The following is a 55976-nucleotide window of genomic DNA, read 5'->3' as shown; positions in this document are numbered from 1 at the left end:
CGGCCAGTTTGGCGACCGGCATCATGGTCTGCATGTCCACCAGTGGATTGCCGGCTTCGCTGGCCGGGTGGGTCTGCATCTGGTTGCTGCTCATCGCAGGGCCATGATTCATGGCCGAATGGTCCATGCCGGCCATGCCGGCATGATTCATCGGTGCATGATTCATTTGCTCGTGATCCATCGGCGCATGGTTCATCTCGCCATGATTCATCCCTTCGTGCCCCGTGGCGCCAGGGGCCGTCGCGGGCTGCGCGCTGCCGGCACCATGCGCGCCGTGATCGCCATGGCCCATGTCGTCCATGCTCAGTTCGGGCCGAGGATCGGGTTGCGGCACCGGCGCGCTCAGCCCTTGGCGCACGGCCAGGGTGCCGCGGGCATAGCCGCTGCGGTCCATGGATTGGGCGAACAGGGTATAGGCGTCCTGGCCGCCATCCGGGGCGACGATGACGTCGACCGTTTCGGCCACGGCCAGGCGCAGTTCGTCGACCTCCACCGGTTCGACGTGCTGACCGTCCACTGCGACCACGGTGAGCGTGAGGCCGGGGATGCGGAAGTCGAAGTAGGTCATCGCCGAGCCATTGATCAGCCGCAGCCGAATGCGCTCGCCGGCTTCGAACAGGCCAGTCCAGTTGCCGTCCGGCGCCTGGCCGTTGAGCAGGTAGGTGTAGGTTTCACCGCTGACATCGGCAAGATCGGTCGGCGACATGTTCATCTTCGCCCAGGCCCAGCGGTTGCTCAGGGTTTCGCTCCAGCCCTGCTTGGCCACGTCATTGATGAAGTCGCCCAGCGTGCGCCGGCCGCGATTGTAGTAGTCGGCCTGTTTCTTCAATTTGGCCAGTACCCGCGCTGGGCTTTCGTCGGTCCAGTCGCTGAGCATCACCACATAGTCGCGGTCGTAGGTGAAGGGCTCCGGCTCCTTGGGGTCGATGATCAGCGGGCCATAGACGCCGAGTTGTTCCTGAAAGGCCGAATGGCTGTGGTACCAGTAGGTACCGCTTTGCTTCACCTCGAAGCGGTATTCGTACTGGCCGTCCGGTGCGATGCCGGCGAAGCTGAAGCCGGGCACGCCGTCCATGTTGGCCGGCAGCAGGATGCCGTGCCAGTGGATCGAGGTGTCCTGCGGCAGACGATTGCGTACGCGCAGCGTCACGGTGTCGCCTTCGCGCCAGCGCAACAATGGGCCGGGGATGCTGCCGTTGATGGCCATGGCGGTGCGACGTTTGCCGGTGAAGTCGACCGTCATGGCATCGACGGTGAGGTCGAAGTGACGGCCACTGAGTACCGTGGGTTGGCCTGGGCTGGTCAACGCCCAGACGGGCTGACGCCACAGCCCGAGGCCGGCGAAGGTGCCGCCAGCGGCCAGGCTTTTGACGAAGGTTCGCCGAGAGGGGGTCAATGGCATACGGGTCCTGTCGATCGAGCTATGCGCCGTGTTGCGCGCCGCGATAAGACAACCATAACGCGGCGGATCTGACGACAAGCTGATGTGAAGATTACGCTTTTGTCAGGTCGCCAACGCTGTAGCCACACGGCATCCGTGGCTTACAACCGATCATCGCCGAAACGCCGCATTAGCAAGGTCAGCAGGCCGAAGCAGATGCCAGCCGGCACCGCGGCTCCGATGAGCGTTGGCAGAGGCCCAAGCGCGGCAAGAGGACCGGAAAGGCGACGAACATGGGCCGCGTCGGCAACGCGTACCTGAAGGTGGCCAAACATGGCTGGCGATTTTTTCCGTCGGCTGCCGCTCGATCTATAACCATCAGGGTGAGCAGCGTTATCAGCGGCAATGCGCACGGGAGCCGCCCAGCTTGACGCTGCGCTTGGCGGCTTCCGACACCAGCAACATGATGGCGGCAGTGAGCACAGATTTCGTGACGATCCCGCTCCGAGGCGTCCGCGTAAAGGTCCGCCTCCTGCCCGCCGTCCGCCGATTACTTGTCAACCACCTCGGTGCCGACATAGTCGGCCATTACCTCGTCGCGGCCTTCGGTGGTCAGCCCGATCACCTGATAGGGCTGGTGCGGCTGGCCATAATCCATGCCCGGCGAGCCGGATGGCATGCCCGGTACGGCGACACCGGCGAGGTCGTCGCGCTTCTGCAGTTCGTGGATGGCGGCCACGGGCACGTGGCCTTCGATGAACTTGCCATCGATCACGCCGGTATGGCATGAGCCCAGGCGCGGTGCGACGCCGAGGCGCTGCTTGACCGCCGACATGTTGCTTTCGACGTGCTCGCGGACCTCGAATCCGTTGGCCTCAAGGTACTTCACCCAATCCTTGCAGCAACCGCAGTTGGGGTCGCGGTGAACGTCGATGACGTCAGCGGCATGCACCAGACCGCTCATTAGCAGGCCGGCCAACGCAGTGAGATAGAGCTTCATGGGGCTTCTCCAGGATCTGTGTTCAGTTGCAGCAGCAGCCACCGCGGCTGCCGCAGCCGCCCTTGCGTGCGGTCGAAGGGCTGGTATCGGTGAGCGTTTCGGCAGGATAACCGGCCTCGTCGAGCGCCGCGATCAGCGCCGGACCGTCGGCTGCGCCCTGGACCACGACTCGTCCGGCAGGCAAATCTACCTCAACCGAGTCGACCCCTGGCAGCGGCTTCAGCGCCTCGGTGACGTGCCGGACACAGTTGCCGCAAGTCATGCCGGAAACCTTAAGGATGTTCATGCGTACGTTCTCCACATTGAGCCAAGCCATTTCGGCCTGGCTCGCATCCTCAACCTTGCCATCGTGGCAAGGTCAAGACCCGGGGTCGGTGAACAGGACAACTGGCTGCCTGGCGGTTTCTCGCGGCCGAAGGCGCCGGTCGCTGATCATTCAGGATGGTTCTGCCCAAAGGCTAGCCGCCCGCGGCTGACATTTGGCTGATGGCAAGATTACTTTTCTGTCAGCTCGTGGCGCATCCGGGCCCGTCACTGACACACTCGCCGTATCGTCAGCCGAGGAAGATGTACATGAAACTGCTGGTCGCCGAAGACGAACCGAAAACCGGCACCTACCTGCAGCAGGGCCTGAGTGAGGCGGGGTTTTCCGTTGACCGCGTCACCAGCGGCACCGATGCGTTGCAGCATGTCTTGAGCACGCCCTATGACCTGCTGATCCTGGACGTGATGATGCCTGGGCTGGACGGTTGGGAAGTGCTGCGCATGGTACGCGCGGCCGGGCAGGACGTACCGGTGCTGTTCCTCACCGCGCGCGATCGTGTCGAGGACCGGGTCAAGGGCCTGGAACTGGGTGCTGACGACTACCTGGTCAAGCCGTTCGCCTTTTCCGAATTGCTGGCGCGGGTGCGCACACTGCTGCGCCGAGGCAGCGCGGCAGCCTTGCAGACACAGCTGAAAATCGCCGATCTGGAGGTCGACCTGCTCAAGCGTCGCGCCGTGCGCGCCGGCCAGCGCATCGACCTGACTGCCAAGGAGTTTGCCCTGCTGGAACTGCTGCTGCGGCGGCGTGGCGAAGTGCTGCCCAAGTCGCTAATCGCCTCACAGGTCTGGGACATGAATTTCGACAGCGACACCAATGTCATCGAGGTCGCGATACGAAGGCTTCGCGCCAAGATCGATGATGGCTTCGAGACCAAGCTGATCCACACCGCGCGCGGCATGGGCTACATGCTGGACGAGCCGGACGCGCCATGACGCGCTTGTCGCTCACGGCCAGGCTCAGTCTGATGTTCATGCTGGCGGTCACCGGTGTGCTCGGCGCGGCGGGCTTCTTCTTCAAGCAGCTGAGCCAGCATCACTTCGATCAGCTTGACCGTCATGCCCTGGAGGAAAAGCTGCAGGCCAGCCGACACCTGCTCAGCGGGCTCGACGGCCTGTCCGGCTTCGACGCCATGCGCCCGCAGCTGCAAGCCTTGCTGGGTGGCCACAGTGAGCTGACCGCGCTGATATTCGATGCAGAGGGGCGCCTGTTGTTCGCCGACACGGGCGGGACGCAGCTGGCAAGCAGCCTGCCGCTATCGATGGTGGATGGCGAGCTTCAGCGCGAAGGCCGCGTCTGGCAGCGCAAGACCGGTGAGGTGGACGTCGGCGGGCAACGGCTGAGGATCGTCCTTGCGCTCGACGTGACCGCCCACAAGGTGTTCTTTCGTACACTGACCGGCTGGCTCTGGGGCGCATTGGTGCTCTGTGCGCTGATCAGCGGCGTGCTCGGCTGGGTACTGGCCCGCAGTGGCCTGCGCCCGTTGCGCGAGGTGACGCAGGTAGCGGCCTCGGTGTCCGCCAAGTCGCTGACCGAACGAATCCCCACCGAGTCGACACCGGCTGAGCTGCGGCAATTGGTGTTGGCATTCAACGCCATGCTGGCGCGGCTGGAAGATGCCTTTGTGCGCCTGTCCAACTTCTCCGCGGACATCGCCCATGAGCTTCGCACGCCGCTGTCCAACCTGATGACGCACACCGAAGTGGTACTGACCCGTGCGCGTAGCAGCGAGGACTATCAGGAAAACCTCTATTCCAATCTGGAAGAGCTGCGGCACATGGCACGCATGATCGACGACATGCTGTTTCTGGCCAAGGCGGATAACGGCCTGCTCATTCCAGACGCGCAACCGATCGTGCTGAACGAGCTGTGCCACCAGCTGCTGGATTTCTATCAGTTGACGGCTGACGAGCGCGGCATCCGCTTCGAGCTGTCCGGCCAGGGGCAGATAAAGGGCGACCCGTTGATGCTGCGCCGTGCCTTGTCGAATCTGCTGTCCAATGCGCTGCGCTATACCCCGGACGGCGGGGTCATTCATCTGACGATCGCGTCCGGCCGTGACGGGGTGACGCTCAGCATCGGCAATCCCGGCACGACCATCGCCGAGGAACATCTGCCTCGGTTGTTCGACCGCTTCTACCGCGTCGACCCGGCACGGCGCGAGGGCCATCCGAGCAACGCCGGGCTGGGGCTGGCGATTACCCGGTCCATCGTCGAGGCACACCAGGGCGAGATCCGCTGCAGCAGTCGCGACGGCTGGACGGCGTTTGACATCGTGTTCCGCCGTGCCTGATCGCCGTCCGGCCGATTGATCGCCCTTGGCCGACACCCAGCACTGGTCAGCCGCGCCCGAGCATGCTTGCATCGGTTGGCCGCCATGCTCGCCAGCGTGTCCGCCAATGCCGCGGGACTCCCTTCAGCGCGGCCCAGGAGAAATGAATGAACATCGAACGATGCGAAGACCTTGTCGAACGGACCCGCCAGGCCCATACGCGGCTGTCGGAGTGCATGAGCGAAGCCGCTGAACAGCGCGGTGACTCGCTGGCCACGATGTTGCTGGTCTATCTGGCGCAGCACGAGCAGGCGCTGGCCAGCACCATCGAGCGCATCACGGAGCACGCCGATTCTCGTGCGCTGCACGCTCGACTGCACGATGCCGTGCCGGGCGACATGCTGGTGCTGGACCTCGACAGCGAAGCCTACGCGCAGATGAGTGTCGATGAGCTATCGCGCGAGATTTTCGCCATTCACAACCGGATCATCGACCTGTACCGCTCGCTGGAAAACCGCCCCGGCCTGGACCGGGCCGGCGAATTGCTCGCTGAAATGCTGCAGCTGGAAGAGCACGAAACCATGCGCCTGGCGCAGCAGGTCAATCGTATGCACGAGCTCTGAGCAGACTGGCTAGGACCGGACGCCCGGGCGTCAGACCACGTAGCGCAGAATCGCCACGAAATGCAGCAGGCTGCCGACAATGACGAACAGGTGCCAGATACCGTGCCAGTGGCGAAAGCGCTGATCGTAGGCGTAAAAGATGATTCCCGCGGTGTAGGCGACGCCACCTGCGACCAGCCAGCTGAAGCCGGCGGTGCCGAGCGCCGCGAGCAATGGCTTGACGGCCACCAGCACGATCCAGCCCATCACGGCGTAAATCACGATCGAGAGCACGCGCGCCTCCGAGCGCGGCTTGATCTCCTGCAGCATGCCGATCACTGCCAGCGTCCAGACGATGCCGAACAGCCACCACCCCCAGGCGCCACGTAGGGTCACCAGGCAGAAGGGCGTATAGCTGCCGGCGATCAGCAGGTAGATCGACAGATGATCGAGCTTTTGCATGACCGCCTTCGCTCGGCCTCGGACGCTGTGGTAGAGCGTCGAGGCGCTGTATAAGAGCACCAGCGTGAACCCGTAGATGGCCACGCTGACGATCTTGGCGACGTCGCCGCCCATGGCGGCCAGCACCAGCAGCCAGACTGTTCCGATCAGCGCCAGCACGCCGCCGGACAGGTGCGTCCAGGCGTTGAATTTCTCCCCGTGGTACATCGTCGTTCAGCCCCGAACCAGTACGCCGTTCAATCGCCCATCAGTGCGCCAAAGACTTTCTTCGCCATGCTGGTGGCGGCTTGTGCCGGGTTCTGACGGATGCTGGCTTCCTGTTCGGCGATGACCGTGAACAGCCCATCGAGCGCTTGCTCGGCCACGTAACCCTCGACCGTGCCGTATCGCGGATCGACTGCACCCAGGCCGGAGGCCTTGGCCGCCAGCGCATTGTATTGCTGCGCCACGCCGACCTTGTCGGTGGCCTGCTTGATGATCGGCAGGAACTTGGCGCGGATCTGTTCGCGGCTGGTCTTGTTCAGGTACTGCGTCGCCGAGTCGTTGCCCCCGGCCAGGATCGCCTTGGCGTCGGCCACGGTCATCTTCTTCACCGCGTCCAGCAGCAATGCCTGAGCCTGGGGTACAGCGGCTTCGGCAGCCTTGTTCATGCCGTTTTCCAGTTCCTCGACCTGGGCGCCCATCCCCATCATCTTCAACATGCGCGAGGCTTTGCCGATATTGCCCGGCAGTTCGATGCGCACATCCGGATCGTTGCTGAACCCTCCGGGCCGGCCCAGCTGCTGCACGGCGACTTTCGTCCCCTGGTTCAACGCGTCTTTCAGCGCCTTGCTGGCATCGCCCTGGCTAAGATCGGACAGCGAAAGCGCCCAGGCGCTGGCACAGAGCATCAGACCGGTGAGCAAAACGGAGGTGCGTAGCATGGTAATTCCTCTAAGGTGATACGGAGGGCAGGCGCAGATTGAAGAGCCAGACACGGCGCGCCAAACGATGGCAGCAGCTTGTCCCGAGCGTTTCGTTGATGCAAGCCTGCGATACCTGATAGCCGGCGATGCACGCGAACGTCGGCTCCATCCGAACCTATCCGGGCGCGCATTAGGCCGCCAACATGCACTGCCCCGCCAACCGAACGGCGTTACGATTGGGCTTGGCGGCGAACCCGCTCGCAATACCCACCCGTGCAGAGGAACGAAACCATGCTCAAGGCACTCAAGGCGCTGTTCGATCGCAACGAGGACGATCAGGCCACGCCACACAGCGTAGAGGTGGCCGCGGCGGCGCTGCTGATCGAAGTCGGACGTGCCGATTACGAAAGCGATGCAGATGAACAGAAAGCCATCATCGAAGCCATCCGCCAGGGCTCAGGGCTGCAAGACGGCGAACTTGCATCGCTGATCGATGCCGGGCAAGCATCCGCCGAACGATCCACCTCGCTGTACGAGTTCACCACGCTGATCAACGCGCAGTACTCGGTGGACGAAAAATTCGCTCTGATCGAGGCGCTATGGCGCGTCGCCGCGGCCGATGGCGATATCCACCGATATGAAGACCACCTGATCCGCCGGATTGCCGATCTGCTGTATGTGCCGCACTCGGACTTCATCCGCGCCAAGCTGAACGTGCTGGGTACCTGACTGCGCCAGAGCTGCCAGCGCCTGGGGCTCGACCCTTGGACGACCTGCCAGGCGGCTCAGAACTCGAACGCGCCGGGGTCGCACTGCCGATCGTCACGCGGGTGGCCTCGCTGATCGGTGTCCGGGCAGAGCACGCCGCCCATGTCGATGGGGTCGAAGTAGGGGCTGTCTTCGAGCGGCTCGCGCAGTGCGACGGTGCGCGTCGGGCCGCCGTTATCCTGCAGGGCGCCGAGATACAGGCGCACCCCGGCTTCGTCCGCCGTGGTGGGGCTGAAGCCGCAGCCACCCAGGAAATCGTACAGTCCCCCTCCGGAGCCGCCGATGGCGTTGAAGCTGCCACTGATCAAGGTGCCACTGCAGAACGGCATATCGTTGAAGGCGCGTATTTCGACCAGGCTGTTGGCCAGGCGGAACTCGCCGCTACCGCTATGGCTCAACAACTGCGAATGATTGCTGAAGGTGGCGTTGCGGACCGATACCTTGCCGTCGACGTTGCCGATTTCCGCGGCGCGCACGCCACCGGTGGTGCTGCGATTGTCGACGAAGGTGCTGTTCAGGATGTCGACGGTGCCCTGATAGTTCAGTAGCCCACCCCAGAAGCGCGCGTCGTTGCCGGTGATCAGGCTGTCGCGTAGATACAGCTGTGCCGTCGGGCCCATGTTGGAGAGGCCGCCCGCGTGTCCGGATTCGTAACCGGTCGAATTCTGTTCGATGGTCGTGCGGGCGACCAGCGCTTGGCCCTCGTTGAACAGGCCCGCGCCACGGTTGCACAGGCGTCGGCTGGGAAAGGCCGCGCAGGAGGTTTCCAGCTCATGATCGATGGTGTTGCCGCGCAGCAGCATCCGGTCCATGCGCAGATTGCCTCGATTCCAGATCGCGCCGCCGCCGCTGCCCATGGGCCGGCCGTTTTCCAGGCGCAGATAGCTGAGCATCACCGCCCGTGGCGCGGCGGCGTAGATATCGAAAATCCGGTCGATGGCGCCGCCGTCGACGATGACCTGCAAATCGTCGTTCTTCGCCGCGTGCCCCAAGCCCATCAGCGTCAGCCCATCGGTGATGTCCAGGTCGCCAATCGCATCGTTCGGCACGTCCGCGGCCTCCGGGCCGGTCAATGCCAGCACGTACCGCCCTGACGGCACCTCGATCAGGTCGTGCCCCTGGTACGCGTTGCTCTCCATCACGGCGGCCCTGAGCGTGCAGCGATTGGAGATGGAGCGGCAGTTGCCATCGCCCGGCTCGGCATCCACCTCGTCGGCGGTACTGTCCACACGTAAGGTCAAGCCGATGGACGCCGCACAATCGCCCGGCAGCGGGTCGCCAGTGACGCTCATGAGGTAGCCGGAGGCTTCCGGAAAGCGCTTTTCATGGACGGTGCTCGAATAGCCGGAGCCGAGCCAGTTGCGGCGCTGATAACCGACACTGAAGTGATAGGGGATGTTGGTTTCGCAGGTATCGGCAAAGTAGCCCACGGCGTGCTGATCACTCGGCAACGGCATCATCGCCCAGGGCGTGCCATGGATGACCGCATTGACGTGCGCGATGCGGTTGCCACGAGCATCGACCTGCGCCCGTAACGGGTAGAGCGGCACTGGCGAGCGGGTAACGGAGGAGGGCGTGAGGTTGGTCAGGCTGGGCGTTGCGCAACCGCCCAAGCCCACGACCAGAGACAAGGCGATCACACGGGTGCGTGCCATACAGGCCCCTTTCGGTAGAAGTCCGAAACGTTTTTCTCGGGTTGCCTGCTGATTATGGGCGCCGTGCTAGGCGGCGAACGAACGTTTCGGCATTAAGCTCGAGGGCCGTTAGCGTGGTTTCCGATGATGGCCTCGCTGCCGGACGCCCATGCTTGAGCGTCCGCGACTGAAATTAGTCGGTTGGTTGTTCCTCATCGTGCCGCTCCAGGGCCACCTGGCGAATCGATAGACGAATCTCGGCGGGCAGCACGCGTTTGGCGACGCCCTCGGCCAGTTCGCCCAGCTTGTCGTGGTAGCCGAGCTTGCCGGTGTCGTCCTGACGCAGCACGTCCTGGTCCTGCAGGCTTTTGATGAAATGCCGGAACAGGCTCTTGTCGAAGAACTCCGGCGCGTTCAGGCCATGCAGGATCGACAGGCGCTGGGCCATGATCGTGCAGAGCGTCTCCAGCTCTTCGGCGTCGAGCGTGTTCTGGCCGCTGTTGAGCAGCAGCGAAATCGCCATGTAGAAGCGTTGCAGCGTTTGCACGATGACCCGCGCCAGCAATGTCAGCAGCACGAACTGGCGCGAGCTCGGCGCCGGCCGTACGTAGGTCTCACCGTCGAGCTTGAGCAGCCCCTGTTCGACGAAGGCGGCCAGCCACTGATCGATCACTGCCTCCAGCTCCTCCGGTTCCCAGCGAATGAACAGCTCGGCGCGCAAGTACGGATACAGGGCCTCGGTAAAGCGCAGGATCTGCTCACGGCTGATCCGCGAGCTGCTCTGGAAGAAGCTCGCCAGCAGCGCCGGCAACGCGAAGATGTGCATCACGTTGTTGCGGTAGTAGGTCATCAGGACGGCGTTTTGCTCGTCCAGATAGAGAATGTTGCCCAGCGCATCCTTTTGTTCGGCAAGCAGGCCGAGCGCTTTGACGTAGCTGATCAGCGTCTCGCCGTCGCCGTCCGGCAGGGTGGTGTGCGGCGAGTAGGGCACGGTGCGCAGCAGGTTTTGGTAAAGGTCCAGGATGCGCGCCAGCGAACGACGATCCAGCGCCTGGCGGCTGGTGGAGAGCATCGCCAGGGCCACCAGGTTGACGGGGTTGACTGCCGCCGCCTCGTTGAGCCGTTGGGCGATGCGCTCGGACAGCTTGTTGGTGGTCTCGTTGAGCCAGTCGGGGCGGAAATTCGGTGCCAGGTCCTGCTGGCGCCAGCCCGGTTGGTGCTGCTCCAGAAACTCGTTGAGCTTCAGCGGCTCGCCGAAATTCACCCAGACCTGGCCGAAGCGCTGCTTGAGCGCACCGATGACCTTGAAGATGTCGAAGATCGATTCCTTCTTCTTCGCCGCGCCGCGGAGCTCGCCGAGATAGGTGCGGCCCTCCAGCACCCGCTCGTAGCCGATGTAGACCGGCACGAAGAGAATCGGCAGGCGTGAAGAGCGCAAGTAGCTGCGCAGCGTGATGGCGAGCATGCCGGTTTTCGGCTGCAGCATGCGCCCGGTGCGCGAGCGCCCGCCCTCGACGAAATACTCCACCGGAAAGCCGCGGCTGAACAGCGTATGCAGGTATTCGTTGAACACCGAGGTGTAGAGCGGGTTGCCCTTGAACGACCGGCGCATGAAGAAGGCACCGCCGCGACGCAGCAGGCTGCCGACCACCGGCATGTTGAGGTTGATGCCGGCGGCAATGTGCGGCGGTGTCAGGCCGTTACGGAACAACAGGTAGGACAGCAGCAGGTAGTCGATATGGCTGCGGTGGCACGGCACGTAGATGACTTCGTAGCCATGCACCGCGTCCTGCAAAGGCTCCAGATGGTTGACCCGGATGCCGTCGTAGATCTTGTTCCAGAACCAGGAGAGCACCACCTCGAGAAAGCGCACGGCGGTGTAGGCGTAGTCGGAGGCAATCTCGTTGCCATAGCGCAGGGCGCGGGCCTCGGCCTTTTCAAGCGGAATGTTTTCGCGCTCGGCTTCGTCCCTGATCGCCTGGCGCACCTGTGGGGCATGTACCAGCCCCTTGACCAGGTTGCGGCGGTGCGACAGATCGGGACCGATCACCGCGGTCTTCTGGTTGCGGAAGTGCACGCGCAGCATGCGATGGGCCATGCGCAGGGTGCGCTCGTGGCCCTTGTTCTGCGCCACCAGCTCATTGAGCTGGATTGGTGTGGAGAACTGCACGCGGGTCTTGCGGCCGAGCATGATGATGCTCATCAGCTTGCGCAGACGCCCGGTGACGGCCCAGCTGTCGGCGAACAGCAGCTTCCAGGGACTGGTCTCACGCGCGGGGTTCTGTCCCCAGAACACGCTCACCGGAATGATCTGCGCGTTATCCACGGCATTGTGTTCCAGCGCGCCAACCAGGCGCACCAGCGGTTCAGGCGTGACCATTCGGGTCCGCCGGCCGAACCAGCTGGCAGCCGGGTTGAGGAAAATGAACGCCGCGGGCTCCAGGTGATCGCCCACGGCCACTTCCGCGACCGGCCGCGGCAGGCCGGCCTTGCTGCACTCGTGGTCGAGCACCGCCAGGTCGCTCAGCGAGGCGCGCTGCAGGACATAGAACACCGGCTTGCTGCGATCCAGCTTGAGGGTGAAAGCGGACTGGTTGATGGTTTCGGAGCGTACCCAGATGTAGAGCACGCGGCGCAGCAGGGAAAAGATCAGACGGCGAATGGGGGAGCGGGTCATACGTCAGATTCGACTGTGAAGGGGGTTAATACCCTCGAAGGGCGCAAGTGTGCCGCAAGCGGAGGGTGGGCAAAAGGGTGGGCAGCCGGCGTCTGCTTGCCGATGGGTCTCGCCTGTCAGCGCTTGGGGCAATTGTGTACGCGTTTGAGCAGCGGTTAAGAGGCGTCGTTCCTGACGTCGTCGCCTGTCGGCAGCAGTACCTGCGAGCTGATGACCTTCGCATACTCACCGTCCAGGTTGGCCAGCGACATGTCGTGTACCGCATCAGCACTGCGCATCCGGCCTCGGTAATCCCGCTTGACAAAGGTGAAACAGGCATCTTCGACTACGTAGGCATCGATGCCTCTGCAGCCAGCGGTTCTTGCCGTTGCCTCGACCGAATTGTTCGTGGCGACGCCGGTAATGACGATTGAGCCAACACCCAGTTGCGTCAGGATCGCTTCCAGATCGGTTCCGGTGAACGCGCACGGCGTGGGTTTTTCAATGACGGTTTCGTGCTCGCTGGGCAGGAAGGCCGGCTTGAAGTCGAAGCCTTCCTGAAAAGGCCAGAACACCGAGTCCGGCTCCGACGATCGGTGCCGAATGTGAATCACTGGTCGACCGCTTGCGCGCCAGTGGGCTAGCAGGGCGAGCATCACCGCTTCTGCATGAGGGTTGTTTCGTTGGCCCAGCTTGGGGTGATCGATACCTTTTTGCTGATCGATCACCAGGAGCGCGGCGTCTTCCATTCGTTTGTCGATCCAACGTTGAGGGTAAAGCGCGAACGGTAGCTGATCCCTTGAACGGAGCGATCTTGTTTCTGGTTCGCTACTTGTCGGCTCCGTCAGGCGTCATCGCATGAGCATCGTCTGGTCAGCCGCTGGTGGTGCCCGTCTCGCGAGGCAGGCCGGTTTTAGGATAGTAGAAGTCCTGCGCGTGCGGCTGCGAGAGAGCAGAAAGGCCTTGCCGTGCTGGTTGCAATGCCTGTCGCGCTCTTTTTATAGTCCGGCGCGCATTGGGCCCGTCTTTGCCGAGTTCGGTCGTGGGTCCGTCATGGGTGAGAGCGATGATCGAACTGAAGAATCTGACGAAAAGATTTGCCCAGCACACGGCGGTGGATGCCTTGTCATTCACTGTCCAACCCGGCGAAGTACTCGGTTTTCTCGGCCCCAACGGCGCCGGTAAATCGACCACCATGAAGATGCTTACCGGCTTCCTGGCGCCGACGTCCGGTACGGCGAGCATCCTGGGCTGTGACATCCAGACCCGTACGCTGCAGGCTCAGCGTCAGATCGGCTATCTGCCCGAGGGTGCGCCCTGTTACGGCGACATGACGGTGCGCGGCTTTCTCGAGTTCATCGCCGAGGTGCGTGGCTTTCGTGGTGCGGACAAGCGTGTCCGGGTCGATACCGCGGCGGGGCAGGTCGAGCTGGAGGGGGTGTTGGGTCAGAGCATCGAGACGCTGTCCAAAGGCTTCAAGCGCCGTGTCGGCCTGGCCCAGGCAATCCTCCATGATCCGCGTGTGTTGATCCTGGACGAGCCCACGGACGGTCTGGACCCGAACCAGAAGCATCAGGTGCGCGAGCTGATCAGCGGGCTGGCGCAGGACAAGATTGTCATCATCTCCACCCATATTCTCGAAGAGGTCACGGCCGTTTGCACCCGCGCGGTGGTGATTGCGGGCGGACGGCTGGTGGCTGACGGCACGCCGTTCGAGTTGGAGAGCCGTTCGAGGTATCACCAGGCCGTGACCCTGGTCAGCGACGAGCCCCTGGATGACGTCGCGCTGGCGGCGTTGCCGGGGGTGGCCGGTGTCGAATTCAACGAGCGTGAGCATAGCCTCACGGTGTTGGCCAAGCCCGGCGAGGTGATCTTCCCGCAGATCAACGCATTGATTGCTCAGCAGGGCTGGGCCGTCACGGAGCTGGATGTGGAGCGTGGCCGCTTGGATGAAGTGTTCCGAACCTTGACCCGTGGGGAGGCGCTATGAGCCAGTTGCCGGTGGTTTTCAAACGCGAACTGGGCAGTTATTTCGCGACGCCCCTCGCTTACGTGTTCATCCTGATATTCCTGGTGCTGTCCGGGGTGTTCACCTTCTACCTGGGCGGTTTCTACGAGCGCGGCCAGGCAGATCTCGTTCCATTCTTCAGTTTCCACACCTGGCTGTACCTGTTCCTGATACCGGCCATCGCCATGCGTCTGTGGGCCGAGGAGCGCAAATCGGGGTCCATCGAATTGCTGATGACGCTGCCGATCACCCGTTTCGAGGCCGTCACCGGCAAGTTCCTGGCCGCCTGGATATTTGCCGGCATTGCCTTGCTGCTGACCTTCCCGATGATCATTACCGTCAATTACCTTGGCGAACCCGACAACGGCGCGATCATCACGGGTTACGCCGGCAGCTGGTTGCTGGCGGGGGCTTTCCTGGCGATCGGCTCGTGCATGTCGGCGCTGGCCAAGAATCAGGTGATCGCCTTCATCCTGGCGGTCAGCGTGTGTTTCCTCTTCATCGTCAGTGGCCTGCCCATGGTGCTTGATGCCTTCGCCTGGGCGCCGCGTTGGCTGGTCGATGCGGTCGCTTCGCTGAGCTTTCTGATCCGCTTCGATGCGCTCAGCAAGGGCGTCATCGATCTACGTGACCTGCTGTACTTCGTCACGCTGATCATCGCCTGGCTGGCGGCCACCGCCGTGGTCGTCGATCTGAAGAAAGCGGCATAAGGACCTCCCATGAAACGAGTGATGTATTCGGGCGCCGGATTGCTGCTGATCGCCTTGGCGTTCCTGGTGTTCAATGCGTTTTCCGGCCTGGTATTCACCCATGCTCGGCTGGATTTGACCGAGCAGAAGCTCTACACCATCTCCGACGGCACCAAGACGATTCTCGACGGGCTGGACAAGCCCATCGAGCTGGACTTCTTCTACTCGGACGAGGCAACCAAAGGCCTGGTCGCGCTGCGCAATTACGCACGACGTGTGGAGGAGCTGTTGCGCGCCTATGAGCGCGAGGCAGGCGGCAATCTGAAACTGCATATCGTCGACCCCGAGCCGTTCTCCGAAGAAGAGGATCGCGCCGCCGAACTCGGGCTGCAGGCCGTGCCGCTGAACCAGGGCGGGGACAAGGTCTATTTCGGACTGGCCGCAACCAACGCCGATGGCCGCACGCAGAGCATTCCCTTCTTCGCCCTGGATCAGGAGGAGTTCCTCGAGTACGACCTCAGCCGTCTGGTACAGAGCGTGGCGTCACCGCAGAGGCCGGTCGTCGGCGTGCTATCGGATTTGCCGATCACCGGTGGGTTCGACATGCGCACCCAGCAAGCGACCTCGCCCTGGACGATGCTGGAAGAGATTCGCCAGCTGTTCCATATCGAAAGCCTCGAGCGCAACGTCGACCTGATTCCGGCGAGTGTCTCGGTGCTGATGGTGGTGCATCCCAAGGGCTTGCCGGAGCAGACGCTCTACGCAATCGACCAGTTCGTCATGCGGGGCGGAAAGCTGTTGGTATTCCTCGATCCGTACAGTGAGGCCGATCCGGGGATGGGGTTCATGCCGGGAGAGCCTGGCGATGGCAAGGCCTCCGATCTGGAGCCGCTGTTGAAGGCCTGGGGCGTGAAAATGGCGCCTGATCGTGTGGTGCTGGATGCGGCCAATGCGATGTCGGTCGGTGTAGGCGAGGAACGGCGACCGGTCCGGCATCCGGCCTGGCTGAGTCTGCCGCAGCAGAACATGGATAGCGACGATGTCACCACCGCCTCGCTGGAAAGCCTGACCCTGGCGACTTCAGGTTTCCTCGAGCCGCTGGAAAACGCCACGACCCGTTTCACGCCTTTGGTGCAGAGTTCCAGCTACGCCATGCCGATCGAGGCGCAGCGCTTCGACACGCTGGAAAATCCCGAGGTATTGCTGCGTGAACTCGAACCTACCGGGGAGCGTTATACGCTTGCGGCGCGTATCCGGGGCCCGGCGCACTCGGCCTATCCGGATGGCATCGAAGGCCGCAAGGATGGTCTGAAGGACAGTGCCAGCATCAACGTCATCGCCGTGGCGGATACGGATCTGCTGGCCGACCGCATGTGGGTACAGGTGCAGGACTTCTTCGGTCAGCGCATGCCGCAGCCCTGGGCCGACAACGGCACCTTCGTGATCAATGCGCTGGACAACCTCTCCGGCACCGACGCATTGATCAGCGTCCGTTCGCGAGGGCGCTTCGCTCGGCCTTTCGTGGTCGTCGAGGAGTTGCAGCGACAGGCCGAGAACCGCTTCCGCGAGAAGGAGGAGGCGCTGCAGCAACGCCTCGCCGCCACCGAGGCGCAGCTCGCCGAACTGCAGGGGCCAAATGCAGAAGGCGCGATAGAACTCACGGCCGAGCAACAGGCGGCGCTGCAACGCTACATGCAGGAAAAACTGCGTATTCGCAAAGAACTGCGCGAGGTGCGTTACCAGCTCAACGCCGATATCGAAGCCCTCGGGCGGCTGCTCAAGTTCTTCAATATCGCGCTGGTTCCGCTGGTGTTGACCTTGGGCGTGCTGCTGGCCTGGTTCTGGCGGCGGCGCAAACCGGCCTGATTACCTCCGCAGCCGGTGCGATCGCCCGGATCGGCTGCGGAGTGACGCTTCGTCTATCGTCAGGACGGCGCCGCCCGGCGGCAGCCACATGAATGTGTTGGATCGTAAAAAAATCCAAGACGGGAAAATCCCTGCTCTATACTCGTCCGATGGTCGGCCTGAAACGTGCTTGTCACACCGGTTTGGCTATAGTCATGGCCGCTAGGTGGCCTGCGACGGGTTCAGGCTGATCGTCCCTCCCCCGAACGGGGAATAATAAGAATCGAGTTGGAGAAGTAGAATGGCTGAGCGCGAAACCGGAACCGTCAAGTGGTTCAACGATGCCAAGGGCTATGGATTCATTCAGCGTGGCAGCGGGGCGGATGTATTTGTTCACTACCAGGCTATTCGTGGCGAAGGCCACCGCTCTCTGGCTGAAGGCCAGCAGGTGGAGTTTTCCGTGACTCAGGGCCAGAAAGGGCTGCAGGCCGAGGATGTTGCCGGGCTCTGATCACCGCAGCGGACCTTGAAGCCGGCCATTGACGGCTGAGCTACTGACGAAGCCCCGACCCTGGTCGGGGCTTTTGCTTTGTGTAGTCCTCGCGCGGGCTCAGGCAATGCCGGCCGGTCTGGATCGCTGCTTTTTTCACGCTGTCAAAACGCGAAACCCCGCCACAGGGCGGGGTTCCGTCGTCGCGTCGCAGCGCGCTGTCACTCGCGTTACATGTTGGGGTAGTTGGGCCCTCCGGTGCCTTCCGGTGCTACCCAGGTGATGTTCTGAGACGGATCCTTGATGTCGCACGTCTTGCAGTGCACGCAGTTTTGCGCGTTGATCTGGAAGCGCTTGCTTCCGTCGTCATTGTCCACGACCTCATACACGCCAGCCGGGCAGTAACGCTGAGCCGGCTCGTCGTACAGCGGCAGGTTGCGCTCGATCGGAATGCTCGGATCCGTCAGCTTGAGGTGGACCGGCTGTTCCTCTTCGTGGTTGGTGTTTGAGAGGAACACCGAGCTGAGCTTGTCGAAGCTGAGCTTGCCGTCAGGCTTGGGATATTCGATCTTCTTCGACTCGGCCGCCGTTTTCAGGCAGGCGTAGTCCGGCTTGGTGTCGTGCAGCGTGAACGGAATCTTGCCACCGAAGATGTTCTGGTCGATGAAGTTGAACGCACCGCCCTTGACCGCGCCCCACTTGTGGATCGCTGCGCCGAAGTTGCGGCTGGCATACAGCTCCTGATACAGCCAGCTGGCCTTGAAACCTTCTTCGTAGCCAGTCAGCTCATCACCGCCTTCACGGCCGGCAAACAGGGCGTCCGCCACGGCTTCGGCGGCCAGCATGCCGGACTTCATCGCGGTATGGCTGCCCTTGATCTTGGCGAAGTTCAGCGTGCCAGCGTCGCAGCCGATCAGGGCGCCGCCATTGAACACCATCTTCGGCAGCGAGTTGATGCCGCCCTTGGCGATGGCCCGCGCGCCATAGGACACCCGCTTGCCGCCTTCGAGGTACTGCTTGATGACCGGGTGATGCTTGTAGCGCTGGAACTCGTCGAATGGGGAGAGGAACGGGTTGCTGTAGGACAGGTCGACGATCAGGCCAACCACCACCTGGTTGTTTTCCAGATGGTAGAGGAACGAACCGCCGGTGTTCGCATCGTCCAGCGGCCAGCCAGCCGTATGCACGACCAGGCCTTGCTCGTGCTTGGCTGGATCGATGTCCCAGAGCTCCTTGATGCCGATGCCGTAGTGCTGCGGGTCGACATTGGCGTTGAGTTGGAAGCGGTTGATCAGTTGCTTGCCGATATGGCCGCGGCAGCCTTCGGCGAACAGGGTGTACTTGGCCCGCAGCTCCATGCCCGGGGTGTACATGCCTTCTTTAGGGTTGCCTTCGCGGTCGACGCCGAGGTCGCCGGTGACGATGCCGCGCACCACGCCCTGTTCGTCGATCAGCGCTTCCTGGGCGGCGAAGCCCGGGTAGATTTCGACGCCAAGGTTCTCAGCCTGCTGGGCCAGCCAGCGGCACAGGTTACCCAGGGAAATGATGTAGTTGCCTTCGTTGTGCATGGTCTTGGGAACCAGTGCATTCGGCAGCTTGCGCGCGGCCTCGGCATTCTTGAGCAGGTAGATGTCGTCTCGCTTGACCGGGGTGTTCAGCGGCGCTTCGAGCTCTTTCCAGTTGGGGAACAGTTCGTTCAGGGCGCGTGGCTCGAACACGGCGCCAGATAGGATATGGGCGCCTACTTCGGAACCCTTCTCAACGACGCAGACGCTGATCTCCTTACCAGCATCGGCGGCTCGTTGCTTCAGTCGGCAGGCAGCGGACAGGCCCGCGGGGCCGGCGCCGACGATCACTACGTCGAATTCCATGTATTCGCGTTCCATTGGCTATCTCCTACTCAAGGCTTGATTGTTTTATAAAAGTGGAGGGCTTGGATCGAATCCCTGATCAAGCCGAGCTGGCGCATTATATATAGACGCCCTGATCGGTCCAATACAAACGTTTGTTTGAATTTTTTGTCAGCCTGTTAGAATCCGGAAACTGCGGCTCATCAGGCCGGGTGAAAACGTAGCGAGCGACGGTTAGGCAAGGCACGAAAACGGGCGAGGAAGCGGAGTTTACGAGCTGTAAATGAGCATTCCGAGCCTGTTTTCAACGCGGCATAACCGAGCGCAGTAGCTTTCACACGGCCTGTTATGGCGGGTCATTCGCATTGTTGACCCCGGCTTACGGCTGCAGTCAAGATACGGGCAGTTTTGTGCTCGCCGAACAGGTCCAGTGGCTAAGTTGCACCCCTGGATCTCGAGCATGGCTCGGTTCGCCTCGGCGAAATTCTATTCACCGGAGAGTAACGAGGAATCCATGAAGATTCTTGTAGCTGTCAAACGAGTGGTCGATTACAACGTCAAGGTCCGCGTCAAGGCGGACAACTCCGGCGTCGATCTCGCCAACGTCAAGATGTCGATGAACCCCTTCTGCGAGATCGCCGTGGAAGAAGCCGTGCGCCTGAAAGAGAAGGGCGTGGCCAGTGAAATCGTCGTGGTTTCCATCGGGCCGACTGCTGCTCAGGAACAACTGCGTACTGCGCTGGCACTGGGTGCCGATCGCGCCGTACTGGTCGAGTCGAGCGAAGAACTCAACTCGCTGGCCGTGGCCAAGTTGTTGAAAGCCGTCGTCGACAAGGAGCAGCCGCAGCTGGTCATCCTTGGCAAGCAGGCCATCGACAGCGACAACAACCAGACCGGTCAGATGCTCGGCGCGTTGACCGGCTTTGCCCAAGGCACTTTTGCCTCGAAGGTCGAGGTGAGTGGCGACAAGGTGAGCGTCGAGCGTGAAATCGACGGCGGTGCCCAGACCGTTTCGCTGAATCTGCCGGCGATCGTCACCACCGATCTGCGCCTTAACGAGCCGCGCTACGCCTCGCTGCCGAACATCATGAAAGCCAAGAAGAAGCCGCTGGAAGTCCTGACTCCAGATGCGCTGGGTGTATCCACCACCTCCACCGTCAAGGTCCTCAAGGTCGAAGCGCCAGCTGCACGCAGCGCCGGTATCAAGGTCAAGTCCGTGGAAGAACTGGTCGAGAAACTGAAGAACGAGGCGAAGGTAATCTAAATGACTATCCTGGTTATCGCTGAACACAACAACGCCGTCCTGGCCGCCGCTACGCTCAACACCGTGGCCGCCGCGAAAGCCATTGGTGGCGACATCCATGTGCTGGTCGCCGGCAGCAACTGCGCCGCCATCGGTGAAGCCGCTGCAAAAATCGAAGGCGTATCCAAGGTCCTGGTTGCCGACAACGCCGCCTACGCCCATCAGTTGCCGGAGAACGTCGCGCCGCTGATCGCCGAGCTGGCCAAGAACTACAGCCACGTGCTGGCCGCGGCTACCACCAATGGCAAAAACTTCCTGCCACGCGTTGCGGCGCTGCTGGATGTCGACCAGATTTCCGAAATCATTGCCGTTGAAAGTGCCGACACCTTCAAGCGTCCGATCTACGCCGGCAACGCCATTGCCACCGTGCAATCGAGCGCGCCGATCAAGGTCATCACCGTTCGCGCGACCGGTTTCGATCCGGTCAACGCCGAAGGCGGCTCGGCTGCCGTCGAGCAGGTGTCGGGTGCAGGCGACGCCGGCGTTTCCAGCTTCGTCGGTGAAGAGCTGGCCAAGTCCGACCGCCCTGAGCTGACCGCCGCGAAGATCGTCGTCTCCGGTGGCCGTGGCATGCAGAACGGCGACAACTTCAAGCACCTGTACTCGCTGGCCGACAAGCTTGGCGCAGCGGTTGGTGCTTCGCGCGCCGCGGTCGACGCCGGCTTCGTGCCCAACGATATGCAGGTCGGCCAGACCGGCAAGATCGTCGCGCCACAGCTGTACATCGCCGTCGGTATCTCCGGTGCGATCCAGCATCTGGCCGGCATGAAGGACTCCAAGGTGATCGTCGCGATCAACAAGGACGAAGAGGCGCCGATCTTCCAGGTTGCCGACTACGGCCTGGTGGGCGATCTGTTCGAGATCCTGCCGGAGCTCGAGCGTCTCGTCTGACCGAGCCGCTGCAAGAAAAACCCGCTCTCGTAGCGGGTTTTTTGTGAGCGCTCGCTGGTGACTACCGATGGTAAGATCGCCGGGCACCATTCCAGGTCCCACTACAGAGGTTCTCCATGCGTTGTGCCGTTTCGCTGACATTCGCCTTGACCGCCTTGCTGTGGGCGACTCCCTTTGCGGCGAACGCGGCGGCAGCCAAGTGTGATCGACTGATCGCGACCGGTGGCGCAAACAACCCGCCTTTTTTATGGCGCGATCCGCAGAATCCCAAGCGCCTAATGGGTGCGAACGCCGATCTGCTGAAGCAAATCACGGACTCGCTAGGCCTGAAGTTGGAGCTGCTATACACCGGGAACGCCGACAAGGCGCTGGAAGAAGTTCGCAGCGGCCGAGTCGACCTATTGGCCGATGCGGTGATCGATACGCCGCAGCTGGCGTATCTGGATTTCATCCACCCCGCGATCACGGAATTGCAGACCTCGGCATGGGTGCGCAACGATCCGGGCTTTCTTTACGCCAGTCGCGACGAGCTGGCAGGCCACGCCGGCACCTATGTCGCCACAACGCGCTTCGGTCGCGAGTTCCAGGCATACGCCGACAAGCGCCTTCGTCTGCGCGCTGTTCCAAGCTTGACCGAGGCCGTGAAAGGGCTGTTGGCCGGTAAGGCCGATTACGTGCTGCACGAGCGTTTCAATGCCATCGCGCAAGCCGGCCGCCAGGGCTGGCTCAACGATATACAGCGACTGGAGCCGCCGGTCAGTAGCCGTGGCATGCACCTTGCGGTGGCGCACGACTCGGCGTGCAACGGGCCCTGGCTGCGCGGACAGCTGGCGATAAAAATGACAGAATTGCGCGCTGCCGGTGTGCCGCAACAACTGCTGGTAGACAATCTCGAGCGCTGGAAGCAGCAGCCGGCATCGACACGTAATTCGCAACGCTAGGACCTCTCCCTTGATAAAACACCTTACCTGCATGCTCGGGCTATTGGCGTTGGTCGGCTGCGCCAGTGATCCGGCACCGACCGAACAGTTGCGTCTCACCGAGCAGGCGCTGATCCTGGCGCGCTCAGCGGGCGCGTCGGAGCAGACACCGGAGCTGGTGCTGGCCGAAGACAAGTACGCGGCGGCAGTGGCGGCGATGCGAGACGAAGACTTTCGCAAGGCCCGCCGGCTCGCCGAACGGGCGGAGCTGGATGCTCGACTGGCGGAGGCCAGCGTATTGAACGAAAAGCGCGATCAGGAGCTGGCCGAGTTGCAACGGCGTATCGCGCGGCTACGTGAACAGTTGGGAGATCTGCGGTGAGAGCGGTGCTTCTTATTCCCAGCTTGCTGATGGCGCTGGTTGGGCTTCAAGGTTGTGCGTCACAGGCGTCGCGGCAGCAGCTGGAGCAGGCGACCGTCGCGTTCCAGAAGGTCGGTGACGACCCTCAGACGCTTCATGATGCGCCGAAAGACGTGATGCGAGCCGCCGAGTCGCTGGAGCGGGCCAATCGGTTCGCCGACTACTGGGGCAGCGATGCGGACGTCGAACACTATGCGTACTTGAGTCAGCGATACAGCGAGATTGCGCGCCTGCACAGTGAGCAGGTCCAGAAGCAGCGGCGCGCCACTCAGTTGGCCATGGAGCGCGAGCGCCTGCGTCAGGCATTGCAGGAAGCGCGGTTGCTCGATGCCCAACAGCAAGGTCGATTGCTGGAAGACCAGATGGTCAGCCTGGCTGCCGCCGAGACCGATCGTGGCCTGGTAATGACCCTGGGTGATGTGCTGTTCGAGGCGGCCAGCGCCGAACTCGGACCGTCGGCCAACCGCACCTTGTTCAAGGTCGTACGTTTCCTGCAGCTCAATCCCAAACGCAGGGTGCGGATCGAAGGCTACACCGACAATCGAGGCGACGCGGCCGAAAACCTTGCGTTGTCCAAGGACCGGGCGCAGGCGGTGAGCGATTTCATGGAAAGCCTGGGCGTCGACCGAGGGCGCATGGAGGTGGTGGGCTATGGCGAGCAGCACCGCGTCGCCGAAAACGCCTCGGCGCGCGGCCGGGCCCAGAACCGGCGTGTGGAGATACTGTTCTCCGACGAGCTAGGCCGTCTGAGTAGTCCGCGTTAGTGTCCGTGCCGCTGAGCTAGGCAAAAGTAACTGACTGTGTCGGCGAGTTAGCCGCCAACTGTATCGGTCGTGCATAACAGTGTTGTACTACTGTTATGGTTCAGTTGGCGGAGACGGACGATATGACCAATCTGTTGCTTTATCAGCGCATCGCTCATCAGCTCGCCGAAGACATCCGGCGAGGGGTCTATCGTCCTGGCGAGCGCGTGCCGTCAGTGCGCAAGATGAGCATGCAGCTCAACGTCAGCCATGCGACCGTCCTCCAGGCATACGCCAATCTCGAAGACCAGGGGATGATCCGGGCGCGTCCGCAGTCCGGCTTCTACGTCCACCATACGCCCGCGCTGACCGCACCGACACCCGATATCGCCCAGGTCGAGCGGCCGACGCTGGTCACGCGCAGTAGCATCATCAACCAGGTCTTGAGCGAGTCACGCCGCGACGGGCTCATTCCGCTGGGCGCCGCCGTGCCCCACGTGGACTACCTGCCGGCGCGAGCGCTGCACCAGCAGCTTGCCAAGGTCACCCGCTTCCAGAGCCAGCGTGCGTTCAGCTACATGTTCAGCCCCGGCTACGAGCCGCTGCGTCGGCAGGTCGCGATTCGGATGCGCGACGCCGGTGTAGTCGTCGGCCCGGATGAAGTGGTGATCACCCATGGTTGCGTCGATGCGCTGCAGATGTCCTTGCGGGTGCTGACCAAGCCGGGCGACCTCATCGCGGCGGAGTCGCCCAGCTATTACGGCCTGTTGCAATTGGCCGATCTGCTGGGGCTCAAGGTGATCGAAATCCCCTGTGACCCCGATACCGGGCTCAGCCTCGAGGCGCTGCAGCTGGCGGCCAGCCAGTGGCCGATCAAGGCGTTGGTACTGACGGCGCGTCTGAGCAATCCGCTCGGTGGCAGCGTCCCTGACGCACGGCAGAAACAGTTGTTGAAGATGGCGGCGAATTTCGACATCCAGATTGTCGAAGACGATATATACGGCGAGCTGTTGTTCGATGTGGGCTCGATCCGCGCGCTCAAATCCAACGATACGGACGGGCGAGTCATCTACTGTTCGAGCTTCTCCAAGACGATCTCGCCTGGGGTGCGCATAGGCTGGATCATTCCCGGGCGCTACCGTGAGGAGGTCCAGCGGTTGCAGACGTTCAGCACGCACTCGGCGTGCAGCGTTACGCAGATGGGCGTGGCGGCGTATCTGGAAAACGGTGGTTATGATCGCCACCTGCGTTACATCCGCCACGAATACCGCAAGAACCTCAGCGCTTTTCAGCTGGCCGTGCAGCGGTATTTTCCGGAAGGCACGCAGATGACGCGACCCACCGGCGGCTTCATTCTCTGGGTCAGTCTGCCGGCTCGGGTGAACACCAAGGAGCTGCACGTTCAGGCCTTGAAACGCGGTATCAGCATCGCGCCGGGCTTGATCTTCAGTAACACCGAGCAGTTCAATCACTGTGTGCGGCTCAACTGCGGATTGCCCTGGACGGCAGAGGCTGAGCGAGCACTGAAGACACTCGGCGAGCTGGCAGGAGATCTGTGCCGGCAGTCGAACTGACAGGATCGAAGGAGGCGTTGGCCATGAAATGCTTGGGTTGGTTGTTGGCGCTTCCCCTGTTGGTCGCTTGTGACGGCGATAAGCTGCCCTCACAGCCAGGGCCGCCAGCCAAACCCAAGGTCGAAGCCCCGGCCAGCAAAGGCGAACCCGTGACCGCCCTCGAACCGGCCGCCGATCACGCCAGCAGCGACGCGGAGAAGCCAGCTATCGAGATCGAGCTCGAACCGGTTGCCGACGAAGCGTCCGACAAACTGCCGTCCGAGCAGGTTGCCGCCACGAAGCCCGCACCGGCAGCTGCGGCGCCGACGAGCCCAAAGAAGAAGGTTGCGGTAGAACACGTCGAGTTGCCCGAACCTGAGCTTGACCTCAGCCTTCCGGAGGATTGGGCCGAAGAGCTCGAACCGGAGGACCGGGAAGATACCGCCTCGATGCAGTTATTACCCCCGCTGTTCGAAACGGGTGAATCCGACAAGTCGCTGCAGATGAGTGGGCGTCTGCTGCAAGGGTTGCGCGAGGAAGACGCCCTGATCGATGGGGCTGAGATCAATTTCGAACTGAAGCGCTGATCGGCTCCGCGCCTCTAGCGCACCGGGTCGTGGCGCGCGATCGCCTCGTTGTCGACTTCTCCCAGCAAGGCGCGCAAGGCATCCGCTGGCAGCGGGTGGCTCATGTGAAAGCCCTGGATCTCGCTGCAGCCGTCGGCCACCAGGCGCGTCAGCTGCTCGGACGTCTCCACGCCCTCGGCGGTGACCCGCATGTGCAGCCCGCGACCGAGGTCGATGAGCGCCTTGACGATGGAGTGGTCTTCGCTTGAGTGCGCCATGCCGACCACGAAGCTGCCGTCGATCTTGATCGTGTCGAACGGATAGTGGCGCAGGTTGTTCAGGGACGAGTAGCCAGTGCCGAAATCGTCCATGGCCAGGCGTACCCCGATGCGCTTCAGTTCGTTGAGCACATCCAGGGTGCGGCGGTTTTCCTGGAGCAGCGCCGTTTCGGTGATTTCCAGTTCAAGCCGGTGGGCCGCCAGCCCGGTTTCGTGCAGCACGGTGCGAACCAGGTCGGGCAGCACGTCGTTGCGTAGCTGCAAGGGAGACAGGTTGACCGAAATCATCAGTGAATCGGCCCACTCGCTGGCTTCGGTGCACGCCTGCCGGAGTACCCACGCACCGAGCGGAACGATCAAGCCGGTTTCTTCTGCCAGCGGAATGAAGTGCTCCGGCTTGAGCAGGCCGCGGCTCGGGTGACGCCAGCGCAGCAGCGCTTCGGCGCCATTGATGCGCATGCCTTCGCTGAAGTAGCGCGGCTGGTAATGCACCTCGAACTGGCCGTCGGCGATGGCCTCGCGCAGTGCGTCCTCCTGATGGCGTCGTTCGAGCAGGCGTTGGTCCATCTCGCTGCCGTAGAACCGCCAGGTACCACGGCCATCGGACTTGGCCTGATACAGCGCGATGTCGGCGCAGCGCAGCAGCTCGCTGGCCTGCGTAGTGTCGGTTGGCGCCATCGCGATGCCGACGCTGGCGCCAATGTGAATCGGATGGCCTTCGTAATAGAAGGGCTCGCTAATGGCCTCGACAATGCGGGCGCAGAGCCCTTGAACGTCTTCGTTGTGCTGCAGGCGGCTCATGACCAGGACAAATTCGTCGCCGCCCAGCCGCGCCACCAGGTCATCGCCCCGGGTGCATTGCTTGAGGCGATTGGATACGCCGACCAACACCTCATCGCCCGCGCCATGGCCCAGCGTATCGTTGACCGGCTTGAAACGATCCAGATCGATGTACAGCACGGCCAGCCTGGATCCGCTGGCTAATGTGGCCAGCTTGTTATCCAGATAGTCGCGCAGGCGGTTGCGATTCGGCAGGCCGGTCAGGGCGTCGTGCTGCGACAGGTACTGCACCCGGGCCTGGGCACGGGTCTCCTCGGTGATATCGCTTGCCGTGCCTCGGTACCCGAGAAGGGTGTCGTCCCGGTAGATCGCTCGTGCGGACAAACGGCAGTTGCGTTCGCAACCGTTGGCCGCCTGATAGCTGCAGCGCAGCGGTGCCTGGTGTGGGGCGGCCAGCCAATCCTGCAAGGCGGCATGATCACTGATCAGCAGGTCGATCAACGGACGGCCAATCCAGGCGGCTGGCTGATGGCCGGTAATTTCCTCGAAGCGGTTGGAAAGGTAGGTCAGCCGCGCATTCTGATCGGTCTCCCAGATCCAGTCCGACGCGGCTTCGGCCACGTCGCGGAAGCGCGCTTCGCTGGCGGCCAGTGCCTGGCGGCTGCGGGAGAGTCGCTCGTAGTTGGCATCCATGAGACGCACGGTCTTGAGTGCCTGGCGCAGCAGGAGCCAGGCCAGGAGGCCGAGCCCCAGGGTGACCGCAGCCAGCACCGGCAGCGTCACCCACAGCAGATAATGTCCCGGCTGCGACAGGTCCCAGGTGAAGCGTTGGGATGTCCCGTCGACTCGTTGCAAGGCCAGCCAAGCGTCATGGCTGCGCGATGTCCTCTCATCGACACGCAGGCCTTCAACCATGAAGTTATGCCCCAGCTGGCGGAGCTGGTCGGCATCCAGCACATCGACGAACAGCAAGGTCGGGGCGGGGCCCGCCATCGGCTCGATGTCGCTGCCGCCTGGTGTCATGACCGCAGCGGCAACCATCGCCGGCTGCCCCTCCGTCGTCAGCAGGCCGACGATAGCCTCGTCATCTTCGACGGCTTCGCGGGCTTGCGCGAGCAGCGTCTGCAGCCCGCCGCCGAGCCATTGGCGTGCATCGACTTGGACCAGCTTGCCGCGGATCACCGAATAGGTCGTTTCGCCATCGCCGTCGACCACCAACAGCCCCTCGTAGCCGAAGTCGTTGTAAAGCGACGGGCCGAGGTTTTGTTGGTCATAGGCCCAAGCGGTATTCACCCGCTTACTCAGGTTGGCGTAGGCGTCTCCCCAGAACGCGTTGTCGGCGACCTGGCGAGCCATGTTGCGCTTGCGTGCCTCAAACGCCTTGCCGGCCAGAGCGGTCTGCTGGGTCAGCGCATCGCGGTCGATGGTGCGCGCGATGTGCATGATCGCGACGGCAGCAACGATCAGGGCAGCGGCCAGCAGGCACGCGATGCCAGGCAGAATGCGTTTGGAGAATGCCGCTTGGGCTTTGGGGTTGATGAGGGTTGGCGGCGACGGGGGCGACGGCATGAGGCTTCCTTGAGGAAGACAGAATCATCTCGCGAATAGAGGCCAAAAGCCATCATTGACTGTTGGGTCAGCTATTGTTCAGGGCAATGGGGTTCCGGGGCCGGTCGCGCTATCGATCGCGCGCGTCTTGGGCGTCCGCTTCGGCGTTACGTTCGGCGATCCGTTTCTTCTGCTCGTCGGTCAGCGGGATTTTTCGGGCGTCGGCGCGCAAGGCCAATAACCCCCCGACGATCATGCCGAGAACCAGGATGATCAGTAACCAGATGTACCAGGGCATGTCTTTTCTCCTGTTGTAGGCGTGCGTCACCTTACGCCACGGTCTTCAGCCGCGCTACGGCGTGCCTGGACGGACCACGAACGGGCGGTCTCGATGAGGTTTTTCTGCGACAATGCGTGCCGAAATTGCCGAGGAACCCTCATGTCCTGCCAGACCCCCATCATCGTTGCGCTCGATTTTCCTTCCCGTGATGCCGCGTTGGCCTTGGCCGCTCAGCTCGATCCGGCGCTATGCCGCGTCAAGGTCGGCAAGGAACTGTTCACCCGCTGCGGTCCACAGATCGTTGAAGCGCTGCAGCTTAAAGGTTTTGAGGTGTTTCTCGACTTGAAATTCCATGACATCCCCAATACCACGGCAATGGCGGTCAGCGCTGCAGCCGAGTTGGGCGTCTGGATGGTCAATGTTCACTGCTCCGGTGGCCGGCGGATGATGACGGCCTGTCGCGACATCCTGGACAAGGCGAATGGCTCTAAGCCGTTGCTCATCGGCGTGACGGTGCTGACCAGCATGGAGCAGGCGGATCTGGCCGACATCGGTCTCGATGTGGCACCTCAGGACCAAGTGCTGCGTCTGGCCGGACTGGCCGCGGAGGCGGGGCTGGACGGCCTGGTGTGCTCGGCACAGGAAGCGCAGGCCCTGAAAGCACGTTTCGCGCAGCTGAGCCTGGTGACACCGGGGATTCGACCGGCGGGCAGCCAGGCGGACGATCAGCGGCGGATTCTCACGCCTGCCGAAGCGATGGCGGCGGGTTCGGATTATCTGGTGATCGGCCGTCCCATCGCACAGGCTGCCGACCCCGCCCAGGCGTTGGCTGCGGTGGTCGGCGAGCTGGCTTGAACGATCATGCCGCGGACGGTCGTCGCGGGTGCGACAACCGTCTGCGAGGGGGGGAGGTCAGCTGACCTTCAGCACCAGCTTGCCGAAATTGCCGCCGGTGAACAGCTTCATCAGCGTCTCGGGGAAGGTCTCCAGGCCTTCGACGATGTCTTCCTTGCTCTTCAGTTCTCCGCTCTGCATCCAGCCGGCCATGTCCTTCATTGCTTGCGGGTACTGCGAGACGTAGTCCATCACCACCATGCCCTGCATGCGCGCACGGTTGACCAGCAATGACAGATAGTTGGCCGGCCCCTTGACCGCTTCTTTGTTGTTGTACTGGCTGATGGCGCCGCAGATGACGATACGTGCGCCCACGCCGATGCGGGTCAGCACGGCATCCAGGATGTCGCCGCCGACGTTGTCGAAGAAGACGTCGACGCCCTTGGGACATTCACGTTTGAGGCCCGCTGCAACATCTTCGCTCTTGTAATCGATGGCCGCATCGAAGCCCAGTTCGTCGACGAGGAAACGGCACTTGTCGGCGCCGCCGGCAATGCCTACTACGCGACAGCCTTTGATCTTCGCGATCTGCCCAGCGACGCTACCCACCGCACCGGCCGCACCGGATATAACCACGGTATCGCCCGCCTTGGGTTCACCCACGGACAGCAGTCCGAAATAGGCGGTCATCCCGGTCATGCCCAGCGCGGAGAGGTAGCGTGGCAGCGGCGCCTGGTTCGGGTCGACCTTGTAGAAGCCTTTCGGCTCGCCAAGAAAATAGTCCTGTACGCCGAGCGCACCGTTGACGTAATCGCCTTCGGCGAAACCTGGATGCTGGGATGCGATTACCTTGCCCACGCCCAGGGCGCGCATCACTTCACCGATACCCACCGGCGGAATGTAGGACTTGGCGTCGTTCATCCAGCCGCGCATGGCGGGGTCGAGCGACAGGTATTCATTCTTGACGAGAATCTGGTTCGGGCCGGGTTCGCCCAGCGGTTTTTCGACGAACTCGAAGGTGTCGCGGGTCGGAGCGCCGACAGGGCGCTTGGCCAAGAGAAACTGGCGGTTGGTCGTGTTCATGAAGACCTCTGAGGTGGGCAAAAGCTTGGTGTAGCCCGTCGAGCCCGGCGCTGCAAGCAAGGCCGGCGAGCTGGAATGCATTGGCATCCGCCTGAGTGATATCACCCGCCAGCTGTTAAGCCGCGTGCGCGATAGCGGTATAAACATGACCGCTCCGTGGCCTGTGGTCACGTTCGGACTCGCAGCTTTTCAATCTATAAAGGGTTTTCAGCATGAGCATGGGTTTCTCCGGTCAGGTGGCGTTGGTAACAGGGGCGGCGGCCGGCATTGGCCGCGCGACGGCACTGGCGTTTGCAAGACAAGGCCTTAAGGTGGTGGTGGCCGACCTTGACGAAACGGGCGGCGCTGCCTGTGCGCAGGCGATTCATGACGCCGGCGGCGAGGCCCTGTTCGTACGGTGCGACGTCACTCGCGACGCCGATGTCCAGGCGATGGTCGAACAGGCGGTGGCGCGCTTCGGCCGCATCGATTACGCCTTTAACAACGCCGGGATCGAGATCGAGCAAGGGCGCCTGGCCGAAGGCAGCGAGGCCGAGTTCGACGCCATCATGGGCGTCAATGTGAAAGGCGTCTGGCTGTGCATGAAGCATCAGTTGCCGGTGATGCTGGCTCAGGGTGGCGGTGCGATCGTCAATACGGCCTCGGTTGCCGGCCTGGGTGCGGCGCCGAAGATGAGCATCTATTCGGCTTCCAAGCACGCCGTGATCGGGCTAACCAAGTCGGCAGCGATCGAATATGCCAAGAAGAAGATCCGGGTCAATGCGGTCTGTCCGGCGGTGATCGACACCGACATGTTCCGCCGTGCCTACGAGGCCGATCCACGCAAGGCCGACTTTGCTGCCGCCATGCACCCGGTCGGACGCATCGGTACGGTGGAGGAGATCGCCGCCGCGGTGCTCTATCTCTGTAGCGATGGCGCCGCGTTCACCACCGGCCATGCGCTTGCGGTCGACGGGGGCGCGACGGCTATCTAGCCGCGCCGAACCCGCAAGTGCGGCGCGGAGTCTGTGGGTGCGGTCCCGGCCGCGAATGGGGCAGCACCAGAGTGAATAGATGCGGTCAAGACCGCTCCCACACAGCGGTTACTCAGCGTCCTGTTGGCCGGCTTGTCGAGTCCAACCTCTGTGCTTCAGGCCCGCTTGTTGAGAATCAACAATGTAAGCCCGCCCGCGACCAGGCCCCATAGCGCGGAGCCGATGCCGAACAGGCTCAGACCTGATGCGGTGACCATGAAGGTCACCAGTGCCGCCTCGCGCTCGCGGGGCGCCAGCATGGCCTGGGTCAGGCCACTGCCGATGGAACCCAGCAGCGCCAGCGCGGCGATGGACAGCACCAGCGCCGACGGGAACGCGGCAAACAGCGCGGCCAGGGTCGCGCCGAAGATGCCGGCAATGCCGTAGAAGACGCCACACCAGACCGCCGCCGTATAACGCCGTGAGCGGTCCGGATGGGCTTCTGGCCCGCTGCAGATGGCCATGGTGATGGCCGCCAGATGGATGCCGTGAGAGCCAAAGGGGGCTAGCAGGACCGATGCGAGTCCGGTGCTGGTGATCAGCGGTGAGGCGGGCACGTCGTAGCCTTCTGCGCGCAGCACGGCCAGACCGGGCATGTTCTGCGAGGCCATTGCGATGACGAACAGCGGAATGCCGATGCTGAATAGCGCCGCGAACGACAGGCTCGGGGTGGTCCAGACCGGCACCGCGACTTCCAGGCTCAGCTGTCGGAAATCGAGCAAGCCCAGCCCTCCTGCCAACAGGCAACCGACGACCAGCGCCGACAGTACGGCATAACGCGGTTGCACGCGCTTGGCCAGCAGGTAGCTGAAAAACATCGCCAGCACCAGCACGGGCTGTACCTCCACCGCGCGGAATATTTCGCTGCCGATGTTGAACAGCACACCGGCTAACAGCGCTGCGGCAAGTGAGGCGGGTACCTTGCGCATCAGCCGCTCGAAGCTGCCGGTGATTCCGCATAGCGCGATCAGCGCCGAGGCGAACACGAAGGCGCCAATCGCTTCCCCGTAGGGTACGCCAGGAAGGCTGCTGATCAGCAGGGCGGCGCCAGGTGTCGACCAGGCGATGACGACGGGTGTTCGATAGCGCAACGACAGGCCGATGCTGCAGATCGCCATACCGATCGACAGCGACCAGATCCACGATGAAATCTGCCCGCCGCTGAGCCCCGCGGCCTGGCCAGCCTGGAACATGAGCACCAGCGAGCTGGTGTAGCCGGTGAGCATGGCGATGAATCCCGCCACGACGCTCGAGGCCGAGCTGTCCTGGAGAAGCCGTACAGGTGTGAGAGTGGTGGTGGGCATGGGCGGGGTCGGTTCCCTATGAGCGGCGATGTGTAAAAGGCTGGCGGATCGCGAATGCTGCGGTTGCCAGCCGATGTTGCGGTCAATCGATACAGGCTAGGGAAGCGACGCAAGCGCGTCCCGGTACAGCCAGCGAGCGGATCGGCATAACAGTGGCCAACCGCTCAGCTCTGCCATTCGTCCCTCGCCCGAGGCGGTGTTGGGACCACCCTGCAAACCCTGGCACCGATGTTGCTATTACTCCTGTACTCGCTGCGAGGCGTCAAAAAAACCGCAGCTGTTGGAGGAATGATGAGTCAGGGTATCGAATTCAATCGCTTGATGCTGGAAATGCGGGCCATGCAGACCGATGCAATGGCGCGCTCCAAGCCGGTGACCGCAGCCCCCGAGGTTGGCGCACCGAGCTTTTCCGACATGCTTGGCCAGGCGGTCAACAAGGTGAACGAAACCCAGCAGGCCTCCAACCAAATCGCTACCGCTTTCGAGATGGGCCAGGGTGGCGTCGATCTGACCGAAGTCATGATCGCTTCGCAGAAAGCCAGTGTTTCTTTCCAGGCCATGACCCAGGTGCGTAACAAGCTGGTCCAGGCGTATCAAGACATCATGCAGATGCCGGTTTAAGGCAGGGTTTGAATAATGGCTGAAGCGCTTAGCAAAGTACCCGTACCGGTCGATTCGGACGCCCCGAAGAAGCCGTTCCTGGGCCTGTCGTTTCTGGAAAACCTTTCCGAGATGTCGATGCTGCGGCAGATCGGCCTGCTGGTCGGTCTGGCGGCGAGCGTGGCCATTGGCTTTGCCGTGGTGCTCTGGTCGCAGCAACCGGACTATCGCCCGTTGCTTGGCAGCCTCGCCGGGATGGATGCCAACCAGGTGATGGAGACCCTCGCTGCCGCGGACATTTCCTACACCGTCGAGCCTAATTCTGGCGCCTTGCTGGTCAAGGCCGATGATCTCGCCCGTGCCCGTCTGAAACTGGCCAGCGCCGGCATCGCGCCGACCGACAGCAACATCGGTTTCGAGATCCTGGACAAGGATCAGGGCCTCGGCACCAGTCAATTCATGGAGGCGACCCGCTATCGTCGCGGCCTCGAAGGCGAACTGGCCCGTACCATTTCCAGCCTGAACAACGTCAAGGGCGCTCGCGTGCACCTGGCAATCCCGAAGAGCTCGGTGTTCGTGCGCGACGAGCGCAAGCCTACCGCCTCGGTACTGGTCGAACTCTACCCCGGCCGCAGCCTCGAGCCGAGCCAGGTGATGGCGATCATCAACCTGGTTGCCACCAGCGTGCCCGAGCTGACCAAGTCGCAGATCACTGTGGTCGATCAGAAGGGCAATCTGCTGTCCGATCAGCAGGAGCTGACCGAGCTGAGCATGGCCGGCAAGCAGTTCGACTACAGCCGCCGCATGGAGAGCCTCTACACCCAGCGCGTGCACAACATTCTGCAGCCGGTGCTGGGCAGCGGTCGCTACAAGGCGGAAGTCTCGGCCGACGTCGATTTCAGCGCCGTGGAGTCCACCTCGGAGACCTTCAACCCTGATCAGCCGGCGCTGCGCAGCGAGCAGAGCGTCAGCGAACAGCGCCAGAGCAGCCTCGGGCCGCAGGGCGTTCCGGGTGCACTGAGCAACCAACCGCCGGGCCCGGCAAGCGCGCCGGAAAACGCCAAGGCCGGGCAAGCCGCTGCCGCGGGTGCCGTGGCCCCGGGCCAGCCGCTGCTGGACGCCAATGGCCAGCAGATCATGGATCCGGCAACTGGCCAACCGATGCTGGCGCCTTTCCCGGCGGACAAGCGTGAGCAGGCTACGCGCAACTACGAGCTGGATCGTTCGATCAGCCACACCAAACAACAGCAGGGTCGCCTGCGCCGCCTGTCGGTGGCCGTGGTACTCGACGATCAAGTGACGGTATCGGCAGAAGGGCAGGCCACGCGAGTACCGCGTAGCGCCGAAGAATTGGCGCGTCTGACTCGCCTGGTGCAGGACGCCGTTGGCTTCGACGCCAGCCGTGGTGACAGCGTCAGCGTAATCAACGCGCCGTTCGCCACCGATTCGCTGGACGATGCGTTCGTCGATATCCCGTTCTACTCGCAACCCTGGTTCTGGGATATCGTCAAACAGGTACTCGGGGTGCTGTTCATCCTGGTGCTGGTGTTCGGTGTGCTGCGGCCTGTGCTGAACAACCTGACCAACGCGGGCAAGGGTAAGGAATTGCAGCCGGCCGGCGACGCCGAGCTGGGCGATATCGAGGGTATAGAGGGTGGCCTGTCCAACGACCGGGTCAGCCTGAGTGGGCCGCAGAGCATCATGCTGCCGAGCCCGACCGAGGGGTACGATGCGCAATTGAATGCCATCAAGAATCTGGTAGCAGAGGATCCGGGCCGGGTGGCTCAGGTCGTCAAAGATTGGATCAACGCAGATGAGTGATGCTCGAGTTCCTGCCAACAAGCTGAACAAGGTCGACAAAGCCGCGATTCTCTTGCTCTCGCTGGGTGAGGCCGACGCCGCGCAGGTACTGCGGCATCTGGGGCCGAAAGAGGTCCAGAAAGTCGGCACGGCGATGGCGCAACTGCGTAATGTGCAGAAAAACCAGATCGAACAGGTGATGGGCGAGTTCGTCGAGATCGTCGGCGACCAGACCAGCCTCGGCGTCGGCTCCGACGGCTACATTCGCAAGATGCTCACCCAGGCACTGGGCGAGGACAAGGCGGGCGGCCTGATCGACCGGATCCTGCTGGGCGGCAACACCAGCGGGCTGGACAGTCTGAAGTGGATGGAGCCACGCGCCGTGGCCGACGTGATCCGCTACGAGCACCCGCAGATCCAGGCGATCGTGGTCGCCTATCTCGATCCGGACCAGGCGGGCGAGGTGCTGTCGCACTTCGACCACAAGGTGCGCCTCGATATCGTATTGCGCGTGTCCTCGCTCAATACCGTGCAACCGGCGGCGCTGAAGGAGCTGAACCTGATTCTGGAGAAGCAGTTCTCCGGCAACGCCAATACCACTCGCGCAACGCTGGGCGGCGTCAAGCGCGCGGCCGATATCATGAACTTCCTCGACAGTTCGGTCGAAGGCCAGCTGATGGACGCCATCCGCGACGTGGACGAAGACCTCTCCGCGCAGATCGAGGACCTGATGTTCGTCTTCGACAACCTCGCCGATGTCGACGATCGGGGCATTCAGGTGCTGCTGCGTGAAGTATCCTCCGACGTCCTGGTGCTGGCGCTCAAAGGTGCCGATGAAGCCATCAAGGAAAAGATCTTCAAGAACATGTCCAAGCGCGCTGGCGAGTTGCTGCGTGACGACCTCGAAGCCAAGGGGCCGGTGCGCATCAGCGAAGTCGAAGGCGCCCAGAAGGAAATCCTTACCATCGCTCGCCGCATGGCCGAAGCCGGAGAGATCGTGCTCGGCGGCAAGGGCGGCGAAGAAATGGTCTAGCAAGGCACTGAGAGCGAATGTCCAAGGAAAACCCAAGCGATGTGATCCGCGCGAAGGACGTCAATGTGTTCGATCGCTGGGCGCTGCCGAGTTTCGATCCGCACGGCGCCGAGCTGCCGGAGCCAGAGGTGTCGGACGAGCCCACGGCCGAGCAGGAGCTGTCGCGCAGCGAAGATGTGCCGGTTGAAGAAGTCAAACCGCTGACGCTCGACGAGCTCGAGGCGATTCGCCAGGAGGCCTACAACGAAGGCTTCAGCACCGGGGAGAAAGACGGCTTTCATGCCGGCCAGCTCAAGGCCCGTCAGGAAGCCGACGCGACGCTGGCGCCCAAGCTCGCCAGCCTTGAAAAGCTGATGGGGCAGTTGCTCGAACCCATCGCCGATCAGGATCGCAACCTCGAACACGCGATGGTCACCCTGGTCAGCCAACTGGCGCGTGAAGTGATCCAGCGTGATCTGTTGATCGACTCCAGCCAGATTCGTCAGGTGCTGCGCGAGGCGCTCAAGTTGTTGCCCATGGGCGCCAGCAACGTGCGCATCCATATCAATCCGCAGGATTTCGAGATGGTCAAAGCGCTGCGCGAGCGGCACGAAGAGACCTGGAAGATCATCGAAGACAGTGACCTGATGCCCGGTGGCTGTCGCATCGAGACCGAACAGAGCCGCATCGACGCGAGCATCGAGACACGCCTGGGCCAGGCCATCAGCCAGCTGTTCGAGCAGCAGCGGGAAAACGCCACCAGCCCGCCCGAAGCCGATCTGCACCTGGATCTGGACGACCCCGATGCGCCTTGAACGAACCAGTTTCGCCAAGCGCTTCGAAACCTACGGCGAGGCGATCAAGCTCCCCAGCCAACCGATCCTCGAGGGTCGGTTGTTGCGTATGGTCGGGCTGACGCTCGAAGCCGAGGGGCTGCGTGCCGCAGTCGGCAGTCGCTGCCTGGTGATCAACGAAGACAGCTACCACCCGACCCAGGTGGAAGCCGAGGTCATGGGCTTCGCCAGCGGCAAACTCTACCTGATGCCGGTCGGTAGCCTGGCCGGTATTGCCCCGGGTGCGCGCGTCGTGCCGCTGGCCAACACCGGACGCCTGCCCATGGGCACCTCGATGCTCGGTCGGGTGCTAGACGGCGCCGGCCGCGCCCTGGACGGCAAGGGCGGCATGAAAGCCGAAGACTGGGTACCGATGGACGGCCCGGTCATCAACCCGCTCAAGCGCCACCCGATCAGCGAGCCGCTGGACGTCGGCATTCGCAGCATCAATGGACTGCTCACTGTCGGTCGTGGCCAGCGCCTGGGCCTGTTCGCCGGCACCGGTGTGGGTAAATCGGTGCTGCTCGGCATGATGACGCGCTTCACCGAGGCCGACATCATCGTGGTCGGGCTGATCGGCGAGCGGGGCCGCGAGGTCAAGGAGTTCATTGAGAACATCCTCACCGAAGAGAGCATCAAGCGTTCGGTGGTGGTCGCCTCGCCAGCCGACGACGCGCCGCTGATGCGCTTGCGGGCCGCCATGTACTGCACGCGCATCGCCGAATACTTCCGCGACAAGGGCAAGAACGTCCTGCTGCTGATGGATTCGCTGACCCGTTTCGCCCAGGCCCAGCGCGAAATCGCCCTGGCCATCGGCGAGCCGCCGGCGACCAAGGGCTATCCGCCGTCGGTGTTCGCCAAGCTGCCGAGCCTGGTGGAGCGCGCCGGTAATGCGGAGGCGGGCGGCGGCTCGATCACCGCGTTCTACACGGTACTGTCCGAGGGCGACGACCAGCAGGACCCGATCGCCGATGCAGCGCGCGGGGTGCTCGACGGCCACATCGTGCTGTCGCGGCGGCTGGCCGAGGAGGGCCATTACCCGGCCATCGACATCGAAGCCTCCATCAGCCGGGTCATGCCGCAAGTGGTCAGCGCCGAGCATGTGCGTCATTCGCAACGCTTCAAGCAGCTCTGGTCGCGTTATCAGCAGAGTCGTGACCTGATCAGCGTCGGTGCCTATGTGCCGGGTGGCGATCCGGAGACCGACCTGGCTATTGCGCGTCAGGCGGAGATGGTGCGCTACCTGCGGCAGAGCCTGAACGAAGCCGAGCATCTGGCGCAGAGCGAGGCTTTGCTGACCGCCGTGTTCAATCCCAAGGCAGCGAGCTAACCCTTGCCGAGCAGTCGTGCTGCGCGTCTGGCGCCGGTGATCGACCTGGCCGAGCGTGCCGAGCGCGAGTCGGCCAAGCTCTTCGGTCAGGGGCAGGCGCAGCTGTCCCAGGCTGAGAGCAAACTTGGCGAGCTGCGGCAATATTTCTCCGATTACCAGCAGCAGTGGCTGAGCCAGGGCAGTCAGGGCGTCTCCGGCCAATGGCTGATGAATTATCAGCGTTTCCTCTCCCAGCTCGAGTCGGCGATTGCCCAGCAGCAACGTAGCGTCGATTGGCACCGCAACAATCTCGACAAGGTGCGCGAGCAATGGCAACAGCGGCGGGCGCGCCTCGATGGCTTGCGCAAGCTGGTCGAGCGTTATCTGCAGGAAGCCCGAACGGCGGCCGACAAGCGCGAGCAGAAGATCCTCGATGAGTTTTCCCAGCGGCTGGCCGGGCGACCCAAACAGGAATGACGCTTGCTGAGCGGTGCGTTGGGTGCTACATCTTCATCAGCTCGCTCGCTATGGCGCGGCTGGTCACTGAACGCGCAGATGCCCCGGGCCAGGCGCCTCACGACGATTCGCCAACAGCCCTTTAGCCAGTACGGCCACCACGTCATTCGGTTTGGATCAGGAGTGCTACATGACCATCAGTTCACAGCTATCGGCAGATGGACAGGAGCTGACGATTACCATCCAGGGGCGCTTCGATTTCAACACCCATCAGGCCTTTCGCGATGCGTACCAAGGGGCTGGCGGCTCGCCTCGGCGGTATGTGGTCGATCTCGGCGGAGCGACCTACCTGGACAGCTCCGCCCTGGGCATGTTGCTGCTGCTGCGGGATCACGGCGGCAGCGACAAGGCCGACATTCGGCTGATCAACTGCAACCCCGATGTCCGAAAGGTGCTTTCGATTTCCAACTTCGAACATCTGTTCGCGATCGCCTGAATGCCTCGTCGGCTCTCCATACTCATCGCCGAGGATGGCGCGGCCGATCGCATGCTCCTGACGGCCATCGTCGGGCGCCAAGGGCACCGGGTGATCACTGCGGCCAACGGCGCCGAAGCGGTACGGCAATTCGAGCTCGAACGGCCGCAACTGGTGTTGATGGATGCGCTGATGCCGGTCATGGATGGCTTCGAGGCCGCGCGACGCATCAAGGGGTTGGCCGGCAATGAGCTGGTGCCGATCATCTTCCTCACATCGCTGACTGAGAACGAGGCGCTGGTGCGCTGCCTCGAAGCCGGCGGTGACGACTTTATCGCCAAGCCATACAACCCGATCATTCTCGAGGCGAAAATCCAGGCGATGCACCGCCTGCGCCGCCTGCAGGCCACGGTGCTGGAGCAGCGCGACCTGATCGCCCGGCGCAACCTGCAACTGCTCGACGAGCAGCGGGCAGCCAAGAGCATCTTCGACAAGGTGGCGCATGCCGGTTGCCTGGATGCGCCCAACATTCGCTACCGCCAGTCGCCTCGGGCGCTGTTCAACGGCGATCTGCTGCTGGCGGCCGAAGCGCCTGCCGGCCGCATGTTCGTATTGCTGGGGGACTTCACCGGTCACGGGCTGCCAGCGGCGGTCGGGGCAATGCCGCTGGCCGAGACCTTCTACGGGATGACCGCCAAGGGCTATACCAGCAACGAGATCCTGCGCGAGATCAACGCCAAGCTGAAGCTGATCCTGCCGGTCGAGATGTTCTGCTGCGCCACCCTGCTGGACATCAACCTCAGACAAGGCGCGCTGCGGGTGTGGAACGGCGGCCTGCCGGACGGTTATCTGCTCAAGGACAATGGCACAGGCCGTGTCGCGCTGACATCCAGGCATCTGCCGCTCGGCATTCTCGAAGCGTCCGCATTCGACGATGGCTTCGAAACCTTTCCGCTGGCCGTCGGCGATCGGCTGCTGCTCATGTCGGACGGCATCCTCGAAAGCACGAACGCCGACGACGAGCTGTTCGGCGAGCAGCGTTTGCTGGCATTGCTGGACGCTAACGACGAGCCCTCGAGGCTGTTCGACGAGCTGCAGCAGGCGCTCCTCGCGTTCAATGGTCAAATGCTTGACGACTCAAGCCTCGTCGAGGTGAGTATGGTCGAGCCTGCTGCCTTGGGCTGGCAATCACCGCCGAATATCGTCTTACCCAGCAAGCGTCCGTTGCGGCCGAGGGACTGGTCGGTCGGTTTCGATATGCGGCCGAGCAGTCTGCGTGCGGCCAATCCCTTGCCGATGACCATGCAGCTGCTGCTGCAGATCGCTCCGCTGCGTCACCGGGCCGGGACGATCTATGCCGTGCTGACCGAGCTTTACGCCAATGCGCTCGAGCATGGCGTGCTGCTGCTCGATTCGGCTTGGAAAAGCGATGCGCGAGGCTTTGCCCAGTATTACCAGGAGCGTCAGCGGCGGCTCGATGAGCTCGAGGAAGGCTTCGTATCCATCGAAATGAGCGTCAAGTCGGACGGGGCGTCGGGATATTTGCGCATCGGTGTGCGCGACAGCGGCCCGGGGTTCGATGTGCAGGGTACGTTGAACAAGCAATACCACGCCGAATGCCTGGGCGGGCGGGGCCTACGCATGATTCGGCAGATGAGCGACCGGTTCTATTGGCAGCCCGACGGCAAACTGCTGAACGTGGAGTTTCATTGGGCCGGTCATGCATAATCCGCCGACTTTCCAGCCAGGAGCCGATCCGTGGTCGATCACCTCGACAACCGCGTGCTGACGACCCTTCAGGATGTCATGGAGGCCGAATACCCGGTTTTGCTGGATACCTTTCTCACCGATTCCGAAGAACGGCTACGCCTGTTGCAGAACAGCTGCCAGCAGCGTGACGCCGAGGCGCTGCGTCAGGCGGCGCACAGCTTCAAGGGCAGCTGCAGCAACATGGGCGCCTCGTTGCTGGCGGAACTTTGTCGCCAGCTGGAGAACGTCGCACGGTTGGCACGGCTCGACGAGGCCCCCGAGCTGATCGAACGAATCGAGCGTGAGTTCGCCATCGTCCGGATTCTCTGCCGCGCCGAACGCCAGCGCTATGGCGGACCCGCCTGATTTGCGTTGTGCTGGCGGCCGCAGCTGGCGAGCCGATTACATGGCCCGTTGTTTGCTTGAGCAAGCATACGTCATAACCCTGAGCGGAAAGACCCATGGCCGTTTCCCCCGATCTATTGCTTAACATCAAAGCGCCCGCCGCTGCTGCCAAAGCGGCGAACGCATCCGCTAAATCTGCCTCTCAGCCCAGCAGGGACGAGGCTTCCAGCTTCGCCAACGTCTACGCCAAGGAGCGTCAGGCAAAGCCCGCCGAGCGCCAGGAGAGCGCGACAAAGGCCGCCTCCGGCAAGCCGGCTGGCGATCAGCCGAGTCAGGAAACCGCCAAGGCCGACGGCAACGAACAGCCACCGGTGGGCGAGACCGGCAAAGCGCTGCCCACCGAATCCGAGACGATCGATACCGAGCTGCAAGGTGATGAGGCCGAACTCGACCCATTGCTGCTGTTCGGCTTGGGCGGGCAGGCACCGATCGACGATGCCGCGCCGGAGACGCCGACACCGACCGATGGCGAGTTCATCTCGGGTTTGATGCAACTGCCGCTGAACGTCTCGGACAGCGAAGCCGAGCCAGCTATCTCCGGGCAGGGCGTGACGGAAATGCGGCCCGCCACGCAGAACAGCCCCTTGTCGGTCCTTGGCGGTGTGGAAGGCGACGCCACGGCCGTCGAGGATGCGCTACCGGCGGCCATGCTTGCCGGTGAGCTGTCGACCGATGAATCGGAAGAGCCGTCTCTGGAAGAAGCGTTCGCAGAGGTGCTCGACAAGCTGGACGCGCCGAAGGAGAGCCGCCCCGGTACGCCGGAGCTGGCGATCAATCGGCTGAATCCGTTGACCGAGGCGATCACCCAACAGCAGCAGGTGCAGCAGGCGCAGCGGCCGGTCATGGTGCCCGGGCAGCCGGTGCAGATGCAGCAATCGGGTTGGAGCGAAGCGGTGGTCGATCGGGTGATGTGGCTCTCCAGCCAGAACCTCAAGTCGGCAGAAATCCAACTGGATCCGGCTGAGCTGGGCCGCATGGAAGTCCGTATCGACATGCACAAGGACCAGACCCAGGTGACCTTCGTCAGCCCCCATGCCGGCGTGCGTGATGCGCTGGAAGGGCAGATGCAGCGTCTGCGTGACATGTTCACCGAGCAGGGAATGACCATGAACGTGAACGTTTCCGACCAGTCTCGCGGCTGGCGTGGAGAGGGTGGGGGCGAGTCGCGTGGCCGAGGCGCGGCGGGTGGCCTGGGTGGCGGCGAGGAGGATGTCGTTCAAGGGACGACGGAAATCAGCGGCAGCCGCGCCGGGGGCGACAGAGGCCTGGTGGACTATTACGCCTGAGGCGCCGCCGAACCGCCAGGGTGACGCCGGGCCGAAGGCGAGCATGCGTAAGCGCCTGCGGTCCGATTACGGGGGGTGAGCGAACCGCGACTCGCCGCCCGGTGGGTTTCAGCGAGAGGGCCGAGCGCAGCGTGGCGGCAAGAGGTCGCCGCCGCTGACGCCGGCTTTTTTATACGCGCCGTGAGCCCAAAGGGGCGCACAATGGGTTCGCAAAGTCCTTTCCAGGCGCCTGGCAACCGTTTACGGCCCCGGCCGCCGTGACTGATACTTTGGCATAGCAGTTGCTCGTAACGCATTGAAACGAGCGGATCATCAGCAATGACGGAATTTTGGCATGGCTAAGAAACAAGGACCTCCGGACGTTGCCAGTCCTGCAGCGGCAGGCGAAGGCAAGGGCAAGCTCAAACTGATCATCCTGATAGTGGTCGGCTTGCTGCTGGCGGTCGGGCTGTCGGTCGGTGGCACCTTCTACTTCATGTCGCGAGGCGAATCCAAGCCGCACGAGGAGGAAGCTGCCGCAGCCGGTTCGACACCACAGCGGCAGGCGGCCGTGTACGAAGTGCTGGCGCCGGCATTCATCGTCAACTTCGCCAATGCCGGTGGGCGTCAACGCTACATGCAGGTCAGCGTGGCCCTTATGTCGCGTGACCAGGCCGCGCTCGATGCACTCAAGGAACACATGCCGCTGCTACGCAATCAATTGGTTATGCTGTTTTCCAGTCAGGAATTCGCCGCGCTGATGACGCCGGTCGGACAAGAGATGCTTCGGCAAAAGGCGACCGCTAGTGTGCAAGAACTGGCGCAGAAGGAAATCGGCAAGCTTGCGATCGAGCAAGTGCTGTTCACCAACTTCGTATTGCAATAGGGGTCGTTCCAGATGGCTGTTCAAGACCTGCTCTCGCAAGACGAGATCGATGCGCTCCTGCACGGGGTCGACGACGGTCTGGTCGATACCGAGAGCGATGCCGAACCGGGCAGCATCAAAAGCTACGACCTGACCAGCCAGGACCGTATCGTCCGCGGCCGCATGCCGACGCTGGAAATGGTCAATGAGCGTTTTGCTCGCTACACGCGCATCAGCATGTTCAACCTGTTGCGCCGCTCGGCCGATGTGTCGGTGGGCGGTGTGCAGGTGATGAAGTTCGGCGAGTACGTGCACTCGCTGTACGTACCGACCAGCCTCAACCTGGTGAAGATCAAGCCGCTGCGCGGCACTTCGCTGTTCATTCTCGACGCCAAGCTGGTGTTCAAGCTGGTGGACAACTTCTTCGGTGGCGATGGCCGCCACGCCAAGATCGAGGGTCGGGAATTCACCCCGACCGAGCTGCGGGTCGTGCGGATGGTGCTGGACCAGGCGTTCGTCGATCTGAAGGAGGCTTGGCACGCCGTACTCGACGTCAACTTCGAGTACGTGCATTCGGAGGTCAACCCGGCGCTGGCCAATATCGTCAGCCCCAGCGAAGTGGTGGTGGTGTCGACGTTCCACATCGAGCTGGAAAGTGGTGGTGGCGATTTCCACGTCACCATGCCGTACTCGATGATCGAGCCGATCCGCGAAATGCTCGACGCCGGCTTCCAGTCGGATGTCAGCGATCAGGACGAGCGCTGGATCAATGCGCTTCGTGAGGACGTCCTCGACGTCAAGGTACCCCTCAGTTCGACGGTGGTGCGCCGCCAGCTCAAGCTGCGCGACATCCTGAACATGCAGCCCGGCGACGTCATCCCGGTGGAAATGCCAGAAGACATGATCATGCGTGCCAATGGCATGCCCACGTTCAAGGTCAAGCTGGGCGCACACAAGGGCAATCTGGCCCTGCAGGTACTTGAATCGGTCATGCGACCCCGTTGATTCAGCACTAACCCATTATCAGCCGGTCGAGGATTAACGATGGCAGACGAACACGAACACACCTCCGCGGAAGAACAGGCCCTCGCCGACGAGTGGGCGTCCGCGCTGGCAGAGGCGGGTGACGCCAACCAGGACGACATCGACGCCCTGTTGAACCAGGGGCCGGCGACCAAGCCGGCACCGCCGCGCGCCCCGTTGGAAGAATTCGGCAGCGCCCCGAAATCAGCCGCCGTGCCGGCCGGGCTCGAGGGGCCGAACCTGGATGTGATCCTCGACATTCCGGTGTCGATCTCAATGGAGGTTGGCAGCACCGAGATCAGCATCCGCAACCTGCTACAGCTCAACCAGGGTTCGGTGGTTGAGCTCGACCGGCTGGCCGGTGAACCGCTCGACGTGCTGGTCAACGGTACCCTGATCGCCCACGGCGAGGTGGTGGTGGTGAACGAGAAATTCGGCATTCGCCTGACTGACGTCATCAGTCCGAGCGAACGCATCAAGAAGTTGCGCTGAGATGCGAGCCCTGGCCTTCCTCGCGCTGATGCCGGCTTTGCCGGCAATGGCGGCCGAGCCCGCGGCAACAAGCATGAGCAGCGCCGGCATGGGCGCGCAGATGAGCAAGCTGTTGCTTGGCCTGTTGCTGGTGATCGGCCTGATCTTCCTGCTGGCCTGGTTGCTGCGTCGCGTGCAGCAGCTCAACCCGCGTGGTAATCAGGCGATCAAGCTGATTTCCAGTCATGCGCTCGGTCCACGCGAGCGCCTGGTCCTGGTTCAGGTCGGTAGCGAACAGGTATTGCTTGGCCTGAGCGCGGGCCGCATCGCGCCGCTGCACGTGCTGAAGGAGCCGGTGCACCTGCCCGACGCCGAGCCGGCCAACCCGGAATTCGCCCAGCGCCTGATGGAGCTGCTGGGCAAGGATCAGAAGGACAAGCCCTGATGCTTCGATTGATGCTGGCGGTGCTGCTGGTACTGGCTGCGCCGTTCGCGGTGGGGCAGGATGCCGGCTCGCTGATCGCCCAGGGTGACAATCCGCTGTCGATTCCGGCGATTACGCTGAGCACCGACGCGCAGGGGCAGCAGGAGTACTCGGTCAGCCTGCAGATCCTGCTGATCATGACCGCGCTGAGCTTCATTCCGGCGTTCGTCATGCTGATGACCAGCTTCACTCGGATCATCATTGTGTTTTCCATCCTGCGTCAGGCGTTGGGTTTGCAACAGACGCCCTCGAACCAGATTCTGGTCGGGCTGACGATATTTCTCACCTTGTTCATCATGGCGCCGGTATTCGAGCGCATTAACAACGAGGCCTTGCAGCCCTACCTGAACGAGCAATTGTCCGCGCCCGACGCGATTGCCCGCGCCGAGGTGCCGATCAAAGGCTTCATGCTGGCGCAGACCCGCGAGAGCGACCTGGAGCTGTTCGTACGCCTCTCGCGGCGCACCGATATCCAGACGCCGGACGCGGCGCCGCTGACCATCCTGGTACCGGCCTTCGTTACCTCCGAGCTGAAGACGGCGTTCCAGATCGGTTTCATGATCTTCATTCCGTTTCTGATCATCGACATGGTGGTCGCCAGCGTGCTGATGGCCATGGGCATGATGATGCTGTCACCGCTGATCATCTCGCTGCCGTTCAAGATCATGCTGTTCGTGTTGGTGGATGGCTGGGGGTTGATCATCGGCACGCTCGCCAGCAGTTTCGGCACGCTGTAGTCCTGAGGGGGAACGCGCATGACACCCGAGGTTGCCGTTGACCTGTTTCGAGAAGCGCTGTGGATGACTGCGATGATTGTCGGCGTGCTGGTCGTGCCGAGCCTGCTGGTTGGCCTGGTGGTCGCCATGTTTCAGGCGGCGACGCAGATCAACGAACAAACCCTGAGTTTTCTGCCGCGTCTGCTGGTCATGTTGATGACGCTGATCTGGGCCGGGCCTTGGCTGGTGCGTGAGTTGATGGAGTACACCCAGGGCCTGATTCAGAACATTCCGTTGATCATCGGCTGATCATGACGATCACGGCCTGCCGTCGGGCGTTAGCCAATGCTTGAGCTCAGCGATGCGCAGATCGGCGCATGGGTCGGGCAGTTCCTGCTGCCGCTGTTCCGCATCGCGGCGCTGTTGATGAGCATGCCGCTGATCGGCACCCAGCTGGTGCCGATGCGCGTGCGGCTGTATCTCGCCATTGCGATTGCCGTGGTAGTCGTCCCCGGCCTGCCGCCGGTCCCGGTGGTCGAGGCGTTGAGCGCTCAGGCAATGGTGCTGATCGCCGAGCAGATCCTCATCGGGGTGATGCTGGGCTTCGTGCTGCAACTGTTCTTTCACGTGTTCATCGTCTCCGGTCAGATGCTGGCGATGCAGATGGGCCTGGGCTTCGCCTCGATGGTCGATCCGGCCAACGGTGTCTCGGTGCCAGTGATCGCCCAGTTCTTCAACATGTTGGTGATCCTTCTGTTCCTGGCCATGAACGGCCACCTGGTGGTGCTGGAGATCCTCACCGAGAGCTTTACCACCCTGCCGATCGGAGGCTGGCTGGTCGGTACCAATCACTTCTGGCAAGTGGCCGGCAAGCTGGGCTGGGTGCTTGGCGCCGGGCTGTTGCTAGTGCTGCCGGCGATCACCGCGTTGCTGGTAGTGAACCTGGCGTTCGGCCTCATGACCCGCGCGGCGCCTCAATTGAACATCTTCTCCATCGGCTTTCCACTGACCCTGGTGCTCGGCCTGATCATCGTCTGGATCGGCATGGCCGATATCCTGGCGCAGTACCAGACTTTCGTCAGCGAGGCGCTGGCGATGCTGCGTGAATTGATCGGGCTGCGCTGATGCAGCCGCTCTCTACCAAGCGTTCGGAGGCCATGCATGGCTGAAAGCGAAAGCGGCGCCGACAAAAGCGAGGAACCCACGGAGAAACGTCTCCGGGAATCTCGCGAGAAAGGGCAGCTGGCCCGCTCCCGTGAATTGAACACGGTGGCGGTGACCCTGGGCGGCATCGGCGGGCTGCTGGCATCCGGCGGTAGCCTGGCCGGCAGTCTCATGGCCATCATGCAGGGTAGCTTCGAGCTGAGCCGTGAGACGCTGCTGGATGAAGGGGCGATGGTCAGGCTATTGATGAGCAGCGGCATGATCGCGCTGGAAGCCATCATGCCGCTGCTGATCGTGTTGCTGCTGGTGTCCATCATCGGGCCGATCTCGCTAGGGGGCTGGCTGTTCTCGGCCAAGGCGATGGCACCCAAGTTCAGCCGAATGAATCCGGGGCCTGGCCTCAAGCGGATGTTCTCGACCAAGGCCCTGGTCGAACTGCTGAAGGCGTTAGCCAAGTTTCTCGTGGTGTTGCTGGTGGCATTGGCGGTCCTGGCCGCCTATGAAGACGATCTGTTGTCGATCGCCAAGCAGCCCCTCGATCTGGCCATCATGCACAGCGTCAACGTGGTGGGCTGGTCTGCCCTGTGGATGGCGTGCGGGCTGATCCTGATCGCGGCGGTCGACGTGCCGTTTCAGCTCTGGGACAACAAGCAGAAGCTGATGATGACCAAGCAGGAAGTGCGCGACGAATACAAGGACAGCGAGGGCAAGCCGGAGGTCAAATCGCGGATTCGGCAACTGCAGCGCGATGCCGCCCAACGCCGGATGATGCAGGCGGTACCGGAGGCTGACGTGGTCATCACCAACCCGACGCACTTCGCTGTTGCGTTGAAATATGACGGCAGCAAGGGCGGCGCGCCGATGCTGGTGGCCAAGGGCGGCGACTTCGTCGCGCTGAAGATCCGCGAGATCGCCAACGAGCACCAGGTCACCGTGCTCGAATCCCCGGCGCTGGCGCGGGCGGTGTACTACTCCACCGAACTGGACCAGGAGATTCCGGCGGGGTTGTACCTCGCGGTGGCGCAGGTGCTGGCGTATGTCTATCAGCTGCGCCAGTACCGATCCGGCCGGGGCAAACGCCCCGATCCGCTCGGCAATCTGCCGATTCCGCCGGATCTGCGCAGGGATGAATAGGGGCAGCTCAGAGCTTGAAGCTTGAAGAAGATGTAACCGGCGTTATCGGGCGGTTTTATCTGGGTGCTTGGAGGGTTTGCCCCTGCGACGGGGATGAGGCAGAACGCTGCGCAGCCCAGCCAGACGAGATACAGGCTTGCGTAGGGTGGGCTTCAGCCCACCGCAGCGCAGCGCAAATGATCCGTCCTGCTCGAAGCCTATTCGGCTGAAGCCGGGCGCCCAGCGAGAACTGCCATCATGGCTCCTGGCTTCCGGCTTCCGGCTTCACGCTTACCGCTGGTTCTTATTCAATAACCCCGCACGCGACTCGTGCGCCGCCGCCACCCAGGGGTTGCGGGTGGTCGGAATGGTTGTCGCCGCCTTTGTGGACCATCAGGGCCAGACCCTTGATGTCACCGAGGCTCTTCAGGCGGGGCGCCAGGACCGGCTGGCTGGCCTTGCCGTCGGTGTCGACCATCAGTGCCGGTAGATCGCCCATGTGGCCGTCGCCCCAGGGCTCGCCATGCTTGCCGGCGTTCTTCGGATCCCAGTGACCACCAGCGGCCCCGGCGGCAATGGTTTCGCCATCTTTCTGCGCGGGTTCGCAGCTGCCCTTGGCGTGGATATGGAAACCATGCGCGCCGGAGTCCAGGCCGGAGAGTTCGGGGCGGAACACCAACCCGTACTCACTGCTTTCGATCTTGACCGTGCCGACGGACTCGCCGACGCCTTGAGCCGTTACCGCCTTGACCGGCACGCTGAGGGTTTCGGCTTGCAGGCCCATGGCTGTGCAGCCGGCAATGGCCGCGATAATCCACTGTTTCATGGCAAGACTCCTGTGAAGTAAACATTCAAATTCGCAGAGGGCGTCACCTCGATGAGTTGCCGTTGGCGACGCCACTTGGGTGAGACTGCGCGGTGCCCGGTCGGTTCGTGCAGCCGCTCTGCCATCGGTGTTCGACGCAGGGGCTGGCTCAGCCGAAAAGTTGGACCCCTTCTTGCTATAGCTCCCACAGGGCGCGTTTTCGCGTCAATTCTTTGGTTCTGTCTGTCGGGGTCTACGTGGATCGCACGCAACTCATCAATCTTCGCAATGGCCTGACGGGCGCAGGTCGCGGCAACCTGGGCGTGCCGCTGCTGCTGCTGGTAATGATGGGCATGATGATGCTGTCGGTGCCGCCGTTCCTGCTGGATCTGCTGTTCACCTTCAACATCGCCCTGTCGATCGTCGTGCTGCTGGTCAGCGTCTACGCACTGCGCCCGCTGGATTTCGCCGTATTCCCGACGATCCTGCTGGTCGCGACATTGATGCGTCTGGCGCTGAACGTGGCCTCGACGCGCGTGGTGTTGATTCACGGGCACGACGGTGGTTCGGCCGCCGGCCACGTGATCGAGGCCTTCGGCAACGTGGTGATCGGCGGCAACTATGTCGTCGGTATCGTCGTGTTCGCGATCCTGATGATCATCAACTTCGTGGTGGTCACCAAGGGTGCCGGGCGGATCTCCGAGGTCAGCGCGCGCTTTACCCTGGATGCGATGCCCGGCAAGCAGATGGCCATCGACGCCGACCTCAACGCGGGGCTTATCGACCAGGCCGAAGCCAAGGTGCGTCGCGTCGAGGTGGCCTCCGAGGCGGATTTCTATGGCTCGATGGACGGTGCCAGCAAGTTCGTCCGCGGTGACGCGATCGCCGGCCTGCTGATCCTGTTCATCAACCTTATCGGCGGTGTCGCCATCGGGATGGCGCAGCACGGCATGAGCTTCAGCGAGGCAGGGCAGGTCTACGCCTTGCTGACCATCGGTGACGGCCTCGTGGCGCAAATCCCGTCGCTGCTGCTCTCGACCTCCGCCGCCATCATGGTGACCCGCGTTACCAGTTCCGAGGACATGGGCCAGCAGGTCAACCGGCAGATGTTCGCCTCGCCGAAGGCGCTCGCCGTGTCCGCCGCCATCATGATCGCCATGGGCCTGGTGCCCGGCATGCCGCACATGTCCTTCCTCGGTCTCGGCGGTGTTGCCGCCGGCGGCGCCTACTGGATCTGGCACCGCCAGAAGCAGGTCAAGCAGCAGGCCGAGCAGGAAGTCCAGAAGCAGCAGGAAACGCTGCCCGCCCAGCGTGCCGCGGAAACCAAGGAGCTGGGCTGGGATGACGTGACGCCGGTGGACATGGTCGGCCTGGAAGTCGGCTACCGCCTGATTCCGCTGGTTGATCGCAACCAGGGTGGACAGCTGCTGGCGCGGATCAAGGGCGTACGCAAGAAGCTGTCGCAAGACCTCGGCTTCCTGATGCCGTCGGTGCACATCCGCGACAACCTCGACCTGCTGCCCAATGCCTATCGCTTGACGCTCATGGGCGTGAGCCTCGCCGAGGCGGAGGTCTATCCGGACCGTGAACTGGCGATCAACCCCGGTCAGGTGTTCGGCCCACTCAATGGCATCGCCGCCAAGGATCCGGCGTTCGGTCTGGAGGCGGTGTGGATCGAGGCCAGTCAGCGCGATCAGGCGCAGTCGCTTGGCTACACCGTGGTCGACGCCAGCACGGTGGTCGCCACCCACCTCAACCAGGTGCTGCACAAGCATGCTCACGAATTGCTCGGCCACGAAGAAGTCCAGCAACTGATGCAACTGCTGGCCAAGAGTTCACCCAAGCTTGCTGAAGAGCTGGTGCCGGGCATGATCTCGCTGTCGACCTTGCTCAAGGTGCTGCAGTCGCTGCTGATGGAGCAGGTGCCGGTGCGCGACATTCGCACCATCGCCGAGGCCATCGCCAACGTGGCTACCAAGAGTCAAGATCCCGCCGCGATGGTGGCCGCCGTCCGTGTCGCGCTGTCCCGTGCAATCGTGCAAAACGTTGTGGGGCTTGAGCCGCAGCTGCCTGTCATCACGCTGGAGCCAAGGTTGGAACAGATATTGCTCAATAGTCTGCAGAAGGCTGGACAGGGCTCGGAAGATGGCATTCTCCTCGAGCCAGGAATGGCCGAAAAGTTGCAACGTTCTCTGGTAGAAGCGGCACAGCGTCAAGAAATGATGGGTAAGCCGGCGATATTGCTGGTGGCAGGTCCGGTCCGCGCAATGCTCTCGCGCTTCGCCCGACTCGCCGTACCGAACATTCATGTCCTGGCCTATCAGGAAATACCGGACAACAAGCAGGTCACCATCGTCTCTACGGTGGGTCAGAATTAACCGAGGGTTATAGGCCATGCAGGTCAAACGTTTCTTCGCAGCCGACATGCGTATCGCCATGAAGATGATTCGTGACGAGCTGGGCGCTGATGCCGTGATCACGGGTAACCGTCGCGTTGCTGGCGGCGTCGAACTGACCGCTGTGCTCGATTACCCGATGGAGACGGTAGCGCCCAAGCAGCCGAATGCGGCGCTGGAAGCGGAGCTGCGCAAGACTCAGGCGCGTATCGCCAGTGCCCATGCCGAGCTGCAGGCGCCTTCGCGCAAAGCCGCTGGCCTGGATCGCCAACTGCTTGACGAGAAGCCTGCCGCCATTGCGCAGCCCAAGCCGGTTGCCGCTCCGGCAGCTGCCGACTCGCGAGCGATGCAAGCGATGCAGTCCGAACTGCAAGGTCTGCGTGAGCTGATCGAAATGCAGCTGGGCTCGATCGCCTGGGGGCAGGAGCAGAGCCGTCGCCCACAGCAGGCTGGGCTCTGGCGTCGCCTGCAGCGCATCGGTCTGCCGGCCGACCTGTCGCGCGCCTTGCTGGAAAAGGTCGCCAACGTATCCGAGCCGCGCCAGGCCTGGCGCATGCTGCTGGCGCACCTGGCCCAGGCGATCAAGGTCACCAAAGAGGAACCGCTGGAAGAGGGTGGCATCATCGCGCTGGTCGGTCCGGCCGGTGCCGGCAAAACCACCACGCTGGCCAAGCTGGCTGCGCGCTACGTACTCAAGCACGGCGCCCAGAGCATCGCCCTGGCGAGCATGGACAACTACCGCATCGGCGCGCAGGAGCAGTTGAATACCCTGGGGCGTATCCTTAACGTGCCGGTCATCCAGATCGATCCCAGCCAGCCGTTGAGCAAGACCCTCGCGCCGATGGCCCGCAAGCGCCTGATTCTCATCGACACGGCTGGCTTGCCGGCGGGTGATCCGATGATGCGTGCGCAGCTCGACGCATTGGCCGATCGTGGCATTCGGTCGAAGAATTACCTGGTGTTGCCGGCGACCAGCCAGAGCCAAGTGCTCAAGGCAACGTGGCACAACTACCGTCCGTGCGGACTGGCGGGCTGCATTCTGACTAAACTGGATGAAGCCGGAAGCCTGGGCGACGTGCTGGGACTGAGCATCAGTCAGCACTTGCCCATTGCCTACCTCGCCGATGGTCCGCGGATTCCCGAAGACCTGCATCTGCCACGCAGCCACCAGCTGGTCAGCCGCGCGGTGAGCCTGCAATCGGAAGACAATCCCAGCGAGGAAACCATGGCTGATATGTTCTCCGGTCTGTACAACGGTGCTTCACGGAAGGTCGGATGAACGCTTTGCTCCGTGTAATACACAAAGATGACGCGTTCGGGCTGAACGCATCGATGGCCCAAGGGCTCCAGCAAGAAATAGGTTTGTGAAAATGGGTATGCATCCCGTACAGGTTATTGCGGTGACCGGCGGCAAAGGCGGCGTTGGCAAGACCAACGTGTCGGTCAATCTATCGCTGGCCCTGGCCGAACTCGGTCGTCGGGTCGTATTGCTCGATGCCGACCTTGGTCTGGCCAACGTCGACGTACTGCTGGGTTTGACGGCCAAGCGTACGCTGGCCGATGTGGTGGCGGGCGAGTGCGACCTGCGCGATGTGATGATTCAAGGGCCAGGCGGCATTCGCGTGGTACCCGCGGCGTCGGGCACCCAGAGCATGGTGCAGTTGTCTACCCTTCAACATTCGGGGCTGATCCAGGCGTTCAGCGATATCGGCAACGATATCGACGTGCTGATCATCGACACCGCAGCGGGCATTGGCGACGGCGTGGTCAGCTTCGTCCGGGCCGCGCAGGAGGTACTACTGGTCGTGACCGACGAGCCTACTTCGATCACCGATGCCTACGCGTTGATCAAACTGCTCAATCGCGACTACGGCATCAGCCGCTTCCGGGTGCTGGCCAACATGGCCCATGCGCCGCAGGAAGGGCGCAACCTGTTCGCCAAGTTGTCCAAGGTGACAGAGCGCTTCCTCGATGTGGCGTTGCAGTACGTCGGCGCGATCCCCTATGACGAGGCAGTGCGCAAGGCGGTGCAGAAGCAACGCGCCGTCTATGAGGCCTACCCGCGCGCCAAATGCTCGCTGGCGTTCAAGGCCATCGCGCAGAAAGTCGATACCTGGCCACTGCCGGCAACGCCGCGGGGCCATCTAGAGTTCTTTGTGGAGCGCCTGGTCAGGCCCGCCGCAGATTCTAACGAACGATAGCGGCTGGACTTGTATGTATAACAGCAAAGCTCAGGCAAAAGACGCGCAATACCAACTCATCGACCAGTACGCGCCGTTGGTCAAGCGTATCGCGTATCACCTCTTGGCTCGCTTACCAGCCAGTGTGCAGGTCGATGACCTCATGCAGGCCGGGATGATCGGTCTGCTCGAGGCGTCAAAAAAATACGATGCCGGCAAGGGCGCCAGCTTCGAGACCTACGCCGGCATTCGCATTCGCGGCGCCATGCTCGATGAGGTCCGCAAGGGCGATTGGGCTCCGCGTTCCGTGCACCGGAATTCGCGCATGGTCAGCGAGGCGATCCGGGCAATCGAGGCCAGAACCGGACGCGACGCTAAAGATCAGGAAGTTGCGGCCGAACTTAAATTGAGTCTCGATGATTACTACGGCATTCTGGGCGACACCCTGGGCAGCCGCCTGTTCAGCTTCGATGATCTGCTGACCGAAGGCGAGCACGGGGAGTTCGAGGAGGATGCCGCCAGTGCGCACCCGGAGCCGTCCCGCGACCTTGAAGACGAGCGTTTTCAACAAGCGTTGGCGGAGGCGATCAGCAGCCTGCCCGAACGTGAGAAGCTGGTGCTTTCGCTGTATTACGACGAAGAGTTGAACTTGAAGGAAATTGGCCAGGTGCTGGGGGTCAGCGAGTCGCGGGTGAGCCAGCTGCACAGTCAGTGCGCGGCGCGTCTGCGGGCTCGCCTCAGCGAGTGGCGGGCCCGTTAACGGGCGCTTCGCAAGCAATTTCATTTTAGAGGCCGCTTACGAGCTTCATTCATGAGGCCCGCAACAGACCGTGAGCAGGTTCTGGGATTTACGGAGGTGTACTTGGACAAGAACATGAAAATCCTCATCGTCGATGACTTTTCGACCATGAGACGGATCATCAAGAACCTCTTGCGCGATCTGGGCTTTACCAATACAGCCGAGGCGGATGACGGGACCACCGCGCTGCCGATGCTCAAGAGCGGCAGTTTCGATTTCCTGGTCACCGATTGGAACATGCCCGGCATGAGCGGCATCGATCTGCTACGCGCCGTGCGTGCCGATGAACGCCTCAAGCATCTCCCGGTGTTGATGGTGACCGCGGAAGCCAAGCGCGACCAGATCATCGAGGCCGCACAGGCCGGGGTTAACGGCTACGTGGTCAAGCCATTCACGGCGCAAGTGCTCAAAGAAAAGATCGAAAAGATCTTCGAGCGCGTCAACGGCTGATGCAGTAACGCCGCGAGGGCACTATGACGCAAGCAGACCAAAGCCTGGCGGAGTTCGAAGCGACTCTGCGGGCTCATGCACCCCAGTTGATCGAAAGTCTGCAACAGGGGCGCTTCGAAGAAGCTACGCAACTGTTCAACGAGCTCAATCAGGCACGCAACCAAGGCCTCTATCAGGAGGTCGGCAAACTTACCCGTGAACTGCACAATGCCATCGTCAAGCTGGAGATGGATACGTGCGCTACGGGCGGCGATCCGTCACCGATCACCGACGCCACTGATCGTCTCTCTTACGTCGTGGAAATGACCGAGAAAGCGGCCAACCGCACCATGGACCTGGTCGAAGAATCGGCGCCACTGGTGAACTATGTCAGTTATGAGGCCCAGAGCCTGACAGCTGACTGGCAGCGCTTCATGCGCCGCGACATGAATGCTGAACAGTTCCGCGATCTGGTCAAACGCATCGACCAGTTTCTCCAGCGCAGCATGAACGATGGCAGCCAGCTGTCGCAGAACCTCAGCGAGATCATGCTCGCCCAGGATTTCCAGGACCTTACCGGCCAGGTGATCAAAAGGGTGACCCGCCTCATTACGGAGCTCGAAAGTAACCTGCTTAATCTGGTTCTGATGGCCGGTCAGGTTGACCGTGTGGCGGGCATTCAGCACGACCGCGATGCGATGCGAGCCGAGCAGGAAAAGAAAAAACACGAAAAAGTGCTTTCCAACGGTGAAGGTCCGCAGATGCATGCCGATATACGTGAGGATGTCGTATCCGGGCAAGACGATGTCGATGATCTGCTTTCAAGCCTGGGCTTTTGAGGGAAGGTGAATATGAGCTTCGACGCCGATGAAGAAATCCTCCAGGACTTCCTGGTAGAGGCCGGCGAGATTCTCGAACTATTGTCCGAGCAACTGGTGGAGCTGGAAAGCAGCCCCGACGACACAGCCTTGCTCAATGCGATTTTTCGCGGTTTCCATACGGTCAAAGGGGGCGCAGGCTTTCTCCAGCTTCATGAGTTGGTGGAGTGCTGCCACATCGCCGAAAACGTCTTCGACATCCTGCGCAAGGGTGAGCGTCGCGTCGACTCGGAATTGATGGATGTCGTGCTTCAGGCACTGGACGCCGTCAACGAAATGTTCGCCCAGGTGCGCGAGCGGACCGACGTCACGCCCGCCACGCCCGAGCTGCTCGCGGCCTTGGCACGC

At 62.6% G+C, this 55976-nt stretch carries 56 protein-coding genes and 1 pseudogene (2 of these 57 cut by a window edge); 42 read left to right on the top strand and 15 right to left on the bottom strand.

The annotated features are described in order from the left end of the window. The 4 genes and pseudogenes from KVO92_RS05950 to KVO92_RS05940 form a co-directional block, all read right to left on the bottom strand. Positions 1–1402, bottom strand: partial view of a copper resistance system multicopper oxidase gene (locus KVO92_RS05950; RefSeq protein ID WP_217474697.1) — the 5' portion only. Its footprint begins 446 nt before the window's first position; 1402 of the gene's 1848 nt are visible here — the first part of the coding sequence; the start codon lies at positions 1400–1402; its stop codon lies beyond the left edge, outside the window. Between the two features lie 140 nt (positions 1403–1542). Then, a pseudogene (locus KVO92_RS22605) lies at positions 1543–1846 on the bottom strand (DUF3147 family protein). A gap of 85 nt (positions 1847–1931) precedes the next feature. Next, positions 1932–2381 (bottom strand): DUF411 domain-containing protein, encoded by a 450-nt coding sequence (locus tag KVO92_RS05945; RefSeq protein WP_217474696.1) that lies wholly within the window; start codon positions 2379–2381, stop codon positions 1932–1934. Positions 2382–2403: 22 nt separating this feature from the next. Continuing rightward, on the bottom strand, positions 2404–2667 hold the full coding sequence (locus tag KVO92_RS05940; RefSeq protein ID WP_217474695.1) for a heavy-metal-associated domain-containing protein: 264 nt from the start codon (positions 2665–2667) through the stop codon (positions 2404–2406). 287 nt (positions 2668–2954) lie between these two features. On the opposite strand from KVO92_RS05940, the gene KVO92_RS05935 reads away from it, so the two are divergent. The 3 genes from KVO92_RS05935 (at position 2955) to KVO92_RS05925 (ending at position 5598) form a co-directional block, all read left to right on the top strand. Next, the gene (locus KVO92_RS05935) at positions 2955–3638 is read left to right on the top strand and encodes a heavy metal response regulator transcription factor (RefSeq protein WP_217474694.1); all 684 of its coding nucleotides are present in this window, start codon (positions 2955–2957) and stop codon (positions 3636–3638) included. Beyond that, positions 3635–4996, top strand: a complete 1362-nt coding sequence (locus tag KVO92_RS05930) for a heavy metal sensor histidine kinase (RefSeq protein WP_217474693.1) — start codon at positions 3635–3637, stop codon at positions 4994–4996. Before KVO92_RS05935 ends, KVO92_RS05930 begins: the two co-directional genes overlap by 4 nt. Positions 4997–5142: 146 nt before the next feature. Beyond that, positions 5143–5598, top strand: coding sequence for a hypothetical protein (locus KVO92_RS05925; RefSeq protein ID WP_217474692.1), 456 nt, complete (start codon positions 5143–5145; stop codon positions 5596–5598). 30 nt (positions 5599–5628) lie between these two features. Here KVO92_RS05925 and trhA read toward each other — a convergent pair whose 3' ends face one another. After that, entirely contained in the window at positions 5629–6246 is a 618-nt protein-coding gene (trhA, locus tag KVO92_RS05920; RefSeq protein WP_217474691.1) for a PAQR family membrane homeostasis protein TrhA, read from the bottom strand. Between the two features lie 29 nt (positions 6247–6275). Beyond that, complete coding sequence (locus KVO92_RS05915) at positions 6276–6962, bottom strand: DUF4197 domain-containing protein (protein WP_217474690.1); 687 nt, start codon at positions 6960–6962, stop codon at positions 6276–6278. Positions 6963–7235: 273 nt separating this feature from the next. Here KVO92_RS05915 and KVO92_RS05910 point away from each other — a divergent pair, with 273 nt between their 5' ends. After that, positions 7236–7673: a TerB family tellurite resistance protein gene (locus KVO92_RS05910; RefSeq protein WP_217474689.1), complete on the top strand. Its 438-nt coding sequence runs from the start codon at positions 7236–7238 to the stop codon at positions 7671–7673. A 56-nt stretch (positions 7674–7729) separates the two neighbouring features. Here the strand turns inward: KVO92_RS05910 and KVO92_RS05905 are convergent, their stop codons facing one another. From KVO92_RS05905 to KVO92_RS05895, 3 genes are all read right to left on the bottom strand, one after another. After that, on the bottom strand, positions 7730–9367 hold the full coding sequence (locus KVO92_RS05905) for a choice-of-anchor Q domain-containing protein (protein ID WP_217474688.1): 1638 nt from the start codon (positions 9365–9367) through the stop codon (positions 7730–7732). A 172-nt stretch (positions 9368–9539) separates the two neighbouring features. Next, positions 9540–12023 carry a glycerol-3-phosphate 1-O-acyltransferase PlsB gene (plsB, locus tag KVO92_RS05900; RefSeq protein WP_217474687.1) on the bottom strand — a complete coding sequence of 828 codons (2484 nt, stop codon included), beginning with the start codon at positions 12021–12023 and terminating at the stop codon, positions 9540–9542. Between the two features lie 155 nt (positions 12024–12178). After that, entirely contained in the window at positions 12179–12751 is a 573-nt protein-coding gene (locus KVO92_RS05895) for a cysteine hydrolase family protein (protein WP_217474686.1), read from the bottom strand. Positions 12752–13068: 317 nt separating this feature from the next. Between KVO92_RS05895 and KVO92_RS05890 the strand changes: the two genes are divergently transcribed. The 4 genes from KVO92_RS05890 (at position 13069) to KVO92_RS05875 (ending at position 17055) form a co-directional block, all read left to right on the top strand. Continuing rightward, complete coding sequence (locus KVO92_RS05890; protein ID WP_217474685.1) at positions 13069–13992, top strand: ABC transporter ATP-binding protein; 924 nt, start codon at positions 13069–13071, stop codon at positions 13990–13992. Continuing rightward, positions 13989–14720 (top strand): ABC transporter permease subunit, encoded by a 732-nt coding sequence (locus tag KVO92_RS05885; RefSeq protein ID WP_217474684.1) that lies wholly within the window; start codon positions 13989–13991, stop codon positions 14718–14720. Before KVO92_RS05890 ends, KVO92_RS05885 begins: the two co-directional genes overlap by 4 nt. Positions 14721–14729: 9 nt before the next feature. Beyond that, positions 14730–16565 (top strand): Gldg family protein, encoded by a 1836-nt coding sequence (locus KVO92_RS05880; RefSeq protein WP_217474683.1) that lies wholly within the window; start codon positions 14730–14732, stop codon positions 16563–16565. Between the two features lie 280 nt (positions 16566–16845). Beyond that, a complete protein-coding gene (locus tag KVO92_RS05875) occupies positions 16846–17055 on the top strand; it encodes a cold-shock protein (RefSeq protein WP_014852307.1) in 210 nt (69 codons plus the stop codon). Positions 17056–17264: 209 nt separating this feature from the next. On the opposite strand, the gene KVO92_RS05870 is transcribed toward KVO92_RS05875, so the two are convergent. Then, entirely contained in the window at positions 17265–18920 is a 1656-nt protein-coding gene (locus KVO92_RS05870) for an electron transfer flavoprotein-ubiquinone oxidoreductase (RefSeq protein ID WP_217474682.1), read from the bottom strand. Positions 18921–19398: 478 nt separating this feature from the next. Here KVO92_RS05870 and KVO92_RS05865 point away from each other — a divergent pair, with 478 nt between their 5' ends. From KVO92_RS05865 to KVO92_RS05835, 7 genes are all read left to right on the top strand, one after another. Beyond that, positions 19399–20148, top strand: a complete 750-nt coding sequence (locus KVO92_RS05865) for an electron transfer flavoprotein subunit beta/FixA family protein (RefSeq protein WP_217474681.1) — start codon at positions 19399–19401, stop codon at positions 20146–20148. Next, a complete protein-coding gene (locus tag KVO92_RS05860; protein WP_217474680.1) occupies positions 20149–21078 on the top strand; it encodes an electron transfer flavoprotein subunit alpha/FixB family protein in 930 nt (309 codons plus the stop codon). 116 nt (positions 21079–21194) lie between these two features. Beyond that, positions 21195–22019: a substrate-binding periplasmic protein gene (locus KVO92_RS05855; protein WP_217474679.1), complete on the top strand. Its 825-nt coding sequence runs from the start codon at positions 21195–21197 to the stop codon at positions 22017–22019. Positions 22020–22050: 31 nt separating this feature from the next. Continuing rightward, positions 22051–22380, top strand: a complete 330-nt coding sequence (locus tag KVO92_RS05850; RefSeq protein ID WP_217475436.1) for a DUF4398 domain-containing protein — start codon at positions 22051–22053, stop codon at positions 22378–22380. A gap of 29 nt (positions 22381–22409) precedes the next feature. Beyond that, a complete protein-coding gene (locus KVO92_RS05845) occupies positions 22410–23183 on the top strand; it encodes an OmpA family protein (RefSeq protein ID WP_217475437.1) in 774 nt (257 codons plus the stop codon). Between the two features lie 122 nt (positions 23184–23305). Next, positions 23306–24736, top strand: a complete 1431-nt coding sequence (locus tag KVO92_RS05840; RefSeq protein WP_217474678.1) for a PLP-dependent aminotransferase family protein — start codon at positions 23306–23308, stop codon at positions 24734–24736. Between the two features lie 149 nt (positions 24737–24885). After that, the gene (locus KVO92_RS05835; RefSeq protein WP_217474677.1) at positions 24886–25302 is read left to right on the top strand and encodes a hypothetical protein; all 417 of its coding nucleotides are present in this window, start codon (positions 24886–24888) and stop codon (positions 25300–25302) included. Between the two features lie 14 nt (positions 25303–25316). Here the strand turns inward: KVO92_RS05835 and KVO92_RS05830 are convergent, their stop codons facing one another. Together KVO92_RS05830 and KVO92_RS05825 are read right to left on the bottom strand one after the other, a co-directional pair. After that, positions 25317–27908, bottom strand: coding sequence for a bifunctional diguanylate cyclase/phosphodiesterase (locus KVO92_RS05830; RefSeq protein WP_217474676.1), 2592 nt, complete (start codon positions 27906–27908; stop codon positions 25317–25319). Positions 27909–28017: 109 nt separating this feature from the next. After that, positions 28018–28185: a DUF2897 family protein gene (locus KVO92_RS05825; protein ID WP_217474675.1), complete on the bottom strand. Its 168-nt coding sequence runs from the start codon at positions 28183–28185 to the stop codon at positions 28018–28020. Between the two features lie 141 nt (positions 28186–28326). On the opposite strand from KVO92_RS05825, the gene pyrF reads away from it, so the two are divergent. Next, positions 28327–29022, top strand: coding sequence for an orotidine-5'-phosphate decarboxylase (pyrF, locus tag KVO92_RS05820; RefSeq protein ID WP_217474674.1), 696 nt, complete (start codon positions 28327–28329; stop codon positions 29020–29022). A gap of 57 nt (positions 29023–29079) precedes the next feature. Here the strand turns inward: pyrF and KVO92_RS05815 are convergent, their stop codons facing one another. Next, positions 29080–30084, bottom strand: coding sequence for an NADP-dependent oxidoreductase (locus tag KVO92_RS05815; protein ID WP_217474673.1), 1005 nt, complete (start codon positions 30082–30084; stop codon positions 29080–29082). Positions 30085–30296: 212 nt separating this feature from the next. Between KVO92_RS05815 and KVO92_RS05810 the strand changes: the two genes are divergently transcribed. Beyond that, the gene (locus KVO92_RS05810) at positions 30297–31058 is read left to right on the top strand and encodes an SDR family oxidoreductase (RefSeq protein WP_217474672.1); all 762 of its coding nucleotides are present in this window, start codon (positions 30297–30299) and stop codon (positions 31056–31058) included. Positions 31059–31213: 155 nt separating this feature from the next. Here the strand turns inward: KVO92_RS05810 and KVO92_RS05805 are convergent, their stop codons facing one another. Beyond that, positions 31214–32401 (bottom strand): benzoate/H(+) symporter BenE family transporter, encoded by a 1188-nt coding sequence (locus KVO92_RS05805; RefSeq protein WP_217474671.1) that lies wholly within the window; start codon positions 32399–32401, stop codon positions 31214–31216. 291 nt (positions 32402–32692) lie between these two features. Between KVO92_RS05805 and fliE the strand changes: the two genes are divergently transcribed. From fliE to flhB, 18 genes are all read left to right on the top strand, one after another. Then, positions 32693–33022, top strand: a complete 330-nt coding sequence (gene fliE, locus KVO92_RS05800) for a flagellar hook-basal body complex protein FliE (RefSeq protein WP_217474670.1) — start codon at positions 32693–32695, stop codon at positions 33020–33022. Positions 33023–33037: 15 nt separating this feature from the next. Next, complete coding sequence (gene fliF, locus KVO92_RS05795; protein WP_217474669.1) at positions 33038–34822, top strand: flagellar basal-body MS-ring/collar protein FliF; 1785 nt, start codon at positions 33038–33040, stop codon at positions 34820–34822. Further along, positions 34815–35834 (top strand): flagellar motor switch protein FliG, encoded by a 1020-nt coding sequence (fliG, locus tag KVO92_RS05790; protein ID WP_217474668.1) that lies wholly within the window; start codon positions 34815–34817, stop codon positions 35832–35834. Before fliF ends, fliG begins: the two co-directional genes overlap by 8 nt. A gap of 17 nt (positions 35835–35851) precedes the next feature. After that, positions 35852–36628 (top strand): flagellar assembly protein FliH, encoded by a 777-nt coding sequence (gene fliH / locus KVO92_RS05785; RefSeq protein ID WP_217474667.1) that lies wholly within the window; start codon positions 35852–35854, stop codon positions 36626–36628. Beyond that, positions 36618–37976 carry a flagellar protein export ATPase FliI gene (gene fliI, locus KVO92_RS05780; RefSeq protein ID WP_217474666.1) on the top strand — a complete coding sequence of 453 codons (1359 nt, stop codon included), beginning with the start codon at positions 36618–36620 and terminating at the stop codon, positions 37974–37976. Before fliH ends, fliI begins: the two co-directional genes overlap by 11 nt. A gap of 3 nt (positions 37977–37979) precedes the next feature. Continuing rightward, on the top strand, positions 37980–38432 hold the full coding sequence (fliJ, locus tag KVO92_RS05775) for a flagellar export protein FliJ (protein ID WP_217474665.1): 453 nt from the start codon (positions 37980–37982) through the stop codon (positions 38430–38432). A gap of 169 nt (positions 38433–38601) precedes the next feature. After that, complete coding sequence (locus tag KVO92_RS05770; RefSeq protein WP_217474664.1) at positions 38602–38907, top strand: STAS domain-containing protein; 306 nt, start codon at positions 38602–38604, stop codon at positions 38905–38907. Continuing rightward, complete coding sequence (locus tag KVO92_RS05765; protein WP_217474663.1) at positions 38908–40614, top strand: ATP-binding SpoIIE family protein phosphatase; 1707 nt, start codon at positions 38908–38910, stop codon at positions 40612–40614. A gap of 78 nt (positions 40615–40692) precedes the next feature. Next, positions 40693–41001, top strand: a complete 309-nt coding sequence (locus KVO92_RS05760) for an Hpt domain-containing protein (RefSeq protein ID WP_217475435.1) — start codon at positions 40693–40695, stop codon at positions 40999–41001. Between the two features lie 95 nt (positions 41002–41096). Then, positions 41097–42326 (top strand): flagellar hook-length control protein FliK, encoded by a 1230-nt coding sequence (locus tag KVO92_RS05755; protein WP_217474662.1) that lies wholly within the window; start codon positions 41097–41099, stop codon positions 42324–42326. Positions 42327–42660: 334 nt separating this feature from the next. Then, complete coding sequence (fliL, locus tag KVO92_RS05750; RefSeq protein WP_217474661.1) at positions 42661–43191, top strand: flagellar basal body-associated protein FliL; 531 nt, start codon at positions 42661–42663, stop codon at positions 43189–43191. Between the two features lie 12 nt (positions 43192–43203). Then, entirely contained in the window at positions 43204–44175 is a 972-nt protein-coding gene (fliM, locus tag KVO92_RS05745) for a flagellar motor switch protein FliM (protein ID WP_021207730.1), read from the top strand. A 39-nt stretch (positions 44176–44214) separates the two neighbouring features. Continuing rightward, a complete protein-coding gene (fliN, locus tag KVO92_RS05740; RefSeq protein WP_217474660.1) occupies positions 44215–44685 on the top strand; it encodes a flagellar motor switch protein FliN in 471 nt (156 codons plus the stop codon). A 1-nt stretch (position 44686) separates the two neighbouring features. Further along, on the top strand, positions 44687–45109 hold the full coding sequence (gene fliO / locus KVO92_RS05735) for a flagellar biosynthetic protein FliO (RefSeq protein WP_217474659.1): 423 nt from the start codon (positions 44687–44689) through the stop codon (positions 45107–45109). Beyond that, positions 45109–45885 carry a flagellar type III secretion system pore protein FliP gene (fliP, locus tag KVO92_RS05730; RefSeq protein ID WP_217474658.1) on the top strand — a complete coding sequence of 259 codons (777 nt, stop codon included), beginning with the start codon at positions 45109–45111 and terminating at the stop codon, positions 45883–45885. Before fliO ends, fliP begins: the two co-directional genes overlap by 1 nt. Positions 45886–45903: 18 nt before the next feature. Further along, positions 45904–46173, top strand: coding sequence for a flagellar biosynthesis protein FliQ (fliQ, locus tag KVO92_RS05725; protein ID WP_217474657.1), 270 nt, complete (start codon positions 45904–45906; stop codon positions 46171–46173). Positions 46174–46209: 36 nt separating this feature from the next. After that, positions 46210–46989 carry a flagellar biosynthetic protein FliR gene (fliR, locus tag KVO92_RS05720; RefSeq protein ID WP_217474656.1) on the top strand — a complete coding sequence of 260 codons (780 nt, stop codon included), beginning with the start codon at positions 46210–46212 and terminating at the stop codon, positions 46987–46989. Positions 46990–47025: 36 nt separating this feature from the next. Continuing rightward, entirely contained in the window at positions 47026–48162 is a 1137-nt protein-coding gene (gene flhB / locus KVO92_RS05715) for a flagellar biosynthesis protein FlhB (RefSeq protein WP_217474655.1), read from the top strand. A 283-nt stretch (positions 48163–48445) separates the two neighbouring features. Here the strand turns inward: flhB and sodC are convergent, their stop codons facing one another. Then, complete coding sequence (sodC, locus tag KVO92_RS05710) at positions 48446–48967, bottom strand: superoxide dismutase family protein (protein ID WP_217474654.1); 522 nt, start codon at positions 48965–48967, stop codon at positions 48446–48448. A gap of 236 nt (positions 48968–49203) precedes the next feature. Between sodC and flhA the strand changes: the two genes are divergently transcribed. The 7 genes from flhA to KVO92_RS05675 all read left to right on the top strand — a co-directional run. Then, positions 49204–51324: a flagellar biosynthesis protein FlhA gene (gene flhA / locus KVO92_RS05705; RefSeq protein ID WP_217474653.1), complete on the top strand. Its 2121-nt coding sequence runs from the start codon at positions 49204–49206 to the stop codon at positions 51322–51324. Positions 51325–51340: 16 nt separating this feature from the next. Continuing rightward, on the top strand, positions 51341–52621 hold the full coding sequence (gene flhF / locus KVO92_RS05700; protein WP_217474652.1) for a flagellar biosynthesis protein FlhF: 1281 nt from the start codon (positions 51341–51343) through the stop codon (positions 52619–52621). 91 nt (positions 52622–52712) lie between these two features. Beyond that, positions 52713–53543 (top strand): flagellar synthesis regulator FleN, encoded by an 831-nt coding sequence (gene fleN, locus KVO92_RS05695; protein WP_102846138.1) that lies wholly within the window; start codon positions 52713–52715, stop codon positions 53541–53543. Positions 53544–53556: 13 nt separating this feature from the next. Then, positions 53557–54282: an RNA polymerase sigma factor FliA gene (gene fliA / locus KVO92_RS05690; RefSeq protein WP_217474651.1), complete on the top strand. Its 726-nt coding sequence runs from the start codon at positions 53557–53559 to the stop codon at positions 54280–54282. Positions 54283–54396: 114 nt separating this feature from the next. Further along, positions 54397–54771, top strand: a complete 375-nt coding sequence (locus KVO92_RS05685; protein WP_172830728.1) for a chemotaxis response regulator CheY — start codon at positions 54397–54399, stop codon at positions 54769–54771. Between the two features lie 23 nt (positions 54772–54794). Then, on the top strand, positions 54795–55589 hold the full coding sequence (locus tag KVO92_RS05680) for a protein phosphatase CheZ (protein WP_217474650.1): 795 nt from the start codon (positions 54795–54797) through the stop codon (positions 55587–55589). Between the two features lie 12 nt (positions 55590–55601). Beyond that, positions 55602–55976, top strand: the beginning of a protein-coding gene (locus tag KVO92_RS05675; protein WP_217474649.1) for a chemotaxis protein CheA. The gene runs 1818 nt beyond the window's last position; only the first 375 of its 2193 coding nucleotides appear in the window; it begins with the start codon at positions 55602–55604; its stop codon lies off the right edge, out of view.

It is taken from the genome of Stutzerimonas stutzeri (assembly GCF_019090095.1).
GTDB lineage: Bacteria > Pseudomonadota > Gammaproteobacteria > Pseudomonadales > Pseudomonadaceae > Stutzerimonas > Stutzerimonas stutzeri_AN.
The sequence above is the reverse complement of the archived record's forward strand: the minus strand, read 5'-3'. Positions and strand labels throughout refer to the sequence as shown.

Coding starts and splice junctions, on each gene's coding strand:
- KVO92_RS05945 (WP_217474696.1), bottom strand. CDS start 2,381: ATGAAGCTCTATCTCACTGCGTTGGCCGGCCTGCTAATGAGCGGTCTG.
- KVO92_RS05940 (WP_217474695.1), bottom strand. CDS start 2,667: ATGAACATCCTTAAGGTTTCCGGCATGACTTGCGGCAACTGTGTCCGG.
- KVO92_RS05935 (WP_217474694.1), top strand. CDS start 2,955: ATGAAACTGCTGGTCGCCGAAGACGAACCGAAAACCGGCACCTACCTG.
- KVO92_RS05930 (WP_217474693.1), top strand. CDS start 3,635: ATGACGCGCTTGTCGCTCACGGCCAGGCTCAGTCTGATGTTCATGCTG.
- KVO92_RS05925 (WP_217474692.1), top strand. CDS start 5,143: ATGAACATCGAACGATGCGAAGACCTTGTCGAACGGACCCGCCAGGCC.
- trhA (WP_217474691.1), bottom strand. CDS start 6,246: ATGTACCACGGGGAGAAATTCAACGCCTGGACGCACCTGTCCGGCGGC.
- KVO92_RS05915 (WP_217474690.1), bottom strand. CDS start 6,962: ATGCTACGCACCTCCGTTTTGCTCACCGGTCTGATGCTCTGTGCCAGC.
- KVO92_RS05910 (WP_217474689.1), top strand. CDS start 7,236: ATGCTCAAGGCACTCAAGGCGCTGTTCGATCGCAACGAGGACGATCAG.
- KVO92_RS05905 (WP_217474688.1), bottom strand. CDS start 9,367: ATGGCACGCACCCGTGTGATCGCCTTGTCTCTGGTCGTGGGCTTGGGC.
- plsB (WP_217474687.1), bottom strand. CDS start 12,023: ATGACCCGCTCCCCCATTCGCCGTCTGATCTTTTCCCTGCTGCGCCGC.
- KVO92_RS05895 (WP_217474686.1), bottom strand. CDS start 12,751: ATGGAAGACGCCGCGCTCCTGGTGATCGATCAGCAAAAAGGTATCGAT.
- KVO92_RS05890 (WP_217474685.1), top strand. CDS start 13,069: ATGATCGAACTGAAGAATCTGACGAAAAGATTTGCCCAGCACACGGCG.
- KVO92_RS05885 (WP_217474684.1), top strand. CDS start 13,989: ATGAGCCAGTTGCCGGTGGTTTTCAAACGCGAACTGGGCAGTTATTTC.
- KVO92_RS05880 (WP_217474683.1), top strand. CDS start 14,730: ATGAAACGAGTGATGTATTCGGGCGCCGGATTGCTGCTGATCGCCTTG.
- KVO92_RS05875 (WP_014852307.1), top strand. CDS start 16,846: ATGGCTGAGCGCGAAACCGGAACCGTCAAGTGGTTCAACGATGCCAAG.
- KVO92_RS05870 (WP_217474682.1), bottom strand. CDS start 18,920: ATGGAACGCGAATACATGGAATTCGACGTAGTGATCGTCGGCGCCGGC.
- KVO92_RS05865 (WP_217474681.1), top strand. CDS start 19,399: ATGAAGATTCTTGTAGCTGTCAAACGAGTGGTCGATTACAACGTCAAG.
- KVO92_RS05860 (WP_217474680.1), top strand. CDS start 20,149: ATGACTATCCTGGTTATCGCTGAACACAACAACGCCGTCCTGGCCGCC.
- KVO92_RS05855 (WP_217474679.1), top strand. CDS start 21,195: ATGCGTTGTGCCGTTTCGCTGACATTCGCCTTGACCGCCTTGCTGTGG.
- KVO92_RS05850 (WP_217475436.1), top strand. CDS start 22,051: ATGCTCGGGCTATTGGCGTTGGTCGGCTGCGCCAGTGATCCGGCACCG.
- KVO92_RS05845 (WP_217475437.1), top strand. CDS start 22,410: ATGGCGCTGGTTGGGCTTCAAGGTTGTGCGTCACAGGCGTCGCGGCAG.
- KVO92_RS05840 (WP_217474678.1), top strand. CDS start 23,306: ATGACCAATCTGTTGCTTTATCAGCGCATCGCTCATCAGCTCGCCGAA.
- KVO92_RS05830 (WP_217474676.1), bottom strand. CDS start 27,908: ATGCCGTCGCCCCCGTCGCCGCCAACCCTCATCAACCCCAAAGCCCAA.
- KVO92_RS05825 (WP_217474675.1), bottom strand. CDS start 28,185: ATGCCCTGGTACATCTGGTTACTGATCATCCTGGTTCTCGGCATGATC.
- pyrF (WP_217474674.1), top strand. CDS start 28,327: ATGTCCTGCCAGACCCCCATCATCGTTGCGCTCGATTTTCCTTCCCGT.
- KVO92_RS05815 (WP_217474673.1), bottom strand. CDS start 30,084: ATGAACACGACCAACCGCCAGTTTCTCTTGGCCAAGCGCCCTGTCGGC.
- KVO92_RS05810 (WP_217474672.1), top strand. CDS start 30,297: ATGAGCATGGGTTTCTCCGGTCAGGTGGCGTTGGTAACAGGGGCGGCG.
- KVO92_RS05805 (WP_217474671.1), bottom strand. CDS start 32,401: ATGCCCACCACCACTCTCACACCTGTACGGCTTCTCCAGGACAGCTCG.
- fliE (WP_217474670.1), top strand. CDS start 32,693: ATGAGTCAGGGTATCGAATTCAATCGCTTGATGCTGGAAATGCGGGCC.
- fliF (WP_217474669.1), top strand. CDS start 33,038: ATGGCTGAAGCGCTTAGCAAAGTACCCGTACCGGTCGATTCGGACGCC.
- fliG (WP_217474668.1), top strand. CDS start 34,815: ATGAGTGATGCTCGAGTTCCTGCCAACAAGCTGAACAAGGTCGACAAA.
- fliH (WP_217474667.1), top strand. CDS start 35,852: ATGTCCAAGGAAAACCCAAGCGATGTGATCCGCGCGAAGGACGTCAAT.
- fliI (WP_217474666.1), top strand. CDS start 36,618: ATGCGCCTTGAACGAACCAGTTTCGCCAAGCGCTTCGAAACCTACGGC.
- KVO92_RS05770 (WP_217474664.1), top strand. CDS start 38,602: ATGACCATCAGTTCACAGCTATCGGCAGATGGACAGGAGCTGACGATT.
- KVO92_RS05765 (WP_217474663.1), top strand. CDS start 38,908: ATGCCTCGTCGGCTCTCCATACTCATCGCCGAGGATGGCGCGGCCGAT.
- KVO92_RS05760 (WP_217475435.1), top strand. CDS start 40,693: ATGGAGGCCGAATACCCGGTTTTGCTGGATACCTTTCTCACCGATTCC.
- KVO92_RS05755 (WP_217474662.1), top strand. CDS start 41,097: ATGGCCGTTTCCCCCGATCTATTGCTTAACATCAAAGCGCCCGCCGCT.
- fliL (WP_217474661.1), top strand. CDS start 42,661: ATGGCTAAGAAACAAGGACCTCCGGACGTTGCCAGTCCTGCAGCGGCA.
- fliM (WP_021207730.1), top strand. CDS start 43,204: ATGGCTGTTCAAGACCTGCTCTCGCAAGACGAGATCGATGCGCTCCTG.
- fliN (WP_217474660.1), top strand. CDS start 44,215: ATGGCAGACGAACACGAACACACCTCCGCGGAAGAACAGGCCCTCGCC.
- fliO (WP_217474659.1), top strand. CDS start 44,687: ATGCGAGCCCTGGCCTTCCTCGCGCTGATGCCGGCTTTGCCGGCAATG.
- fliP (WP_217474658.1), top strand. CDS start 45,109: ATGCTTCGATTGATGCTGGCGGTGCTGCTGGTACTGGCTGCGCCGTTC.
- fliQ (WP_217474657.1), top strand. CDS start 45,904: ATGACACCCGAGGTTGCCGTTGACCTGTTTCGAGAAGCGCTGTGGATG.
- fliR (WP_217474656.1), top strand. CDS start 46,210: ATGCTTGAGCTCAGCGATGCGCAGATCGGCGCATGGGTCGGGCAGTTC.
- flhB (WP_217474655.1), top strand. CDS start 47,026: ATGGCTGAAAGCGAAAGCGGCGCCGACAAAAGCGAGGAACCCACGGAG.
- sodC (WP_217474654.1), bottom strand. CDS start 48,967: ATGAAACAGTGGATTATCGCGGCCATTGCCGGCTGCACAGCCATGGGC.
- flhF (WP_217474652.1), top strand. CDS start 51,341: ATGCAGGTCAAACGTTTCTTCGCAGCCGACATGCGTATCGCCATGAAG.
- fleN (WP_102846138.1), top strand. CDS start 52,713: ATGGGTATGCATCCCGTACAGGTTATTGCGGTGACCGGCGGCAAAGGC.
- fliA (WP_217474651.1), top strand. CDS start 53,557: ATGTATAACAGCAAAGCTCAGGCAAAAGACGCGCAATACCAACTCATC.
- KVO92_RS05685 (WP_172830728.1), top strand. CDS start 54,397: ATGAAAATCCTCATCGTCGATGACTTTTCGACCATGAGACGGATCATC.
- KVO92_RS05680 (WP_217474650.1), top strand. CDS start 54,795: ATGACGCAAGCAGACCAAAGCCTGGCGGAGTTCGAAGCGACTCTGCGG.